The organism is Deefgea piscis (assembly GCF_013284055.1).
GTDB classification, from domain to species: Bacteria; Pseudomonadota; Gammaproteobacteria; order Burkholderiales; family Chitinibacteraceae; genus Deefgea; species Deefgea piscis.
Genome location: NZ_CP054143.1, coordinates 2,875,691 through 2,933,361, shown reverse-complemented (window position 1 = coordinate 2,933,361; position 57,671 = coordinate 2,875,691). Strand labels below are relative to the sequence as shown.

50 protein-coding genes (2 of these 50 running past the window's edge) are annotated in these 57,671 nt (G+C 47.7%); 20 read left to right on the top strand and 30 right to left on the bottom strand.

Annotation, left to right across the window (positions count from 1 at the left end; translation table 11 throughout):
- Window positions 1-322 carry the beginning of an NAD-glutamate dehydrogenase gene (locus tag HQN60_RS13730; protein ID WP_173534189.1) on the bottom strand. The gene continues 4,406 nt to the left of window position 1, outside the view, so only the first 322 of its 4,728 coding nucleotides appear in the window; its start codon is at window positions 320-322; its stop codon lies off the left edge, out of view.
- 234 nt (window positions 323-556) lie between these two features.
- Between HQN60_RS13730 and HQN60_RS13725 the strand changes: the two genes are divergently transcribed.
- The 3 genes from HQN60_RS13725 (at window position 557) to HQN60_RS13715 (ending at window position 5,466) form a co-directional block, all read left to right on the top strand.
- Window positions 557-2,695, top strand: coding sequence for a DUF1631 family protein (locus tag HQN60_RS13725; RefSeq protein WP_173534188.1), 2,139 nt, complete (start codon window positions 557-559; stop codon window positions 2,693-2,695).
- Between the two features lie 286 nt (window positions 2,696-2,981).
- Window positions 2,982-4,913 carry an ATP-binding cassette domain-containing protein gene (locus tag HQN60_RS13720; protein WP_173534187.1) on the top strand — a complete coding sequence of 644 codons (1,932 nt, stop codon included), beginning with the start codon at window positions 2,982-2,984 and terminating at the stop codon, window positions 4,911-4,913.
- 61 nt (window positions 4,914-4,974) lie between these two features.
- The gene (locus tag HQN60_RS13715) at window positions 4,975-5,466 is read left to right on the top strand and encodes a retropepsin-like aspartic protease family protein (RefSeq protein WP_173534186.1); all 492 of its coding nucleotides are present in this window, start codon (window positions 4,975-4,977) and stop codon (window positions 5,464-5,466) included.
- A gap of 122 nt (window positions 5,467-5,588) precedes the next feature.
- On the opposite strand, the gene HQN60_RS13710 is transcribed toward HQN60_RS13715, so the two are convergent.
- The 11 genes from HQN60_RS13710 to pnuC all read right to left on the bottom strand — a co-directional run bounded on the left by HQN60_RS13710 (window position 5,589) and on the right by pnuC (window position 15,797).
- A complete protein-coding gene (locus HQN60_RS13710; protein WP_173534185.1) occupies window positions 5,589-7,469 on the bottom strand; it encodes an MFS transporter in 1,881 nt (626 codons plus the stop codon).
- Between the two features lie 154 nt (window positions 7,470-7,623).
- Window positions 7,624-8,385, bottom strand: coding sequence for a flagellar brake protein (locus HQN60_RS13705; RefSeq protein WP_173534184.1), 762 nt, complete (start codon window positions 8,383-8,385; stop codon window positions 7,624-7,626).
- 22 nt (window positions 8,386-8,407) lie between these two features.
- Window positions 8,408-8,974: an SCO family protein gene (locus HQN60_RS13700; protein WP_173534183.1), complete on the bottom strand. Its 567-nt coding sequence runs from the start codon at window positions 8,972-8,974 to the stop codon at window positions 8,408-8,410.
- An 18-nt stretch (window positions 8,975-8,992) separates the two neighbouring features.
- On the bottom strand, window positions 8,993-9,697 hold the full coding sequence (bioD, locus tag HQN60_RS13695) for a dethiobiotin synthase (RefSeq protein ID WP_173534182.1): 705 nt from the start codon (window positions 9,695-9,697) through the stop codon (window positions 8,993-8,995).
- Complete coding sequence (gene bioC, locus HQN60_RS13690) at window positions 9,694-10,590, bottom strand: malonyl-ACP O-methyltransferase BioC (RefSeq protein ID WP_173534181.1); 897 nt, start codon at window positions 10,588-10,590, stop codon at window positions 9,694-9,696. Before bioC ends, bioD begins: the two co-directional genes overlap by 4 nt.
- On the bottom strand, window positions 10,587-11,228 hold the full coding sequence (locus HQN60_RS13685) for a DedA family protein (protein ID WP_173534180.1): 642 nt from the start codon (window positions 11,226-11,228) through the stop codon (window positions 10,587-10,589). Before HQN60_RS13685 ends, bioC begins: the two co-directional genes overlap by 4 nt.
- A 77-nt stretch (window positions 11,229-11,305) precedes the next feature.
- Complete coding sequence (gene secF, locus HQN60_RS13680; protein WP_173534719.1) at window positions 11,306-12,241, bottom strand: protein translocase subunit SecF; 936 nt, start codon at window positions 12,239-12,241, stop codon at window positions 11,306-11,308.
- 17 nt (window positions 12,242-12,258) lie between these two features.
- Window positions 12,259-14,082 (bottom strand): protein translocase subunit SecD, encoded by a 1,824-nt coding sequence (secD, locus tag HQN60_RS13675; RefSeq protein WP_173534179.1) that lies wholly within the window; start codon window positions 14,080-14,082, stop codon window positions 12,259-12,261.
- Window positions 14,083-14,127: 45 nt separating this feature from the next.
- Window positions 14,128-14,454, bottom strand: a complete 327-nt coding sequence (gene yajC, locus HQN60_RS13670) for a preprotein translocase subunit YajC (RefSeq protein WP_173534178.1) — start codon at window positions 14,452-14,454, stop codon at window positions 14,128-14,130.
- Between the two features lie 279 nt (window positions 14,455-14,733).
- Window positions 14,734-15,249, bottom strand: a complete 516-nt coding sequence (locus HQN60_RS13665; RefSeq protein ID WP_173534177.1) for an AAA family ATPase — start codon at window positions 15,247-15,249, stop codon at window positions 14,734-14,736.
- A complete protein-coding gene (pnuC, locus tag HQN60_RS13660; RefSeq protein ID WP_173534176.1) occupies window positions 15,246-15,797 on the bottom strand; it encodes a nicotinamide riboside transporter PnuC in 552 nt (183 codons plus the stop codon). Before pnuC ends, HQN60_RS13665 begins: the two co-directional genes overlap by 4 nt.
- Before the next feature lie 193 nt (window positions 15,798-15,990).
- On the opposite strand from pnuC, the gene HQN60_RS13655 reads away from it, so the two are divergent.
- Window positions 15,991-18,285 carry an HDOD domain-containing protein gene (locus tag HQN60_RS13655; protein ID WP_173534175.1) on the top strand — a complete coding sequence of 765 codons (2,295 nt, stop codon included), beginning with the start codon at window positions 15,991-15,993 and terminating at the stop codon, window positions 18,283-18,285.
- Between the two features lie 94 nt (window positions 18,286-18,379).
- Window positions 18,380-18,916: a phasin family protein gene (locus HQN60_RS13650; protein ID WP_173534174.1), complete on the top strand. Its 537-nt coding sequence runs from the start codon at window positions 18,380-18,382 to the stop codon at window positions 18,914-18,916.
- A gap of 95 nt (window positions 18,917-19,011) precedes the next feature.
- On the opposite strand, the gene bamC is transcribed toward HQN60_RS13650, so the two are convergent.
- A complete protein-coding gene (gene bamC, locus HQN60_RS13645) occupies window positions 19,012-20,160 on the bottom strand; it encodes an NlpB/DapX family lipoprotein (protein WP_173534173.1) in 1,149 nt (382 codons plus the stop codon).
- 31 nt (window positions 20,161-20,191) lie between these two features.
- Window positions 20,192-21,067, bottom strand: a complete 876-nt coding sequence (gene dapA / locus HQN60_RS13640; RefSeq protein WP_173534172.1) for a 4-hydroxy-tetrahydrodipicolinate synthase — start codon at window positions 21,065-21,067, stop codon at window positions 20,192-20,194.
- Between the two features lie 531 nt (window positions 21,068-21,598).
- On the opposite strand from dapA, the gene nagE reads away from it, so the two are divergent.
- From nagE to HQN60_RS13625, 3 genes are all read left to right on the top strand, one after another.
- Complete coding sequence (nagE, locus tag HQN60_RS13635; protein ID WP_173534171.1) at window positions 21,599-23,101, top strand: N-acetylglucosamine-specific PTS transporter subunit IIBC; 1,503 nt, start codon at window positions 21,599-21,601, stop codon at window positions 23,099-23,101.
- Window positions 23,101-23,622 (top strand): PTS sugar transporter subunit IIA, encoded by a 522-nt coding sequence (locus HQN60_RS13630; RefSeq protein WP_173534170.1) that lies wholly within the window; start codon window positions 23,101-23,103, stop codon window positions 23,620-23,622. Before nagE ends, HQN60_RS13630 begins: the two co-directional genes overlap by 1 nt.
- Window positions 23,623-23,725: 103 nt before the next feature.
- The gene (locus HQN60_RS13625; RefSeq protein ID WP_173534169.1) at window positions 23,726-25,756 is read left to right on the top strand and encodes a prolyl oligopeptidase family serine peptidase; all 2,031 of its coding nucleotides are present in this window, start codon (window positions 23,726-23,728) and stop codon (window positions 25,754-25,756) included.
- A gap of 64 nt (window positions 25,757-25,820) precedes the next feature.
- Here HQN60_RS13625 and HQN60_RS13620 read toward each other — a convergent pair whose 3' ends face one another.
- The 3 genes from HQN60_RS13620 to HQN60_RS13610 form a co-directional block, all read right to left on the bottom strand.
- Window positions 25,821-26,081: a DUF2164 domain-containing protein gene (locus tag HQN60_RS13620; protein WP_173534168.1), complete on the bottom strand. Its 261-nt coding sequence runs from the start codon at window positions 26,079-26,081 to the stop codon at window positions 25,821-25,823.
- 64 nt (window positions 26,082-26,145) lie between these two features.
- Window positions 26,146-27,240 carry an anhydro-N-acetylmuramic acid kinase gene (locus HQN60_RS13615; protein WP_173534167.1) on the bottom strand — a complete coding sequence of 365 codons (1,095 nt, stop codon included), beginning with the start codon at window positions 27,238-27,240 and terminating at the stop codon, window positions 26,146-26,148.
- Window positions 27,241-27,259: 19 nt separating this feature from the next.
- Window positions 27,260-28,594, bottom strand: coding sequence for a M23 family metallopeptidase (locus tag HQN60_RS13610; RefSeq protein ID WP_173534166.1), 1,335 nt, complete (start codon window positions 28,592-28,594; stop codon window positions 27,260-27,262).
- A gap of 328 nt (window positions 28,595-28,922) precedes the next feature.
- Here HQN60_RS13610 and HQN60_RS13605 point away from each other — a divergent pair, with 328 nt between their 5' ends.
- Entirely contained in the window at window positions 28,923-29,747 is an 825-nt protein-coding gene (locus HQN60_RS13605; RefSeq protein WP_173534165.1) for a class I SAM-dependent methyltransferase, read from the top strand.
- A gap of 144 nt (window positions 29,748-29,891) precedes the next feature.
- On the opposite strand, the gene tyrS is transcribed toward HQN60_RS13605, so the two are convergent.
- From tyrS to adhE, 4 genes are all read right to left on the bottom strand, one after another.
- On the bottom strand, window positions 29,892-31,166 hold the full coding sequence (gene tyrS, locus HQN60_RS13600) for a tyrosine--tRNA ligase (protein ID WP_173534164.1): 1,275 nt from the start codon (window positions 31,164-31,166) through the stop codon (window positions 29,892-29,894).
- Window positions 31,167-31,230: 64 nt separating this feature from the next.
- Window positions 31,231-31,905, bottom strand: coding sequence for a lipoprotein-releasing ABC transporter ATP-binding protein LolD (gene lolD / locus HQN60_RS13595; RefSeq protein ID WP_173534163.1), 675 nt, complete (start codon window positions 31,903-31,905; stop codon window positions 31,231-31,233).
- On the bottom strand, window positions 31,898-33,139 hold the full coding sequence (locus HQN60_RS13590) for a lipoprotein-releasing ABC transporter permease subunit (protein ID WP_373281530.1): 1,242 nt from the start codon (window positions 33,137-33,139) through the stop codon (window positions 31,898-31,900). Before HQN60_RS13590 ends, lolD begins: the two co-directional genes overlap by 8 nt.
- Window positions 33,140-33,247: 108 nt before the next feature.
- Entirely contained in the window at window positions 33,248-35,884 is a 2,637-nt protein-coding gene (adhE, locus tag HQN60_RS13585) for a bifunctional acetaldehyde-CoA/alcohol dehydrogenase (protein ID WP_173534161.1), read from the bottom strand.
- A 706-nt stretch (window positions 35,885-36,590) separates the two neighbouring features.
- Here adhE and HQN60_RS13580 point away from each other — a divergent pair.
- Both HQN60_RS13580 and HQN60_RS13575 read left to right on the top strand, forming a co-directional pair.
- Window positions 36,591-37,673: a class I SAM-dependent methyltransferase gene (locus tag HQN60_RS13580; protein WP_173534160.1), complete on the top strand. Its 1,083-nt coding sequence runs from the start codon at window positions 36,591-36,593 to the stop codon at window positions 37,671-37,673.
- Between the two features lie 117 nt (window positions 37,674-37,790).
- Complete coding sequence (locus tag HQN60_RS13575) at window positions 37,791-38,084, top strand: RepB family protein (protein WP_173534159.1); 294 nt, start codon at window positions 37,791-37,793, stop codon at window positions 38,082-38,084.
- On the opposite strand, the gene HQN60_RS13570 is transcribed toward HQN60_RS13575, so the two are convergent.
- Window positions 38,081-39,001 carry a tRNA dihydrouridine synthase gene (locus tag HQN60_RS13570; RefSeq protein ID WP_173534718.1) on the bottom strand — a complete coding sequence of 307 codons (921 nt, stop codon included), beginning with the start codon at window positions 38,999-39,001 and terminating at the stop codon, window positions 38,081-38,083. The genes HQN60_RS13575 and HQN60_RS13570 overlap by 4 nt on opposite strands.
- A gap of 164 nt (window positions 39,002-39,165) precedes the next feature.
- Between HQN60_RS13570 and HQN60_RS13565 the strand changes: the two genes are divergently transcribed.
- From HQN60_RS13565 to dapD, 5 genes are all read left to right on the top strand, one after another.
- Entirely contained in the window at window positions 39,166-39,753 is a 588-nt protein-coding gene (locus tag HQN60_RS13565; protein WP_173534158.1) for a LexA family protein, read from the top strand.
- 58 nt (window positions 39,754-39,811) lie between these two features.
- Window positions 39,812-40,639 carry an NADPH-dependent 7-cyano-7-deazaguanine reductase QueF gene (gene queF / locus HQN60_RS13560; RefSeq protein ID WP_173534157.1) on the top strand — a complete coding sequence of 276 codons (828 nt, stop codon included), beginning with the start codon at window positions 39,812-39,814 and terminating at the stop codon, window positions 40,637-40,639.
- A 9-nt stretch (window positions 40,640-40,648) separates the two neighbouring features.
- Window positions 40,649-41,173, top strand: coding sequence for a peptide-methionine (S)-S-oxide reductase MsrA (gene msrA / locus HQN60_RS13555; protein WP_173534156.1), 525 nt, complete (start codon window positions 40,649-40,651; stop codon window positions 41,171-41,173).
- A gap of 87 nt (window positions 41,174-41,260) precedes the next feature.
- Window positions 41,261-42,463, top strand: a complete 1,203-nt coding sequence (dapC, locus tag HQN60_RS13550) for a succinyldiaminopimelate transaminase (protein WP_173534155.1) — start codon at window positions 41,261-41,263, stop codon at window positions 42,461-42,463.
- Between the two features lie 111 nt (window positions 42,464-42,574).
- On the top strand, window positions 42,575-43,396 hold the full coding sequence (dapD, locus tag HQN60_RS13545; RefSeq protein ID WP_173534154.1) for a 2,3,4,5-tetrahydropyridine-2,6-dicarboxylate N-succinyltransferase: 822 nt from the start codon (window positions 42,575-42,577) through the stop codon (window positions 43,394-43,396).
- Between the two features lie 126 nt (window positions 43,397-43,522).
- Here dapD and rpoS read toward each other — a convergent pair whose 3' ends face one another.
- The 6 genes from rpoS to HQN60_RS13515 form a co-directional block, all read right to left on the bottom strand.
- A complete protein-coding gene (gene rpoS, locus HQN60_RS13540) occupies window positions 43,523-44,482 on the bottom strand; it encodes an RNA polymerase sigma factor RpoS (RefSeq protein ID WP_173534153.1) in 960 nt (319 codons plus the stop codon).
- 7 nt (window positions 44,483-44,489) lie between these two features.
- Window positions 44,490-45,464: a peptidoglycan DD-metalloendopeptidase family protein gene (locus tag HQN60_RS13535; RefSeq protein ID WP_173534152.1), complete on the bottom strand. Its 975-nt coding sequence runs from the start codon at window positions 45,462-45,464 to the stop codon at window positions 44,490-44,492.
- 39 nt (window positions 45,465-45,503) lie between these two features.
- The gene (locus HQN60_RS13530) at window positions 45,504-46,133 is read right to left on the bottom strand and encodes a protein-L-isoaspartate(D-aspartate) O-methyltransferase (RefSeq protein ID WP_173534151.1); all 630 of its coding nucleotides are present in this window, start codon (window positions 46,131-46,133) and stop codon (window positions 45,504-45,506) included.
- A 20-nt stretch (window positions 46,134-46,153) separates the two neighbouring features.
- Entirely contained in the window at window positions 46,154-46,897 is a 744-nt protein-coding gene (gene surE, locus HQN60_RS13525; protein ID WP_173534150.1) for a 5'/3'-nucleotidase SurE, read from the bottom strand.
- 63 nt (window positions 46,898-46,960) lie between these two features.
- A complete protein-coding gene (locus tag HQN60_RS13520; RefSeq protein WP_254456633.1) occupies window positions 46,961-47,839 on the bottom strand; it encodes a DMT family transporter in 879 nt (292 codons plus the stop codon).
- Between the two features lie 115 nt (window positions 47,840-47,954).
- Window positions 47,955-49,094: an aromatic ring-hydroxylating oxygenase subunit alpha gene (locus HQN60_RS13515; protein ID WP_173534149.1), complete on the bottom strand. Its 1,140-nt coding sequence runs from the start codon at window positions 49,092-49,094 to the stop codon at window positions 47,955-47,957.
- A gap of 35 nt (window positions 49,095-49,129) precedes the next feature.
- Between HQN60_RS13515 and HQN60_RS13510 the strand changes: the two genes are divergently transcribed.
- Window positions 49,130-49,315, top strand: coding sequence for a hypothetical protein (locus HQN60_RS13510; RefSeq protein WP_173534148.1), 186 nt, complete (start codon window positions 49,130-49,132; stop codon window positions 49,313-49,315).
- 7 nt (window positions 49,316-49,322) lie between these two features.
- Here the strand turns inward: HQN60_RS13510 and acnB are convergent, their stop codons facing one another.
- Both acnB and HQN60_RS13500 read right to left on the bottom strand, forming a co-directional pair.
- A complete protein-coding gene (acnB, locus tag HQN60_RS13505) occupies window positions 49,323-51,908 on the bottom strand; it encodes a bifunctional aconitate hydratase 2/2-methylisocitrate dehydratase (protein ID WP_173534147.1) in 2,586 nt (861 codons plus the stop codon).
- A 501-nt stretch (window positions 51,909-52,409) separates the two neighbouring features.
- The gene (locus HQN60_RS13500) at window positions 52,410-53,861 is read right to left on the bottom strand and encodes a DNA recombination protein RmuC (RefSeq protein WP_254456632.1); all 1,452 of its coding nucleotides are present in this window, start codon (window positions 53,859-53,861) and stop codon (window positions 52,410-52,412) included.
- A gap of 105 nt (window positions 53,862-53,966) precedes the next feature.
- Between HQN60_RS13500 and flgA the strand changes: the two genes are divergently transcribed.
- The 3 genes from flgA to ileS all read left to right on the top strand — a co-directional run.
- Window positions 53,967-54,662 carry a flagellar basal body P-ring formation chaperone FlgA gene (flgA, locus tag HQN60_RS13495; protein ID WP_173534145.1) on the top strand — a complete coding sequence of 232 codons (696 nt, stop codon included), beginning with the start codon at window positions 53,967-53,969 and terminating at the stop codon, window positions 54,660-54,662.
- Between the two features lie 154 nt (window positions 54,663-54,816).
- The gene (locus HQN60_RS13490) at window positions 54,817-55,734 is read left to right on the top strand and encodes a bifunctional riboflavin kinase/FAD synthetase (RefSeq protein WP_173534144.1); all 918 of its coding nucleotides are present in this window, start codon (window positions 54,817-54,819) and stop codon (window positions 55,732-55,734) included.
- Between the two features lie 24 nt (window positions 55,735-55,758).
- Window positions 55,759-57,671 carry the 5' portion of an isoleucine--tRNA ligase gene (ileS, locus tag HQN60_RS13485; protein WP_173534143.1) on the top strand. 967 nt of this gene lie beyond the right edge of the window, so 1,913 of the gene's 2,880 nt are visible here — the first part of the coding sequence; it begins with the start codon at window positions 55,759-55,761; its stop codon lies off the right edge, out of view.

The window sequence follows — 57,671 nt, the reverse complement described above, 5'->3', positions numbered from 1 at the left end:
TTAAACGTGCTAGCACAATACCCACTGAATCGACTAAAAACGGCATGTCATCTTGGACAATTTCAATCACAGTGTGCGGGCATTGCCAGCCATGCTCGCTTAAATTGGGGTTGTAAACGCGAATTAGGCGTTGCTGAGGTTGGCGTGGTGCCGCCATGCGCCAGTGCGCGAGTAGCGCGCCGGCTAAATCCTCTGTAGCGCGGGACTGTAAATCGTCCTCGGGCACGTTGGCGTAATATTGTTGTAGCGCCGTGGCGATGTCGCCTGAAACATGTTCTGTTGCCCACGTTTGTAGGGCTTGCAAAGGCGTGCTTGTGCTCATTTTGACTGTGGCCTATCGACTGGATGCAGTCCTCCACTGTAGACGGAGTTGCAACTCCTTCCAACAAGGGTTACCACCTATTTAATGGCTTAATTGCTTTGGTGACAGAGTCATAAAGCCTTGAAGTAATAAGTGTTTGAACAAAACGCACAATAAAAATGACCAATGGGTAATAATTCTATATTATTGAATGCTAATGTGTGCATTGTCCGCAGACAACAAAGAGGCCGTAGCATGAGCCAAGTTCGCTCTATCCTTGCTGATTCCACATCAGCCGTCATGACCGCATCGACCGATGTCGATCCAATGTTGCTCATGTGCCGTGATTTGGCGTTAAAAATGTTAAGCCAATCCATGGAAGGTTTTTTTGAGCGGCTAGAAGATACTTATTTTGAGTTGGCCGATACGACGTTTGATCGCAAACTGCGCGATGATTATTTTGCGGCACGCGAAGAAACACACCAAAAGCGCGAGATATTGGCGGAGCAGTTTAAGCGCAATTTTTTGTCGAGTTTTAATGATCGCATGAGTAAGACGGCGACTGCTGATGCTTCAGAAGCGGGTAGTCCGTTTTATCGTGTTCAAGCCCATCCAGATCAACTCAGCTTGGTGGCCAACGAAGAATATGAAGAGCATCTTTCGGCAGATTTAATTGTTAAAGCCTTTAAACATACCGGAGGCGATGCGCTGACCGAGCTTGAGCAGCGTTTTGCCGGCTTAATGCCCGAGCAAGCCGATGGCGCAATCAATCCGCTCTCGCCAGAAGCCATTTGCGATGCATTTATGCAGGCATGTAAACAGCTTGAAACGGGGATTGATGCCCGTTTAGTGGCGCTAAAAGCCTTTGAAAACGAGCTGTCTAATCAAGTGGCCGACGTTTATCGGCACGTCAATCAATACTTAATTGCGCAAAATGTTGAGCGCGTGATGCCTGGCTCGATCAAGCGCCAAAGCCATGCTGCATCTTCATTTGAGCCGCAAGCCGGTGTCGGTGCGGTCGATGCCGCACTGGGCTCGAGCGTAGCGGCACCCATGCCATTAGCGGCGCATTTAGCGCATTTAGCTCAAGCACCGTTAGCCGAAAATGTAGTCGAGGCCGCGCCGGGTTGGATGTCGTTTTTGGATGTGTTGCAACATAAGCCGCCAGTGGCGAGTGCGCTCAATGGCGCCGATGCGGCGGTTTTTGAGCGCAATATATTGGGCGTGTTACGGCATTCTGGTTGGGCCAAAAATCTACCGCAAATGGATGCAATGACCTTAGAGCTCATTGCTTTACTGTTTGAGCGCATGTTTGATGATGCGCGACTCTCGGCGTCGATCAAGGGCTTGATTGCACGGCTACAAATTCCAATTTTGAAAGTGGCGATGCTGGATGCTGGTTTTTTTGCCAATAAAAAACACAGTGCACGAGTTTTGCTCGATACCTTGGCAGAAATCACCCTCGACGCGCCCGATATGTTGGCTGGCGACGCGCGTTACGATCAAATTGCCGTCATTGTTACTCAGATAAGCCAGCAATTTACCGATGATATCGCTGTTTTTGATCAAGCATTGGTCGCGCTTAAAGCATTGCAAGATGCGGAAGTTGCGGCGCTTGAAGACGCGTTGCACAGCAATGCGCAGGCTTTATTGCAAAACGAGATGGCCGAGTTGGCAACGGTCACCAGCGAGGCCTTGGTGCAGTCGCGCTTGAGTCAGTCAGATATGCCAGCCTTGGTACGAGATTTTCTTGCGCAATATTGGCCCCTCGCTTTAGCGCAGCGCTTTGGTATTGTGGGTGAGAATGCGCCAGAATTTATCGCTGCCCTAAAAACCATGGACGATTTGATTTGGAGCGTTCAAGCCAAACAAGGCGCCGATGCGCGCTTTGCCTTGGTCAATGTGTTGCCCGGCATGCTGAAATCATTAGAAGACATTGCTCGCGAACAGGGCATGAGCGATGCGGCAGCCAAGTCGTTTTTTGCCGAATTAGTGCATTGCCATGCTGCAGCCATTCGCAATGGTTTACGCCCAGCCGTCGCGCCGGTGGCGGCACCTGCCGAGCTGACTTTGCCGTCGAGCGACATTGAAACCGCTAAAGAAAATAAAGAGGCCGAGCAGTGTGAACCTTTGCCGCCGCACAGTGATTTTCCCATTCGGGGTGAGTGGGTGGAGTGGGTCGGTGAGCAAAATGAAGTTTTACGCTTACGTTTGTCGTGGATTAGCCCGAAGGCCACGCGTTATTTGTTTACCAATCGCCATGGTGGCAATAGCCAAGCCTTTTTACATGCCGAGTTGCTCGAGGCGCTCAATAGCGGTCGAATTCGCCGCATTCAAGCCGGCAATAGTTTAATGGATCAAGCTTTGGATGCATTAAAAAGCAATTTGAAATGAGTTGATTGACAAAGGATGGCGTGGAAAGGGGCTTGAGCTGATGCGGTTGGGCAGGCGACGATCCATTTGTGTTCTTGATCGTGCTGCGCCGTTATTGGTCACGATCTTCATCGTGCCCGACTACTGTTCTTTGATGGTCAACCCCGTTATTTATTGCGTTGATATGCATAGCTTGGGTCGATCTTCGCGTTAGATGCATTCAAGTGGCATTATTTTTCCGTAAACTGGGTAATTTTCCTTGTTGCAAAGGCAATCAAGGCGGCTAGCTCTGTTAGAATCTTGCCCCATGATCAGACTTAAAACACTCACACTCCGTCGCGGCACCAAGGTGCTCCTTAATCGTGTCGAACTCACACTACAACCTGGCTCAAAAACTGGGGTAGTTGGAGCCAATGGCGCGGGTAAATCCAGTTTTTTTGCCTTATTGCGTGATGAAATTCATGCTGATGAAGGTGATTTAGAAATGCCACCTCGGGTGGCGATTGCGCACGTGGCGCAAGAAACCCCTGCATTGCCGTGTTCGGCACTTGATTACGTGCTTGATGGTGACATTGAGCTACGTAAAATCGAAGCCGAAATTGCCGCGATTACTTACGATGCCGATGATGACGGCATGGCGCACGGTGAGCTATTTGCTCGCCTTGAAGCCATTGACGGCTATACCGCGCAAGCGCGCGCGGCCAAGTTATTAGCCGGCTTGGGCTTTTCTTTAGAAGAAAACTCACGTCCGGTGTCGAGTTTTTCCGGTGGTTGGCGGATGCGTTTGAATTTAGCGCAAGCATTGATGTGCCGCTCAGACCTATTGCTGCTCGATGAACCTACCAATCACTTGGACTTAGAAACCGTGGTTTGGTTGGAAGAATGGCTAAAAACCTATCCTGGCATGTTGTTGATTATTTCGCATGATCGCGACTTTTTAGACAGCACCATCAAACAAATTTTGCACGTTGATAACGCCCAACTCACCGTTTACACCGGTACTTACGAAGACTTTGAAAATCAATGTGCCGAGCGCTTAGCGCAGCAATCACAAGCTTTTGATAAGCAGCAACGACAAATTGCCCATTTAGAAAGCTTTATTACCCGCTTTAAAGCCAAGGCCAGTAAAGCCAAGCAGGCGCAAAGCCGGGTGAAAGCGCTTGAGAAAATGGAGAAAATCGCTGCAGCGCACGTGGATTCGCCATTTAATTTCTCTTTCCGCGAACCCGATTCAAGCCCGAATCCGCTGGTGCGACTTGAGGCAGCCGCAGCAGGTTATAGTGCCGATCACCCAATTTTGTCGGGTATCAACCTGAGTGTCGACAATTCAGCGCGCTTGGGTTTGCTCGGGGTGAATGGTGCCGGTAAATCGACTTTTATTCGCTCATTGGCGGGCGAGCAAGATTTGCTGTCGGGGATCCGTACCGAAGGCAAAGGCTTAAAAATTGGTTATTTTGCTCAGCATCAGCTCGAATACTTGCGTATCGATGAGTCGCCACTGTGGCATATGCAAAAAATCGACCCAACCACCCGCGAGCAAGAGCATCGCAATTTCTTAGGTGGGTTTAATTTTCACGGCCAGATGGCGCTCAATCCCATTGCGCCATTTTCGGGGGGCGAAAAAGCACGTTTGGCCTTGGCTTTGCTGATTTGGCAAAAACCGAATCTGTTGCTACTTGACGAGCCAACCAATCACTTGGACATCGAAATGCGTGAGGCGCTCACGTTTGCGCTACAAGATTTTGATGGTGCTTTGATTGTGGTATCGCATGATCGACATATTTTGCGTGCCACGGTGGATGATTTTTGGTTGATTGAAGACGGTAAAGTTCAGCCTTTTGATGGCGATTTGGACGATTACACCCGTTACAGCCAAGAAAAACGCAGTAGTGATAAATCCGCTGTGGTTGCTGCCGCGAATGCGATCAGCAATAGCGTTGCGCCAACGGTGAATCGCAAAGAGCAAAAACGCCTTGAAGCTGAAGCTAGGCAAAAATTGGCCAATGCGCGTAAACCGTTGGAAAAAGATTTGGCGCGAATTGAAGCTGAAATGGCCCGAATTAGCGCTGAGCAAGCGACCATTACCAGTACTTTGGCCGATGAAACCTTGTATTTGCCTGAACGTAAAGACGCGTTGCAAAAAATCTTAGCCAGCGAACTTAAGCTAAAAGAAAAGCTCGCCGAGCGTGAGCTTGCTTGGGTGAGTGTGAGCGAAGAAATCGACAATCTGTCTGTGTGATGATGTATTGCCCGCGAAATTATGATGGTATTGATCTAGCGGGCAATACCCTGAGGTAGTTATGCGATCGAATTGGGCTATTTTCTTGGTTTGGGCGCTGGTGTTGTCGTTGATTTATTGGGTGTTTAGTAGCTTTATCGCTCAGCAATATCAACCCAAAATGCAAATCGTCCAATCTGGCAATGCCGCTGAACTCACTTTGCCGCGCGCCAGAGATGGTCATTTTCGGATCAATGGCCACATCAATGGTGCCGCAGTCACGCTGCTGCTCGATACGGGCGCGACATCGATTACGCTCAGTGAACGCTTGGCTGAGCGCCTAAATTTGCCTCGCGGCGACTCGTTTATTGCCCGCACCGCCAATGGCGAGGTGGAAGGTTACGAATCGCGACTGAATGACTTAAGTTTTGGCCCATTTCGCTTTGAAAACGTCAGCGTGGGGGTGTTGCCCAATTTGGGTGATGAAGTATTGCTGGGGATGAATATCATTCGTCATTTTGATATTCGTACCCAAGACCAGCAAATGCATTTAAAACTGATTGATCAAAATTGATGGTAGGTGAATAAATAAATAGGCCGCTTAGATAGCGGCCTTTTTTTTATAGTTTATTGCTTAGGAATTGCTGTAAATCGATTGAATATCGCAGCATGCGGCAATGAAAATCACGCCGATATTTATTGCCAATCGCCACGCAATACATGTGTTTCTTGCTCGAGATTTAATCGGGTAACGGATTCAGGCGCAATGGGCTTGCCAACGACGAGACCGATTTTAGAGAAAATGCCGCGAGGCATCTTAAGCATGGCAGCGCCGTCTTTACGGCTAAAAAAACTACCCCATAAACCTTGTAGCGCCATTGGAATGACTGGTACGGGGGTGGTTTTAATGATTTGTTCAATGCCGGGCATAAAGCGATTGATTTTGCCGTTGCTGGTAATTCGCCCTTCAGGAAAAATAGCCACAATTTCGCCGTCGGCCAGTGCTTGCGCGATTTGAGTAAAAGCGCTGTCTTTCATTTGTGCGCTTTCTTTGGTTGGCGCAATTGGAATAGCATTAGCAGTGCGGCAAATGAAATTCATGATGGGTAAATTGTAAATGCGATGATCCATTACAAAACGCACCGGGCGACGAATTGCACCAGCGAGAATCATCGCATCCATAAAGCTAACGTGATTGCAGGTTAATACCACTGCACCATGCTCGGGGATGTTTTCTACGCCTGTTTTTTTGATTCGGTATAAAGTATGCGTCAAAATCCATACCATAAATCGCATTAAAAATTCTGGAATTAAAGTGTAAATATAAATCGCAACAAAAATATTTAAAATGCCTGCGAGCAATAATAGCTGCGATACACTTACGCCTGCTTCAAGCAATACAATACTCATTGCTGCGGCAACAACCATAAACAATGAGTTTAAAATATTATTGGCGGCAATCGCGCGGGAAGTGAATTCATGTTCAGTGCGAATTTGAATTAGCGCGTATAAAGGTACAATAAAGAACCCGCCAAAAACGCCGATTAATAAAATATCAATAATAATTCGCCAGCTAGAGAGACCAGTCAAGAATGTATAGGCGGTATAACTAGCTGGGGCTAAGCTCTGGCTGGCAAAAAATAAATCAATGGCAAAGACTGATAGTCCAATTGAGCCAAATGGCACCAGTCCTAATTCAACGGTCGCATCAGACAGCTTTTCACAGAGTAGTGAGCCAATGGCCACGCCAAGTGAAAATAAGGTCATTAATAATGTGTATACAGATGCATCACCATGCAGTGTTTCTTTGGCAAAGTGTGGAAATTGGGTGAGATAAATTGAGCCAAAAAACCAGAACCAAGAAATACCAAGTAGGCTATTAAATACGGTTTTGTTTTTTCGGGTATGGGAAAGGATTTTTGCGGTCTCAGCAAATACATTCCAGCCGATTTTTAGATTTGGTGCCGTGGGTGGCGCCGCAGGCATGGCACGGCTGCAAAAGTAGCCAATAATTGCAAAACCAAGACAGGCGATAATAATATAAATCTCACCATAGGGTTGCTGCTGAATAATCAATGTGCCAGCAATTTGCCCTAATAAAATTGCGACAAAAGTGCCCATCTCGATTAAGCCATTGCCACCGAGAATTTCATTACTTTTTAAATATTGCGGTAAAACGGAATATTTTAATGGGCCAAAAAATGCTGAATGAACCCCCATTAAAAATAAACAGCCCATTAAGAGTACAGCGTTGTGCCAAATAAATCCAAACCCCGCTAGCAGCATGATGATGATCTCTAAACCTTTAATCCAACGTGCCAGTAGCGCCTTGTCATATTTTTCTGCCAGTTGCCCAGCCAGCGTTGAGAACAGAAAGAAAGGTAAGATAAAAATTCCGGCGGCCATATTAATTAGCACCGCACTATTGAGCCCCGCTGTAGAGAGTCCATGAAAAGCAATTAACACCAAAAACGCATTTTTAAATAAATTATCATTAAATGCGCCAGTAAACTGAGTGAGAAATAGCGGTAGAAAACGCTTCTGACCCATTAGGTCAAACTGATTTGGCTTATGCATGACGATATCCAAAGGGGGCAACAAAAAAAATCGATTGCACATGGCAATCGATTCCAGCTAAGTTTTCTTTTCGCTAAATTAGCAATAGCGCATAGCGTACAAGGAAGAGATCGATGCGTTTTAATGCCAAAAGAGAACTTAAAAAAGACTAAAACTAACCAATCAAGGCTTTACGTTCGCGCTCTAGATTAGCGAGTAAACGCTGCAAACTATTCTCGATTGGGCGCGGCAAATCAACAAAACGCACCCCTAATAACCAGCGCACTTTACCATCGGCCATGGTGACTGAATGTGTAGAGCGAATTTCAATATCGACTTTTGCAAAGCCAGCGCTGGCCAAGTCAAAATTGACTTGATTTAAAACCAGACCAGACGGAAATTCATCTTTGGGCTCTTCTTTTAACCAAATGCCAGCGCCACCCAAAGAAATATCATGCAGCTCAAGTTGCATTTTTTGCGAGTTGGGGAGGCTTAATTCACACGTCAATGGATTGGTGATGGGGGTGAGTAAGCGAAAGAATTCTCGGCGCTGTAATTTAATCAAATCGTTGGGAAATTGAATCGTAAACGCCGCTTTGCCTTCAAATTGACAGCGTTTGGCAAGGCCAACAGAGAATTGAATTTTAACGTTGTCCAGTGCCGTGACAAATAAGATTTTGCTGGCTTGGGTGATCGCGGTATTGGTGGCCTCGTGTCCGCCAACGTCAATAATAAATTGCTGCGCTTTTGTATCAACACTTAATACGCGCGACAACATCATGTCGCGCCCAGCATTAAAATACAGCGCCAAATTGGCATTGCTTTGCGCTAAATTGCGCAATACAAAGGCAATTTCCATAATGGCGGTGATGCGGTAGGGGGCAATGTCTTCTTGCTCACCAATTGGGGCAATGCCGCCATTCACTTCATCTGACATCGTATATCCTGTATTGATATTTTTATTCTGTTAATAGTAAATCTAAATCATGCGCAAATACAGCTGCACCGGCCCCATAATTAATCATGACACGGGTTTTTCCTTCTGCATCGATTAAATAACTACCCGCAGTATGATCCATCGTATAACTATCTCCCTGTGGCTGCTTTTGATAGATGATTTTATATATTTGGGCAATATCAGCCAATTGACTGTCGTTGCCGCGTAAACCGATAAATCGCTGATCAAAAGCTGGAACATACGCCGCAAGAATAGTCTGGCTGTCACGCTCTGGATCGACCGTAACAAATAAAACTTGAACGCGATTGGCTTTTTCGCCCAATTGTTGCATTGCTGATTTTAATTCAGAGAGTGTGGTGGGGCAAACTTCAGGGCATTGGGTGAAGCCGAAAAATAAAACCACGACTTTGCCTTTAAAATCTTGCAGTGACCGTGGCTTACCGTGGTGATCAGTGAGTTTAAAATCGCCGCCAATTGGACCATTCGTGATGTCGGCCCCTTTAAATTCAGGCTTGCTGCAGCCGCCCAGTAAGATCAACAACAAGCTCATCAGAATTATTTTTTTCATGCAATGCTCTCATTGGCGTTAAATAGAGTCGGGCGGCGATTTAAATTGTTCTAGTTGCGCGATTGCGGCCGGCGAAATGGCGGCATTTAATGCCTCTGGCGTATAGCTCAGCTCCGCTAGTAATGGCGCGGCAAGCTGTTGTTTTAAATACGCTAAATTTTCAGCGTATCGGCTAAATAGAGGGTCAACTGGATTGGCGATCCAGCCGGCCAGTGTTAAGCCTTGCTGCTCAATGGCTTTGGCCGTGAGCATGGCATGATTTAAGCAGCCAAGCCGCATGCCAACCACCATAATGACCGGCGCTTGTAGTTCCGTTGCCAAATCAGCAATCGTTGCCTGAGTCGAGAGAGGCGCAAACCATCCGCCCGCACCTTCGATAATGACGCGATCGGCAATGCGGGTTAGCTGCTCGGCGCAATTTTTTAGGTGTTGTAAATCAATATCTATACCGGCTTCGTGTGCCGCAATGTGCGGCGAAATCGCCGGCTCGAATAAATAGGGGCTACAGAGTGCTGCCGGTGCTTGGACATTGCTGGCTGCGCGGTGCATTTCTACGTCGGTATTAATGAGTATATCGCCAGACCTGATGCAGCCCGAGGCTGCTGGCTTCATACCCACGGCATCAAATCCAGCCCGAACAAAACCACGAATCAGCTGCGCGCTGGCTACAGTTTTGCCGACGTCGGTGTCTGTGCCAGTCACAAAAAATAGTTTGCTACTCATTCTGACGGAGTTCTCGGACGGAAATTGATAATTTGGCTGCCATCAGAACGCGCATTGCTTTTTAATGTCGGTTTGAAAGCATGGCCATACACGACTTCATAAGTGCAGGGTAAAACGCCATTGCGACGAAATACTTCGTATTGCGCTTGGATTTTTAGCCATGCCGCTTTGCCTAATAAGCCATTAGGTCGGCCATCCATTTTATTGCTGGCGCCAATGTGTTTTAAATCTTGCATCACATCTTTGGCTTTGGCATAGGTTATTGTAATGTGCTCCATGTCCATAACGGGCATCGTCAAGCCATGTTTGACCAGCGCATCACCTAAATCATGCATATCAATAAACTGATTGACATGTTGGTGGCCATCAATGCCGGCAAATGCACTACGTAGCTCTTTGAGCGTGTCTGGCCCTAGGGTGGCAAAAATAATCACGCCACCGGGTTTTAAGATGCGATTAAATTCTTTAAACGCCGCATCGGGCGTATTACACCATTGCAGCGTCAGGCTGGACCAAATTAAATCGACCGATTCATCAGCTAGTGGAATTTGTTCAATATCGGCGCAAAGCGAATTGGCTTTGTTTTTGTCAAAAACCGACAGCCATTGTTTGAGCGTGCTGGTTTTTGCCTGCGACGCTTTGAGCATATTGAGCGCTAAATCAAGCTCAATATACTGGGCATGATTAAAGCGTTGCCGTAAAAATGAACGGGCATAGCCAGTGCCGCAGCCGGCATCAAGAATCACTTTGGGGTCGATATTGATCACTGTGAGGCGGTCAAATAAGCGGTCAACCACTTCTCTTTGTAAGACTGCCGCTGCGTCGTAGCTACTGGCGGCTTTATCAAATGCGCTGCGAATTCGATCTTTCTGATTGTAAAACGTTTCGTTCATGTCGGCGCCTTCGCCATTTTGTGTTTCACAATTTCAATAATGCCCGGCAAGATTGAGAGGAAAATAATCCCTAAGATAATCGCGCTGAGGTTTTTTTGGATGATTTCTATGCCGCCCAATAAATAACCGGCATAGAGTAGTGAGCCAACCCAAGCCGCACCACCGATGACGTTATAAGCAAAAAATTTCCGGTACGTCATTGCCGCCATACCAGCAACAAACGGCGCAAAGGTGCGAACAATCGGCACAAAGCGGGCGATGATAATGGTCTTTCCACCGTATTTTTCAAAAAAATCGTGGGTTTTGCTTAAGTATTCTGGGCGGAAAATTTTTGAATCTTTGTTGGCAAACAAACGATGGCCAAAGTATTTGCCAATAGTGTAATTGAGCGCATCACCCAGCACTGCCGCAATAAACAGCAACGCAACTAATAAATGGACATTCATTGCACCGGTTGCGGCAATCATGCCTGCGACAAAGAGTAAAGAGTCACCGGGTAAAAATGGTGTGACGACCAGGCCGGTTTCACAAAAAATCACGGCAAATAAGATGGCATAAATCCAAACGCCATACAGGGCAACCCATTGCGCCAGATACACATCCAGATGTAAGAAAATATTGATGAGATTAAAGTCCATACTGGGCTCCGCAGAAGTGACTCAAGAAAAACGCCGACGAAGGTTCGTCGGCGCTGATTGTATGCGATTGAAGGCGCTTAAACTACCGCTTCTTCTTTCACTTTGACTGGCTTGATCATATTGTCGCGGGTAATGCCAAACATCAGCAACAGTGGCGAGGCTACAAGTACTGATGAATAAATCCCAAACACGATACCGATGGTAAGGGCCATGGCAAAACCATGTAACGCAGCGCCACCAAACAACAGCATTGATAACACCATGCACTCGGTTGAACCGTGGGTAATGATGGTACGGCTAATGGTCGCAGTAATGGCGTTGTCGATCACTTCTGGTACGGTTTTGCCACGCAAAGCCGGTTGACGGAAGTTTTCGCGGATCCGGTCAAACACCACCACTGATTCATTCACCGAATAACCCAATACCGCCAAGATCCCAGCTAATACCGTGAGGTTGAATTCCCACTGAAAGAGGGCAAAACAACCCAAAATGATCACCACGTCATGCATATTGGCAATCACCGCCGACACGGCAAAGCGCCATTCAAAACGCATTGCTAAATACGCAATAATGCCTAAACACACCAAAATAAGCGCAGTTAAACCATGCGTGAATAGCTCGTCGCCCACCGATGGACCGATAAATTCAACTTTACGCAATTCAACATCACTGCGACTTTTTTGCAGCGCGGTGAGTACTTCATTGGAAAGCTGAGCACTATTTTTGTCTTTAATATTCGGTAAGCGCAGCATAACATCGGTGGTGGTACCCATCGATTGTACTTGTGCTTCGCCGTACTTTAAAGCATCCACTTCATGGCGAATCTCATTGAGATTAGCGGCTTTTTGGTAGCGTAATTCCATGACGGTGCCGCCAGTAAATTCGATACCAAAATTTAAACCTTTGGCGACCAAGAAAAACACCGCCAATACAAAGGTCGCCAATGAAATCGCCGTCGTGAGCTTGCCGTAGCTCATAAATGGGATGTCACGTTTTACATGAAAAAATTCAATCATTTTTCGCTCCCGCCTTAAACTGCTAACGTGTTCACACGACGGTTGCCGTAGATGAGGTTGATCATGGCGCGTGATACAAAGACTGCGCTATACATTGAAGTCAAAATCCCGATGCAATGCACCCAAGCAAAACCACGGATCGCGCCCGAACCAAAAATCAATAGCGCCAAACCAGCGATCAAGGTGGTGATATTCGAATCCAAAATGGTCGCAAACGCATGGTCATAACCGTTTTTGATTGCCAATTGCGGTGTTGCGCCATTGCGTAACTCTTCACGTACCCGTTCATTAATCAGTACGTTGGCATCAATCGCCATCCCCAGGGTCAAGGCAATCGCCGCAATCCCCGGTAATGTCAGTGTAACGCCCAGTAACGACAGCAATGCCAGCAAGAATAACAAGTTGGCACCCAGTGCAAGGGTTGAGACCACACCAAATACGCGGTAATAGAACATCATAAATACCGCAATCGCCAAGAAGCCATACAAGGTTGAGTTAAAGCCCTTGCTGATGTTTTCTTTACCCAATGATGGGCCGATGGTGCGTTCTTCAACGATGTTCATTGGTGCCGCAAGCGAACCGGCGCGAAGCAGTAGCGCGGTGTCATTGGCTTCGGCAACGCCCATCGAGCCAGAAATCTGCACGCGACCACCACCAATTTCTCCACGAACTACTGGCGCAGTAACCACTTCGCCTTTGCCTTTTTCAACCAAGATCATTGCCACGCGTTTGCCAACGTTATCGCGCGTTAATACTTTGAAAATCGCTGCGCCAGTTGAGTCTAAGCCTAGATGAACTGCAGGTTCGTTTTTGTCATCAAAGCCCGCTTGTGCGTCGTTGATGTTTTCACCGGTGAGTTCAACTTCTTTTTTCAACAAGATTGGCACATTACGACCATCAGCACGGCGCTCACTCATTAGCTCGTAACCTGCTGGTACATTGCCATTAATGGCTTCAGTCAGCAGCGCTTGATCATCCGCGACCATGCGTACTTCGAGGGTGGCGGTGCGGCCAAGAATATCTTTGGCTTTGGCGGTGTCTTGTACACCAGGCAATTGCACGACAATACGGCCTTCGCCTTGCTGTTGGATCACCGGCTCGGCAACGCCCAATTCATTCACCCGATTGTGTAGCGTGGTGATGTTTTGTAAAACGGCGTCATTTTTAAGCTTGGTAATCTCGGCAGCTGGATAGGTGATGACGAGTTTGTAGGTGCCATTTTCGGCAACGTCTTGAACTTTTAGATTGCCCAAGATTTTACGCACCGCGAAATTAGCGGCTTTAAGTGTTGCTTCGTCGCGCAGTTGTACTTCAACGCGATCACGCTCTCGGCTCACTTTGCCGTAACGGATTTTTTTGTCTTTGAGTTCGCGGCGAACGTCGCCGGCGGTTTTTTCAAGGGCTTTATCTACTGCCGCTTTCATGTCCACTTCAAGCAAGAAATGCACACCACCGCGTAAATCCAGACCCAGTACCATCGGTTTGGCATGCAGTTTGGTGAGCCAAACTGGCGTGTCTGAAATTAAATTTAACGCCACGATATAGTCGTCGCCCAAGGCCGCTTGGATTGCATCTTTGGCTTTGAGTTGGGTGTCGGTATCTTTAAAGCGAACTTTAACTGAAGTGCCTTCGAAATAGCTGTCAACCGGAGTGACGCCGATGGCCTTTAGAATCGTATCAGCGCGTGCCACCATGGCATCGCTGACTTTAATCGTTGCGCGGGCGCTAGAGATTTGTAGCGCAGGGCTTTCACCGTAGAAATTAGGAATCGTGTAAATCGCTGCAATCAGAATCGACGCAACAATAAGAAGGTACTTCCAGAGAGGATAGCGGTTCATGCTTGGGCCCCAACAAATACGGCAGCAGGGCTGCCGTATCATTGATTATTTATTGTTTTTTAGGGTGCCTTTTTCCAGGCGCTGACCGATGGCCGCACGCTGAACTAAGATCTCAACATTGTCTGACAATTCAAGCGTAACAAATTGGTCGTTTAATTTAACGATTTTGCCTACGACGCCACCGGTGGTGATGACTTCGTCATTTTTTTGCAGTGCTTCGAGCATGGCACGAAGTTCTTTTGCTTTTTTCTGTTGTGGGCGAATCATTAAAAACCAGAAAATCGCAAAAATAGCGATCATTGGCAAAAATGACATAAAGCTTGCTTCTGCGCCTGGCGCAGCAGCATTAGCGAAAGCAGGTGCAATCAACATATGGTTTCCAGTGTGTAAGCCAAACAAAGGCGGACTATTCTAGCGGGTGTCGCAGGTAAAATCCACCGCTCTGCATTTTAGAGACGGCATTCATCATGACTAAGATGGGGTAAAAAAGTTCTGCGCTGGGTCATAAAGTGCACAAGAAATGCTTGTTTAAGGCAAAAAATAGCACTGATGTGGCGATTGCCGCACATCGTCAACTCAGCCAATCTACGCCCTGTGCAAAATACCAACTATTTAATGCAGTATATTCCGGTAGCTTTTATGCATCAAAGGCTACAGTTCGATACCCATTGTGCTTATTTGTTGTTGTGCACAAGTGAATCTTTGGGCGCCCAGTCCGGTTACAACTCGAAATGGCGTACTGCCTATTTGTAAGCGTTGTGCATAGCGCTCAAAGATTGCATTGCGATCAGTGGGGTTTTCTCGCAAGGGGTCGGCTTGCCATGGCAAATCCGGCGCACAGAGTAAGATGCCGTCATAGCGTGAGGCCAATTCTAATTGCTCAATATCTGCCGGGCAGTGGCCAAATTTCACTTCGCTCCAAATTCGGCACACCAATGGCGAGGTATCACAGATCAAATGTGCGTACTGGCTGGCTGTCGCGGTTTCTTGTTGAAATTGCAGTTGTGCAATGCGAATGACATCGTTGATGCTGTAATGTTGATGGGGGTGTGTTGCAAAATATTCTCTCGCATATTCAGCAACATAGCCGCATTGAAAATGCGTCGCCAAGGCCATGCCAAGTGTTGACTTGCCGCAAGATTCAGGTCCAACGATGGCGATTTTCATCGCAGCTTTTTGCGCCAAGTTAGCCAGCCTGTTAGCGCCAAAACAGTCAAAATAAGATACAGCACGGCAGTAAGCTGCAAATCTTTATACCAATAGATACCAGCAGAAATTAAGTCGAGCACAATCCAATAAATCCAGTTTTCTATTTTTTTACGAGCTTGCATCCATTGGGCAATTAATCCAAAAATAAACACGCTGGAATCCAAATATGGCACGTCAGTAGGCAGAAATTGCACTTGAAATTGCGCCACCAGCAACAGCAACACAATGCCGGCGGCATTAATATACAGCCATTCTTTACGACTTAAGCGCTCGATTTTGACATCATCGTTTTGGGTTTGATTGCGCCAATGATAAAAGCCATAAGCAGCAATGCCGGCATACACCAATTGCAATAGGCTTTCGCCATATAAATGCGCATTTAAAAATAAATACACATATAACAAGCTGGCGATGATTTGCAAAGGCCAAGTAAAACGGTGCTGGCGTGTCGCTAAATAAATCGCGAGTAAACTAATTACAAAGCCAATAATTTCAATCGAACTCATTCAATTTAACCTGTTAATCCATTACGTCGTTAATGCGTGATACCGAAAGTGGTGTAGTCAGGGTTTTAAGTATCGTCTTGCTGATATGCAGACAACAGCGTGAAAACACGGCAAATAAATGACATATCAATCGGGAGCTGCATTTTTTTCAGGCCGCAGACTATATTGAATAGAGAAAAAAAGGAAGCCAGAAATGAAAAGCTTTGCCAATGGCCGCTTTATCGTTGAAAAAAAATTAGGGCAGGGCCAGCAGGGCTTGGTGTATTTAGTTAACGATACACAGCAGCAGCGACGTGTGGCTTTAAAGGTGCTGCATAGTCACGCCATCGAGCAACTTCAATCAGCACAAATTTTAAGTCAATTCAATCATCCCAATATGGTGAGCCTGTACGAGATTTTAGTGGATCAAGGGCATCCTTGCGTGGTCTTTGAGTGGATTGAAGGGCAAACCATGGTTGAATATTTGCAATCGACGGGTCCAGTGTCGCCCGTCGTTGCAGTGCAATGGATGCTGTGTGTATTGGACGGCGTTGGCGCTGCGGCGCAATTAGGGGTGACGGTACAAGGCAGTGTATTGCATAACGTTTTTTTAAACGCCAGTGGCCAAGTTAAGCTAATGGATTTTACCATCAGCCCAGGGATTTTAAATGGTGACGCTGCTTTGCTATCTGAAGCGATCGGTCGTCAGGTTGATAGTCAATCGGCGGTGGTTTTTGCTTATGGTTTGATGTTATATCAGCTGTTAAGTGGTCAGTATTTAACGCCGGATGCGCTGCCAGAGGTGCTAACAGCCATTGCGAGCGGGATGTTGTCATCAACGCACGATGTGGCGATTGATCCGCAATTAAATCATTTGTTGATGATGGCGCTGTGCGAGGGCGAACAGCCTGCTTATGCCGATATTGGCGCATTGCAAACGGCACTCTCGGCATGGCTACTCAGTAGCGAGGGTCAGCACGCTCATGCAGCGCAGCGTAATAGTACCTTTGATTTTTTGTTGCGGCGAATGCGCCATACCGCCGACTTTCCATCGCTGTCGCAAACCATTAGTGCCATTAATAAGCTCAATGATGTTGAAGGTGAGCGTTTGCAAAATCTATCGAGCGTGATTTTGCAGGATTTTTCTTTAACCAATAAATTACTCAAAATGGTCAATTCGGCCACTTATGGTCAATTTGGTGGTTCGATTAGTACGATTTCGCGGGCCATTGTGATTTTAGGTTTTGATACCGTTCGCAATTTAGCCATTACGATTTTGCTGTTTGAACACATGCAAAACAAAGGGCAGGCCGAGCGTTTGCGTGAGGCGGTATTGCAAAGCTTTTTTGGCGGTATTTTAGCCCGCGAGTTGGGTGTAAAAAGTGCTTGGCGCGATGTTGAGGAGTTACTTATTTGCGGCGTATTTCAGCATTTGGGTCGGTTGCTGACTTTGTATTATTTTCATGAAGAAAGCTTAGAAATCAATAAACGAGAACAACAAAATCAAGAAAGCGAGTCGGTGGCGGCCGAAGCTGTGCTAGGCATTACCTATCGAGAGCTCGCCGCTTTGGTGATGCACACATGGCATTTCCCGGAGCGGATCACCCAAAGCCTACGTGAATTGCCAAGCGTGCGGCATGTTCCCCAAAATCAAGCAGACCGTTTACGCGTATTTGCTAATTTATCTTCTGATTTATTGCCCTTGGTCGGTATGTCGGGCAAGGCGTCAACGACGCATTTACAGCAAGTAGCTCAGCGCTATGCCGGAGCAGTTGCTTTCAAAGAGGCTGCTTATCATGAGGTGCTGCGATCTGCGGCACAGCAATATTTGTCTTATTTGTCGATTCTGGGGGTCGATATTCAAGGTAGTGTATTTGCCCGCAGCATTAAGAAACTCGTGATGCACGGCGATATACCTACCGAGGGCGTAGAAGTCGATGGCATGCAAGCGGCCGCAATTCGTTTGCAAGAGCCGGCATCAACGCCTAACGCCGCCGCCAGCTTAGCCGCTGGGGTGCAAGACATCACCAATACCATGGTGGGAGAGTTTAAATTAAACGATGTGCTGCGAATGATCTTAGAAACCATGTATCGCAGTGTGGGTTTTGAGCGGGTTTTATTTTGTACGCGAGACATCAAGTCAGCAGGGATGGTGGCACGATTTGGATTTGGTACGGAAATTGAACGGATTTTGCCGCAGTTTCAATTTAAATTAGAGCCGGTGCTCGACGTATTTCAATGGGTGATCGCGCAGCAAGCGGATGTGCTAGTTGAGGATATTAATGCCAAGAATATTACTGATCGGATTCCTGCTTGGTATCGAGCGCTCGTGCCAGCGCAAACTTTGATTGTATTTCCTTTGGTGCTAGATAAAAAAACCATTGGTTTGTTTTACGCAGACAAATGTCAGGCACAATCTTTAGTCATTGCGCCAGAGCAGCTTAATTTACTAAAAACGCTGCGCAATCAGGCGATTTTGGCCATCAAACAAAAGCAACTCAGTGGTTAATGGTGCGCTGCACAAATAAAACTTGACATTCGATGGCCGCAAGCTAAAAATGACCATTGATGCAGTGCACAATTCAACCATTTGGAGATTCTACATGTTTAATACTCAACAACAGTTTGCTGATCTTGGCCAAGCCCAACTAGAAAAATCTTTACGTTTAACTAATATCGCTTTGAGCGGTGCTGAGCGTTTGTTCCAATTGCAAATGGGTATTGCACGTGATTTGTTGACTGAAAACGCAAAAACAGCAAAAGCTTTGTCGGGTGTTAAGTCGGTTCAAGAATTGGTTGAATTACAAAAAGGCTTGGCGCAACCTAATGTTGAGAAAAGCATTGCTGTTGCTCGTACCGTTTATGAAGCAGCTAGCAGCACTCAAGCTGAATTGAATAAATTAGTTGAAGAGCAAGTACTTGAATTCAACAAAAATCTAGTGTCTAGCTTGGACAAAGCTGTAGCACAAACGCCAGCGGCTAGCCCAGCAGTTGCGGCAATGAAAAAAGCGGTTGAGAGTGCAAGCAGCGCTTACGATGCCATCAATAAAACCAGCCAACGCATTGTGACTAACCTCACTGATGCCACTGTTGCTGCAGTAGAAACCAGCGCAAAAACTGTTGCTCACGCGGCAAAATAATTCGGTTTGACGCATAAAAAAATCGACCTTCGGGTCGATTTTTTTATGGTTACACACAGTGTGCTATCGCAATAGCGCACAGTGTGTATTGGCGTTTATTTCAATTGCTGCAGCAAGTCTTGCAAGATTTGTTTGCTGTTTGCATCGTTTGCGCCACCATTGAGTGGTTTTGCCGTGATACGAGTGCGATCTAGCTCTTGTTTTAACTGAACTTGATATTGCTGCATCGGTGTTTCTTTTGGATTTTCTTTGCTACGCCAAAATGCCAAGCTACCTAGGTAATCGGTTTCTTTTTCTTTCGAAATATTCGCAGCAGCACGTTGCACAATAAATGTGCCTTCATTGCGATTGCGATCTTCTACGGTATAACCAATTCGATCAAAGGCTAGGCCAACACGGCGCCAAGCGCGATCGTAAGTATCTTTAAGTTCGAGTTGATTGCCCGCAGGGTTGAGCGCAGCACGTGATGGAATCGTGGTTGCTGTTTGCATCGCCGTCGTGGCTTGTTCTTTGCTCATGCCAAATTGCTGCAACATCAATTTAAGCATTTCAGCGTCTAATTCAGGATCTGAAGGACGTGGCGTCCAGATGGTTTTGCCGCCGCCGCCAGCGGCAGAGACTTTAGCTTCTTCTGAGCCATCGGCAAACACTTCACGCATACCGCGATGTGTGACATAAATTTCAACCGTACCTGGCTCAGTGCCGCGTTCGATGCGCGTGCGGTAACGATCGAGCTCACCCGTAGAGATGAAACCATCGGCCACTTTACGTAATAAATTGGTGACAAAGTCGCCCGGCAAAGCGGCGCGATTCTCTAGCCAATCCGTTTCCATAACCCCAGTTTGCTCATTGTCTTGTGTGAGCAAAAAGCCATTGCTGAGCCAAAACTCACGCAATTCAGGCCAAATTTTAGCCGGGTCACCCTTAACCACCAGCCAGCGTGCGCCGTTGGCTTGCATGATCTTGGCGTTTTCATAGACCGGCAGCACGCTACCGTTGTTGCCGCTGGTTTTCTGCGCTTGCGCTTCATTGGCCAAAACGGCGCTCTTCGGAACCGCATAGTTAGCATTTACACTCACCGCAGTTAGATCGGGCGGTACTTCGAGCGCGTTTTTCGCTAAATTATCGCTGCCACCACGGTAATCAACTTTGCTTTGCATGAGAAGTTGATCGGTTGAGCAACCCATTAGGCTGCCAATCATGAATGCACTTGATAGATATAAAGCTAATTTCTTTTGCTGCATGTTTGTATCCATAAATGTGGACGACACAAAGTTATAAAGCACCGGCCTGAATAAGCGCTTGGCGCACTATACCCTGAGCACTCTCTGTAAGGCGAGTTAATGGTAGACGAATCCCTTCTGGAACCCGGCCCATTGTTTCTAGTGCCCACTTAACTGGGATCGGATTGGCTTCGATAAATAAGTGTTTATGTAGACCTTGCAAACGATCATTAATGCTTTTTGCGGTTTGAATGTCGCCGTTTAATGCCGCCGCACACATTTCATGCATGGCTTTCGGTGCCACATTGGCGGTCACTGAAATTGTGCCGTGCCCGCCCAGCAAAATAAAGGGCAGTGTTGACGCATCGTCGCCGCTATAAAAGGCAAAATCTTTTGGCGCACGCAGCATTAAATCTGCGGCTCGCTCCATATTGCCAGTCGCGTCTTTAATCCCAACGATATTGGGCAATTGCGCCAATTGCAGTGCAGTATCGTTCGATAAGTCACACACCGTGCGCCCTGGCACGTTATACAGCAGGGTTGGCAAGGCGGTGTTTTCTGCGATGGCTTTAAAGTGTAAATACAAACCATGCTGTGATGGTTTGTTGTAATAAGGGACCACGCTTAGACCGTAGTTGGCACCAACTGACAACGCACGTTGTGAGAGGTGAATGGCTTCGCGGGTTGAATTCGCTCCGGTGCCCGCAATGACAGGAACACGGCCCGCCGCTTGTTCGACGACCACTTTAACAATCTCAATATGTTCATCCACTGAGACAGTAGGTGACTCTCCTGTTGTGCCAACGGCCACTAAACCGTCGGTGCCTTGTTCAATATGCCAATCGACCAGCTTTCTAAGCGCTGAGAAATTGATTTGACCATCCGCATCCATCGGAGTGACTAATGCAACTAGGCTTCCTGTGAGCATGAGCAAATTTTACCAGTGAGCAAAAGGGAATCATTCTAACCGAAGCAATTCACTCACGAAACCGACTTATTCCATTCAAAGCATGAAATATTGGCGTTTTTGATGCTGTTGGAATTTTATTTGCCTTAAATTACATCTTTATATGTAATTTAATGTAACAAATGTTTAAGAAGTTGCAAATGCCATTGAGCTTGTTGAGCAAACTCAACAATATGGGAAAACTTGTAGCAGAGAATGAGTTTGGGTTTTGGTTGTTCTGGAAAAAGTATCGACAAAGATCGAAACCATTCATGCAAATAAACGCTGAGCCAATAGCAAGGTGAACCACAAAGTGTCAGGCCGTAATGACATCAAAAGGATCAAGTCTTGTTATAGAAGTGGGTTCAGTACTGCGTATTTTCAATCTGCGGTTGATTGCTAAATACAAAGGGCATGAATAAGTTCAGCTGTTTCTTCTACGAGCGAATAACACTGCATGCAGTCATGGTGCAGATCACCATTTTGGTGAACATGTAAAAAAGGGGATGCGTCGTGAATATTTTAGGTTATTTACAAAAAATCGGCCGTGCGCTGATGGTGCCGGTGGCTACTTTGCCAGCCGCCGCAATTATGATGGGTATCGGTTACTGGCTTGATCCAAACGGCTGGGGTGCGGATAGCGCCACTGCAGCCTTTTTGATCAAGGCCGGTGCTGCGATCATCGACAATATGTCGATCTTGTTCGCAGTCGGTGTTGCATACGGTATGTCAAAAGATAAAGACGGTGCTGCGGCACTGGCCGGTTTGGTGGGTTACTACGTTTTGACGACACTATTGTCGCCAGGCGCGGTATCGCAAATCGAAGGCATTGCACTCAAAGACGTGCCTGTCGCTTTTGGTAAAATCAATAACCAATTTATCGGTATCTTAACGGGTGTGATCGCGGCTGAAATTTACAACCGCTTTAGCCAAGTTGAGTTGCACAAAGCCTTGGCCTTCTTTAGTGGCCGTCGTTGTGTGCCAATCATCACTTCGTTTGTGATGATTGTTGTTGCCTTTATCTTGATGGCGATTTGGCCAGTGATTTACAACGGCTTGGTTAACTTCGGTATGAGCATTAAAGATATGGGCCCTACAGGTGCTGGTATCTATGCCTTCTTTAACCGTCTGTTGATTCCAGTTGGCTTGCATCACGCCCTGAACTCAGTGTTTTGGTTTGACGTTGCCGGTATTAACGATATCCCTAACTTCTTGGGCGGTGCTAAATCTATCGCTGAAGGCAAAGCAGTTATCGGTGTGACTGGTATCTACCAAGCTGGTTTCTTCCCAATCATGATGTTTGGCTTGCCAGGCGCTGCATTGGCGATTTACCACACTGCAAAACCTGAAAACAAAGCACGCGTTGCATCAATCATGATCGCCGCTGGTTTTGCTTCATTCTTTACCGGTGTGACTGAACCGCTTGAATTCTCATTCATGTTCGTAGCACCTGTATTGTATGTATTGCACGCGTTCTTGACAGGTGTATCGGTTTACATCGCTGCAAGCATGCAATGGATTGCTGGTTTTGGCTTTAGTGCTGGTTTGGTGGATATGGTCTTGTCTTCGCGCAACCCATTGGCCAAAGACTGGTTTATGTTGTTAGGTCAAGGCGCTGTATTCTTTGCGGTGTACTACTTCGCTTTCCGTGCAGCGATCACTGCGATGAACTTGAAAACACCAGGTCGTGAAGACGAAATCATCGAAGAAATCGCAACACCAGAATCTGCAGCTGCTTCTGCTGCCGTTGCCTCTGGTAGCACTGCCGAATTGGCCATGGCGTATGTGACTGTGGTTGGTGGCGCGAGCAATGTAACCAACGTTGATGCATGTATCACTCGTTTGCGTTTGTCAGTGGTTGACGCTGACTTGGTGAACGAAGCTGCAGCAAAAAGCTTGGGTGCCAGTGGCGTGATTAAATTGAACAAACAAAGTGTACAAATCATTGTTGGCCCTAAAGCTGAATTGATTGCTGATGCTTTGCGGATTCAGTTGGCGTCTTCAGCAAAAAAGTAATGGAAGTTGCGCCTGCTGCTGCACCAGCAGCGGCGAGCGTAGCACCCGTAGTAAATAGCAATGAAACGATCCTCTTGGCACCGATTAGTGGTGAAGTGATTGCGATCGAAGAAGTGCCTGATGCAGCATTTGCTAGTAAAGCGGTTGGTGAAGGTGTTGCCATTCGCCCTACAGGTAAAATCGTTGTCGCGCCTTGTGATGGTGAATTGGTGAAGATTTTCAATACCAATCACGCCTTTGCATTGGTGACTGATTCAGGCGCTGAATTGATCGTGCATATCGGGATCGAAACAGTGAAGTTAGGCGGGCAAGGTTTTACTCGTCTGGCACAGCAAGGCGCACGTGTTAAAGCGGGCGACCCAGTTTTGGAATTGGATCTTGATTATTTAGCAGCCCATGCTGCGTCGATCATTAGTCCAGTGATTTTGTCCAATGCCGATCAGTTCCAAGCACTAGAAAGTGTGGCGAGCGGTTCGGTTGAGGCAGGCAAAACAGTACTGTACAGCTTCAAAGCCAAGTAATTAGTTGGCGTTTTAAAAAGCCACGAGCCTGCTCGTGGCTTTTTTGCGTTGAAAGCTAACGCCATTGGCGTATATTGTCGCGCTTCACGTTAAGTAGTCGCCTATGCCACACTCAGATCCTTTTCTTTTTCTTGAAGACCACGACCAAGCACAAAGCTGGATTGCGGCGCAAAATCAACGCTGCCGTGCGGCAATGGATGCTGATCCAAGATTTGCGCTAATGACTGAGCAAATCTTGCAATTTAGCCAAAGCCAACAGCAAATCCCGTACTTTGCCCAGCATGGTGACTGGCTGTATCACTTTTACCAAGGCAGCACCCGGCCGCGCGGCGTTTATCGCCGCACGACATTGGCGTCGTACCAAAGCCCCGACCCGCAATGGCACATTGTTTTTGACTTAGACCAATTGGCGGCAGATGAAGGGGTTGAATGGCAGCTGGCGGGGATTTCGCACTGCATTTTGCAAGCTAATTTGTGCCTTATTAGCTTGAGTGTGAGTGGGTCAGACGGGCATGTTTGTCGTGAATATGATGTAGAGCAGCAAGGTTTTGTTGCAAACGGCTTTCATTTTCCTTTTGGCAAAAATGTCATTCATTGGCGAGACGCCAATAGTGTTTTTGTTGCGCCAGCATGGGATGAAAGCCAACTGACGCAAGCGGGCTTGCCGTGTGAGGTATGGTTACTACAGCGCGGGCAAGACTGGGATGGCGCCGCTAATTTGGTGGTGCTACCAGAAACATCACTCAGGGCGCAGGCATGGCGTTTTCTAGACGGCAACCTGACCGCATTTGATGTGATCGAAGCCGCGCACAGCCTAGACCAAAAAGCCTATTACCATTTGGATGATGACTTGCAACTGCAGCATTTGCCGCTGCCGTTACGTTGTGATGTTTTGGCGTATAGCCATGGTGATTTAATCGTTAAATTGGCCAGCAATTGGTCGCGACAAGGGCAGGATTACCCATCCGGCGCATTGCTGGCGGTGGCGTGCGATGCAAAAACCGCAAAACTGGGGCGAATTCAGTTGCTGATTGCACCTGACGCGCAGCAAAGCATTCAGACCATTGAGGCCACATTGAGCGGCATCGTGGTGGCGATGCTCGATTGCGTTAAAAGTCGGGTGCTTGGCTTTGTTTGGCAACAAGGGGCGTGGCAGCAGCAACCCAATTTATTGCCTGATGGCGGCGTGATCGAGTTTGTGGATCAGCCTTGGCAAACTGATGTTTTGTATTTCAACTACAGCGATTTTTTGCACCCAGCCACGCTGTACCGTTACGATTTACTCGGCCAACAGACGCCAGAAATACTACGCCAACAACTGCCGGCTTTTGATAGCCAGCATTTTATTCAACAGCAACGCTTTGCTCGTGCCAAAGATGGCACGCCGATTCCGTACTTTATCGTGCATCATCAATCTTTGGTTTTGGATGGGCAAACACCAACCCTTCTGTATGGTTACGGTGGGTTTGCGCAGTCTTTGTTGCCGTATTACGTCGATAATCTGGGTCCGCAATGGTTGGCTAAAGGCGGGGCTTTTGTTGTGGCCAATATTCGTGGCGGTGGTGAATTTGGCCCCGCTTGGCATCAAGCGGCGCAAGGCGCTGCGCGGCAAGTGAGTTTTGATGACTTTATTGCCATTGCTGAAGACTTGATCGCGCAAGGGCTGACATCTCCGCGCCGATTGGCGATTCAAGGCGGGAGTCATGGTGGTTTATTGGTCGGGGCTTGCCTGACTCAGCGCCCTGAATTATTTAAAGCTGTCGTTTGTGAGGCACCTTTGCTCGATATGCTGCGCTACCCCGAGCTAGGGGCGGGCGCCAGTTGGTTGGCCGAGTATGGTGACCCAGCGATTGCCGAGCAAGGTGCTGTTTTGGCGGCGTATTCGCCGTACCAGCATGTCGCCCCCGCCAGCGAGCAAACTTATCCTGCCGTATTGCTAAGCTGTGCCAGCTGTGATGATCGCGTTCATCCGGCGCACGCGAGGAAGATGGCGGCCAAATTGCTTGAGCAAGGACATCAGGTGCTGTTTTTTGAAAAAGCGCAAGGCGGCCATCAGCACGGTTATTCGGCGCTAGAAACCGCTCAAGAGCTCAGTCGTACCTTGGTTTTTTTGCAGCAACAATTGATGGATTGATGTGATTGCATGGTAGGTATTTAATTCTGGCGCTTATTGGCTAAGCGCTGGATTAATATACCCATCAGCGTTGGGGTTTTTTGTTCCAATAGCCAGTGGCGACTTCAAAACAGTGCTCAGGCAGCGACTCCACTTGTTGCGCAAGATGGTTTTGCGCGTCGCGAATCGCTTGGTTGTAGATGTGTGGGCCAATTTCGCGCAGTACAAAATCCAGCACCAAAGTCGCTTGCAGCTCGCCAATGTCGGTGTCGAGCTCTTCTCGGCAATAGCGTTGAATGGCGTGCTGTAATTGTGGATGGAGTGATTTTTCGATTTGAATGCTCATATTCGGTCAGTGGCTGTGTTTGAGGTTGATTGCTAGGGTGTAACGAGTATTGATTTTGCTGCGCTTAGTTTGGCCAGATGGCGCCTAAAATGCGCGAGCCTTGTGCGCCGGTAACCGCAGGTAGATTAGCACTGGCGCGGGTTATGCAGCGCTCGGCCAGCCATGCAAATGCAAAAGCTTCCACCCAGTCTGGATGAATGCCAACGCTGGCGGTGCTGCTGACTGGGCAAGAGAGTTGCTGGGTCAATAGATGCATCAACTGCTGATTATGTGCGCCACCACCACAGACTAATACTTCATCTGGCGTGCCTTGGCTTAAAATGGCTTGGCTGATGCTGTTGGCGGTCAGGGCGCATAAAGTCGCTTGCACGTCTGCAGCTTTATCGTTCCGTCCGACCAAATGCTGATCTAGCCAAGTCTGGTGAAATAAATCACGCCCCGTGCTTTTTGGAGCAGGTTGCGCAAAAAATGGCTCGGTGAGCATGTCTGCCAGTAGATCGGGCAAAATTTGACCGCTGGCAGCCCAAGCGCCATCGGCATCATAATTCGCCCCTCGGTGCTGGTGAATCCACAGGTCCATCAATACATTGCCCGGGCCACTATCAAAGCCAGTAATGCGCTGGTCTTGACCTAGCCAGCTTAAATTGGCGATGCCGCCAATATTCAGAATTATCCGATTTTGATTTGGGCTAGCAAAAACCGCTTGGTGAAATGCGGGAACTAGCGGTGCACCTTGCCCGCCCGCTGCTACATCCCGAGAACGAAAATCACCGACCACGGTAATGCCAGTATGCTCAGCAAGCAGTGCATGGTTGCCGATTTGCAGTGTATACCCCAGCTCAGGGCGATGACGAATGGTTTGGCCGTGATTGCCAATGGCCATAATGGCGTTGGGCTTGAGTTGGGCTTTCTCGAGTAGCGTCGCCACTACCGCAGCACAGGCCAGGCTATGGGCGTTAGCGGCGAGTTGCGCCAAGTGGATTTCATCGTGCGACGCGCTTTGCAGTTGCAATAATTGCGCGCGCAGTTGTGGTGGCAATGGCGCCCCCAAGCTGGCGATCAATCGTGGCGTGCTGTCTTGCATGTCGACGATCACTGCATCGATACCATCCAAGCTCGTACCTGTCATGAGCCCAATATAGAGATTACTCTGCGCCATTGCCGCTACATCCTGTGAATTAATCCAATTTGGCCAATTCTACCTTGCTCAGCAGCGCCAATTGTTGCTTTGTGCGCAGCATTTGTGGTTTAAATTGCGCCAATTGTGTCGCATTGAGTGGTTTGCTATTGGGTAGCTTCAAGGTTAAAGGATTAACTTGCGTGCCTTTGACTTTGAATTCGTAATGCAAATGTGGCCCAGTGACGCGGCCGGTGCGGCCTACTGCGCCAATCACTTCACCTTTTTTAATGCTTTGTCCGGGTTTTAGCCCTTTGGCAAAAGCCGATAAATGCGCATACAGCGTGCTGTATTGGTCGCCATGCTTTATCTCGATAAATTTACCGTAGCCAGCATCGCGAGTCACTCGCGTTACTACGCCGTCGGCCGCACTGTAAATGGGCGTGCCAGTTGGTGCGGCGTAATCTACGCCTTTGTGTGATTTCCATTTAAACAATACCGGATGGAAACGGCGAGAAAATCCTGAGCTAATCCGTGAGAATTTTACTGGGGAAGACAAAAAGCTTTGCCCTGAGGTTTCACCATTTTGATCAAAATAAGCGCCTTCAATTCCCGCGCCGGCAAACCAGTAAATCTCGTGCTTTTGGCCGTTATTGGTAAATTGCGCGGCTAAAATCCGCCCGGTGCGTAAATCTTCGCCGCCACTTTTTTCAACTTCGTAAATGACCGAAAAATGATCTCCCGCTTTCAGGCTGTTATGGAAGTCGACTTTTTGCTCAAATGCTTCGATCAATTGCTGGGCGACTTCATCGGGTAGGCCGATCGCGTCGGTTGCACCATAAAAAGAGCTGCTAATGGTGCCGGATTTTTGCTGCGTGTATTTCTCGGTAACGGCGGGGGCGATTTGAGTGCGCAGTTGCTCGCCATCGCGAATCACTTGAATCAAATTGCCGGCCTTGTTGAGGTAGCTCATTTGTAATAAACGGCCGTCAGGCGTGGTTTGCGCGCGAATCAAACGCCCAGCAGACAGCTCGTACAACACTTTGGCACTGGGGTCGGTGCGAATAAATTCCCATGCTTGGTTGTCGTTGATCGATAGCTTATTAAACAATTTACCCAGCCCGTCGCCGGTTTGAATGATTTCTTCACGCCAGAATGGGGTGTCACTTTGTGCTGAGACAATCGTGGGGGTAATGAGCTGTTGTGTGACTTGGCGCACATTAACCGGCTCACTCGGGCCGTACTCAACCACGCCGTAAGCGGTGACCATCAAGCTTAGGGGTAAAAACACGGCTGCTGTCAACCATGCTAAATGTCTTTTTTGCCAAGATGCTTGCGTCGAAAGCGCACTAGTGGCGCGCACCTTGGTGAATGATTGCGGTAAAATCCGTTTCATATAGTTCCTAATCCAAACCGCATGGCGCGCTAAGGCGTGCCGATCATGATTGATATAACTCGTTGTTGAGCCATAAAGCTCATGCCCGTTTTTGTAGCGATTGACGGTGGGTTTTTAAAAGCCCGATAAAAGCCGTCACTAAACAGACACCGAAGTCAATTTTTAGTTCGCTACTGTAGCATCGAAACGAATTGCGTCTAGTGGCACTTCTAGTAAGTGTAAATAGTCACACTGGTGCTTGAATTTGAATGATATGTATCTGTAACAAGGCTTTTAAATACCTTACAGATGGGGCAATACCCAAAGAATTACTTAGATAGGATTTGATATGAACGCCATTCCAGAAATTCGCGCTGGCCAATCGATTGAGCTATTAAAAGCGCTGCATATTCTCACTCGCGATGGCAAGCTAAACCAAGATAGTCGACGTAAGCTTAAACAGGTTTACCACTTGTTTAACTTTATTGAGCCCTTGCTAAAATCAACGCTGGCTGATCATGAAAATGTCACTTTGGTTGATCATGGCGCAGGCAAGTCTTACTTGGGTTTTATTATTTATGATTTGTTTTTTAAAGATAAACCGGCAGGCCATATTTACGGCACGGAATTTCGCTCTGAATTAGTGCAAAAATCGCGCGAACTGGCCCAGCTTTGTGGGTTTGAACGCATGACTTTTTTGGATATGTTGGTAGAAAATGCCGCCAGCGCCAAAGAAATGCCAGCGCAAATCGACATCGTGACTGCGTTGCACGCTTGTGATACCGCAACTGACGATGCCATTAAATTTGGCCTAGAAAAAAACGCTCGCCACATGGTGTTGGTGCCGTGTTGCCAAGCTGAAGTCGCCAGTGTGCTGCGTAAACACAAAAGCAAAGCCTTAGCGAGTACGCCGCTGGCGGAAATGTGGCGCCACCCCATTCATACTCGCGAATTTGGTAGTCAACTCACCAATGTGCTGCGCTGCCTGCAGCTACAAGCCAATGGCTATCAAGTGACAGTGACCGAACTGGTCGGTTGGGAGCACTCAATGAAAAACGAGCTCATTATCGCCAGCCAAAGCAAAGATGCCCCGCGCAAACAAGCCCGAGAAAAAATCGCACAGATTCTGGCGGAAACAAATTTGGCTGATATGACTGGTCGGTTCTTGTATTGATGCGTCGTAGGGCGGCAAGTTAGTAGTTGCACGCACTATGTGGCCTTAGATGGCATAAAAAAGCCCGACATAAATGCCGGGCTTTTTGTTACGTATTGAACTGCAGGGTATGAATGACTATGGCTGCAGCGAAATACCTTTGGTTTACTGCCAAACCACCAACGCATGATTTTTCTTGCCGCGACGAAGTAGGGTGTAACGGCCAAATTTGTAATCGGCTTCGGTGATTGTCGCGGTTAAATCAGTGATTTTGGCGCCATTAACAATCGCTGCGCCGCTTTCAATAAAGCCACGTGCTTGGCTTTTTGAGGTGGCAAGCTCAGTAGCGGCCAAGACATCAATCAAGCCATTGGCGTCGCGCGCCAGCTCGAATGTTGGCAAGCCATCCAGTGCCAGTTGTTCAAAATCAAGTTCGGTGAGGGCGTTTTGGTCTTCAGCAAACAGACTTTGGCTAATGCGCTCAGCCGCGATCACCGCGTCTTTGCCGTGTACGAGTTCAGTGACTTGTTCGGCCAAGATGCGTTGGGCTTCTGGTTTTTTACCTGAAGCCAAATCGGCGGCTTCAATTGCGGCAATCTCACTCACACTCAAGAATGTGAAGTAGCGCAGGAATTTGTATACGTCGGCATCGGCAGTCGAAAGCCAAAATTGGTAGAACTTGTACGGTGAGGTTTTCTTGCGGTCCAGCCAAATGGTGCCGCTTTCAGTTTTGCCAAATTTAGTGCCGTCAGACTTGGTGACCAATGGCATTGTTAAGCCATGTACCGATTGTTGGCGCATGCGGCGCGTCAAATCCGTGCCGGCTGTGATATTACCCCATTGATCAGAGCCGCCGATTTGCAATTGGCAACCGTATTGCTCGTTCAATACAACAAAATCGTAACCTTGCAATAGGCTGTAGGTAAATTCAGTAAAAGAAATGCCGTCGCCGTCGCGGTTAATTCGTTGTTTTACTGATTCTTTGTTAATCATATTGTTAACAGAGAAGTGTTTGCCGATGTCGCGCAAGAACGCCAAAATGTCCATCTTGGCGTACCAGTCATGATTGTTGGCCATAATGGCGGCGTTATTGCCTTCAAAACTTAAGAATGGAGAGACTTGGTTGCGGATTTTACCGACCCAGCCTTCGATAACGTCCAGTGTATTAAGTTTGCGCTCAGCCGCTTTAAATGAGGGGTCGCCAATCATGCCGGTGGCGCCGCCAACCAGTGCGATTGGTTTGTGGCCAGCTTGTTGGAAGCGCTTAAGCACCAAAATAGGCACCAAGCTACCAATGTGCAGACTGTCTGCGGTTGGGTCAAAGCCACAATACAGAGTAATGGCTTGTTCGCTCATGAGTTTGCCAAGTGCAACAGCGTCGGTTTGTTGGGCAATGAGGCCGCGCTGTTCTAGGTCAGCCAATAAATCAAATTGAGTCATTTGTTTTCCTTCTTAATCACAATAATAATGGGTATTTACTGCAAAGCATTGTCTTTCGCTGTTGCTAGCTTAATACCCCAAAGTCTAAACGCAGTGAGCGATCACAGCGCGCGGCCAATTCAGTGTCGTGCGTCACGATCACAAAGCCAGTGCCACTCTCTCGAGCCAATTCCAGCATTAAGTCAAACACCACGCCGGCATTTTTGCGGTCTAAATTGCCGGTCGGTTCGTCAGCCAATACGCAGGCGGGCTGGGTCACCAGCGCTCGCGCAATGGCGGCGCGTTGGCGCTCGCCGCCCGAAAGTTCGCTCGGCTTGTGGTGCCCACGATGGCCAAGGCCGACTTTGTCGAGCATGGCTTGCGCTTGCGCTAGGGCGGCGACCTTGTTCATTCGGCGAATAAATAACGGCATGGCCACATTTTCGGCGGCGGTAAACTCGGGCAATAAATGATGGAACTGATATACAAAACCCAGTTGATGATTGCGCAATAAGCCGCGCTCAGTTTCATTGAGCAAAAATGGATCTTGTTCCAGTAGGCGAACTTCGCCACTGGTAGGGGAGTCGAGCGCACCAAGGCTGTGTAGTAGGGTGGATTTGCCGGAGCCCGAAGCACCAACAATGGCCACGATTTCACCGCGATTCAGTTCGAAATTCACCGCACTTAATACTGGCGTTTGCAGCTGACCCGATTGATAGGTTTTGCTTAGGTTTTTTGCTGAAAGAATTGGATTACTCATAGCGTAGCGCCTCCGCTGGATTAACTCGCGATGCACGCCAGCTTGGGTAAAGCGTTGCCAATAGCGCCAATAACAATGAAATGACGCCGATGCTGATCACATCGTTGGCGATGATTTTAGATGGCAACTCGGTGATCAAATACACGTCGGCAGAAAGAATTTGCGCGCCGATGATTTTTTCAATAAAGGGGACGATGGTGCCAATATTGGCGGCGACCAATACGCCACCCGCGACGCCAGCCGCAGTGCCGATAAAGCCGGAAATCGCACCATTAACTAAAAATATTTTCATAATCGAAGCCGGCGACGCGCCCAGTGTTCGTAAGATGGCAATGTCCGCTTGTTTGTCAGTCACCAGCATCACCAGGGTTGACACCAGATTAAACGCAGCGACAGCGACAATGAGCGTCAAGATAATAAACATCATGCGTTTTTCGATTTCAACGGCGCGAAAATACGTTGGGTTTTCTTGGCTCCAGTCGGCAACAATCAGCTCAGGCAAGGTGCGATTGATTTCTCGAGCGACTTCACGGGCTTTAAATAAGTCGTCAATCTTGAGGCGTACGCCGCTGACTGCATCGCCGGTGCGATATAGTTTTTGCGCGTCGACCAGATGAATCATCGCCAAATTGGCGTCATACGGGTAGTAGTCCGCTTTAAAAATGCCGCCGACGGTAAACTGCCGCATGCGCGGGAGTAGTCCGGCCGGAGTGACTTGCCCTTGTGGGGTGATGAGGGTGACTTTGTCGCCCACGCCCACGCCGAGCTCTTGCGCTAGGGCCCAGCCTAGAACCACATTAAATTGCCCTTGTTGCAGGGTGTCTAGCCGACCGCTGACGATTTTGTCCGCCAATTCGCTGACTTTGGGCTCGAGCTCAGGGTTGATGCCGCGCACCAAAACCCCTTTGACTTGGCTACCATTGGTGAATAAACCTTGGCCCATTACATAGGGTGCTGCGCCTTTGACGTGTGGATTTTGCGCACTGATTTTTGCTGCCGCATGCCAGTCTTGCAGGCTATTGTCGGGGCTAGAGATCGTAATGTGCGAGGTCATGCCGAGCATGCGATTGCGTACTTCTTCTTGAAATCCATTCATTACCGACAAAACAATAATGAGCGCGGCAACGCCAAGGGCAATCCCGAGAATTGAAACCAAAGAAATAAACGAAATAAAGCCATTGCGCCGCTTGGCGCGGGTGTAGCGAAGGCCAATTAATAATTCATACATGCACAAGCGACCGGTTTTTTGGTGTGGGTGGGCAGTTTACCATGTTGATGCACAATCCTCCGACAGCAAAAAGCCCGCTTTTGCGGGCTTTTTGGGGTTAAGGCAAATTATTTTTTATTTGCTGGCTTTGGCTTCAGCGACTACGCCGTATGTTTCTTTGTATGCGCGGCCGTAGTAGCTGTCGATTAGGAGTTGTTTCAATTCGCTAATCAATGGGAAGCGTGGGTTGGCGCCGGTACATTGGTCATCAAACGCTTCTTCAGCAATGCGGTCAACACGGGCCATAAAGTCAGCTTCGTTAACGCCCGCATCTTTGATCGACATTGGGATGTTTAATACTTGTTTGAGTTCATCAACCCAAGCAATCAAGCTCTCCACTTTTTGGTCGTCGTTTTTGCCAGCCAGACCTAAATGCTCAGCGATATCGGCATAACGGCATTTAGCTTGTGGGCGATCGTATTGGCTAAATGCAGTTTGTTTAGTCGGAATATCGACTGCATTGTAACGAATCACGTTGCTGATCAATAGGGCGTTGGCTAAGCCGTGCGCCAGATGGAATTCAGCACCCAATTTGTGCGCCATTGAGTGACAAACACCCAAGAATGCATTGGCAAACGACATGCCGGCGATCGTTGCTGCATTGTGAACTTGTTCACGTGCTTTGGGATCGTTCGCGCCATTGATGTATGACGATGGCAGGTATTGCTTAAGTAATTTGAGCGCTTGCAGGGCGTGCGGATCAGAGAACTCGTTCGCCAATACCGATACATAGGCTTCAAGTGCGTGGGTTACTGCATCAATACCACCAAAAGCAGTCAACGATTTTGGCATGTTCATAACCAAGTTTGAATCGATGATGGCCATGTTTGGTGTGAGTTCGTAATCGGCAATTGGGTATTTCATGCCAGTTACTTCATCGGTTACCACGGCAAATGGTGTTACTTCTGAGCCAGTGCCTGAAGTGGTTGGGATGGCAATCAATTCAGCTTTAATGCCCATTTTTGGGAAAGTGTAGATACGTTTACGGATATCCATAAAGCGCAGCGCCAAATCTTCAAAATGAACTTCTGGGTGCTCGTACATAACCCACATGATTTTTGCAGCATCCATTGGCGAGCCGCCACCGAGCGCAATAATTACATCAGGTTTGAAGCTATTGAGCATTGCCACGCCTTTGCGAACAACGGCCAAGGTTGGGTCGGCTTCAACTTCGTGGAATACTTCAACTTCTAAACCTTGTTGTTTTAGAACGCGGATGGTTTCATCGCACATGCCGTTATTGAACAAGAAATGGTCGGTAACGATGGCTGCGCGTTTTTTGCTGCCACCCAACTCTTTAAGTGCAATCGACAAGCTGCCGCGACGGAAGTAAATGCTTTTTGGAAGTTTGTGCCACAACATGTTTTCAGCTCGCTTCGCAACAGTTTTCTTGTTGAGTAAATGTTTTGGGCCCACGTTTTCAGAGATCGAATTGCCGCCCCATGAACCACAACCCAAAGTTAGCGATGGCGCTAATTTAAAGTTGTACAAGTCACCAATACCACCTTGTGAAGAAGGCGTATTAATCAAGATACGGGCTGTTTTCATTTTGTCGCCAAAGTAAGCGATGCGTTCAGCTTGCAAATCTTGGTCGGTATAAAGTGATGAAGTGTGGCCAATGCCACCCAAAGCCACCAGTGCTTCAGCTTTAGATACCGCATCAAAGAAGTCTTTAGCACGATACATTGCCAAGGTAGGGGAGAGCTTCTCGTGAGCGAATTCTTCTTCTTCGCCAACTGAAGTCACTTCACCGATCAATACTTTGGTGTAAACCGGTACTTTAATGCCGGCCATTTCCGCGATCTTGATTGCAGATTGACCAACGATATTGGCGTTTAGGCCGCCGTTAACCAAAATCACTTTACGAACTGCTTCGGTTTCTTTTTTGCTTAAGATGTAGCCGCCGTTTTGGTTGAAGCGCTCTTTAACTTGTTCGTAGATGCTGTCTACAACGATAACTGACTGTTCTGAAGCGCAAACCACGCCATTGTCGAATGTTTTTGACATCAAGATTGAAGCAACTGCGCGTTTGATATCGGCAGTTTCATCGATAACAACTGGGGTATTGCCTGCGCCAACACCAATAGCAGGCTTGCCAGAGCTATACGCCGCTTTAACCATGCCTGGGCCACCAGTGGCCAAGATTAAGTTCAAATCTGGGTGCTTCATTAGGTGATTTGACAATTCAACAGTTGGTTCGTCAATCCAGCCGATGATGTCGCGCGGTGCGCCGGCAGCAATGGCTGCTTCTAGAACGATACGTGCCGCAGCGCAAGTTGATTTGCGTGCACGTGGGTGCGGGCTAAATACGATACCGTTGCGGGTTTTCAAAGAAATCAAGGCTTTGAAAATGGCGGTTGAAGTTGGGTTGGTCGTTGGTACGATGCCGCAGATAATCCCGATTGGCTCAGCAATTGTCATTGTGCCGAAAGCATCATCCACTGACAGAATGCCGCAAGTTTTTTCGTCTTTGTAAGCATTGTAGATATATTCAGAAGCAAAGTGATTCTTGATGACTTTGTCTTCAACAATGCCCATGCCAGTTTCGGCAACTGCCATTTTGGATAGTGGTAAGCGTGCATCGGCAGCGGCTAAGGCAGCAACACGGAAGATTTCATCGACTTGTTCTTGCGAATAAGTGGCAAACAATTGCTGTGCTTTTTTAACCCGAGCGACCAGTGCATCAAGTTCTTGTACATTAGTAACAGTCATTAGGATCTCCGTATATTTCAGTGGGTGTTGGTATTTCTATAAATTATGCACTGATTTTATTTACTAGGCACTAAAGCTTTGCCAGATAAATAAGCGTAACTATAAACATTGTTGGTTGGACAAAATCTCTATAGCTTGCTGCGGCATGAATTTCTATGTCGCTAGATTAAACGTCTACCGAGTGACGTTATTTGATATTTGTCATGTTTTTCAGTTTGCGGCTACATATGTTCGCATAATGTATATTATGTAAAGTAAAGTAGCCGCATTTACTCAAGCCGGCGCTAGTGCTGGGTTTGCTGTGTTTTGGTGTGTATTCCTTTGTTGGTACGTCCCTTGCTATCTCGCACTCAAGTCCCCTCCTCGTGCAACTACGTGTTGAAACAATCGTCGTACCAGACTTTGCTAAGTTGATTGTATTGGTCACGCAAGTATTGTGTTGAGTTCACTCTTTGTTGCGTGCGAATTCGTTCGCGCTCGGATTCGATATTTTTACAGTATCGTGCTGCAATTCAGCCTGGGTTAAGGTCTTGACTGGTGTTAAATCATGGCCTAAACAATTGCTTACTTAAATGCTCGAGCATGAATACGGCGAATCAGGTCGTTGTAGGGCTTTTGAGTCTGGGTGCGGCAGGTTTTGTCTTGAGCTGCTAGAATTGCGCCTCGAACAAGGTCGCTCGATCTGTAGCTTTATAAAGAAAACTTGATGTCCGCTGATTTATTGTCCTCTGCGCCATTTGCTGCGCTTAATTTGCAACGCTACCCCGCTAAGCATGCTAAAGATTTACAGGCTTGGGATGCTGCAGATGCCTATTTGGCTAGTTTTATTCGTAAAGACGCTGCGCTGGTCGTGCTTAACGATAGTTTTGGCGCGCTGCACGCAATGGCGATTCAATGTGGCGTTGCCGTAGTCTTGCATATTAATGATTCGTGGTGTTCACGGCATGCGATCGAAAAAAACACTCACACAGAATTGATCGACTATGTAGGACAAGTAACGACTTGCGCGCTGGTCAAGCTACCAAAGTCATTGTCTATGCTTGAGGCGCAACTACTTCAGCTGGCCAACGGGATAACGTCGCCGGTTGAAGTGTATTTTTCCGGTATGCAAAAACACGTGAGTAATGGGCATTTAGCTTTAATCAAGCAGTATTGTGATGATGTTGAATATTTGCCAACACAGCGCAAAGCCAGAATGTATCGCGCTAATTTGCGACCCAGCCAGCAGCGCATACAACCCTATAGCCAGTCAGTGCCTGAGCTTGATTTGATCCTGCAGAATGTGGCTGGGGTTTTTGCCGAGCAAAAAATAGACATCGGGTCGCGATTTTTTATCGAGCACTTTTCGCAGTTGCCAGCGGCAAAAACAGTGGCCGATGTCGGTTGCGGTAATGGCTTGTTGTCTTTGGCTTATCATCAGCGTCATCCTGATGCGGCCTTGTATTTGTATGATGAATCAAAGGCTGCTATTGAGTCGGCACAGCTTAGTTTTGCGGCCAATTGCCCGCAGGCGGCGGTAGAGATTTTGCATCGCGATGGTTTGGTGGGTGTGACCCAACAGTTTGATTTGATTTTGATTAATCCGCCGTTTCATCAGCAAAATACCATTACCACAGATATCGCGATCAGTATGTTTACACAGGCCAAGCAATGCATGCATGCCGACAGTGAATTATGGGTGGTGGCAAATCGCCATTTGAATTATCAAGCAGATTTAAAAAAGCTATTTCGTCGAGTGAGTGTCATGGCACAAAATGCAAAGTTTGTGATTTTAAAAGTGATGCGCTAGGGGTTGGTGTTGCGGGTGGTAATTTTTTAGTTAAAGCCAATCTAAGGTCGTCACCTATTGTCTGAATGTGCGTTCTGCAGGATAATAGAGCGCCATAAATTCGCGACATGTCACACTATGAAGCACCCTGGCGATCAGCATACGCTTGAACTACCTGAAATCCCCTTGTTAAAAAAACGCGGTCGCCCAGCAATTCATGGCAAGCCGATGAGTGCCGCTGAGCGCAAGCGCCGCTCGCGTTCAATGCAAGTTGGCCGCGCTACGCGCGACCACAACCAACGATTACCCAAAGCGCTCTCAGTAGAAATTGATGCCAGCTTGCATCAGCGCCTAAAGCGGTATTGCGAAGCCAATGGCATGACGCAGATTGAAACCTTAGAGCAATTAATTCAGACTTTGCCAGAGGTTTAGTCGGCTATTCGAACGAGCGCTGGACAGGCTTGTTCGATCTCTTCGGGTAAATTCAAGGTGCGAATTTGCTGAAATAACACTTCGGCCTCAGGGTAGTGTTTCCGTAAGTAGTTAAGCCACTGCTTTACCCTGCCCGCCTGATATTTTGGATAGCAATGCGTTAAAACTTGCTGCCAAAAAATCAAAAACAAAGGTTGCAACTCACTCCAGCTTAAGGTGCGCCCAAGTTTTGCCTCCAAAGCCAGGCCCGGGTTGGCGACGATACCTCGCCCCAGCATGATGTCGTTACAGCCTGAGATCTGTTGGCAGCGCTTAAAGTCTTCCAAAGTCCAGATTTCGCCATTTGCTACGACAGGGATGGTGATGTTTGATTTGATCTCTGCAATCCACTCCCAGTAAGCTGGCGGTTTATAGCCATCGGTTTTGGTTCGTGCATGCACCACGACCTCGGCGGCGCCGGCGTTGGCAATGGCTTGGGCGCAATCAATCGCCTGAGAGGTATCTTCATAGCCAAGGCGCATTTTGGCGGTTACGGGAATATGCCCCGGTGTGGCTTGGCGAACCGCGCTAACAATGTGATAAATAACCTCTGGTTCTTTGAGTAAAATCGCCCCGCCGCGGTGGCGATTGACGGTTTTGGCGGGGCAGCCAAAATTTAAATCAATGCCGTACGGATTGAGCTCAGCCAGTTTGGCTGCGTTCTCCGCCAAGCATTGTGCGTCAGAGCCTAATAGTTGTACGCGAACCGGTACGCCACTGTTGGTGTGACTCTGGTTGTTGAGTTCGGGGGCAATTCTTTGGAAGGTGCGGTACGGCAATACACTGCCACTGACACGGACAAATTCAGTGACGCACAAATCGATTCCGCCTGCGCGCGTTAATACGTCGCGCAACACGCAATCGAGCAACCCTTCCATGGGGGCTAATAAAATCCGCACGGCAAACTCAAGCAATAAAATAAAGCGCCATTGTAATCGACTGTGCGCTGCTTGTATGGCTAAGTTATATGCCCTTTCTTGCTTGACAGCAGAACGAACGTTCAATACGCTATAGAGATATAATTGATACTACGAGGTGCGCGATGGCCAACCCCAATCGTGATGCAGAATATCTAGGCAAGCTGCAAGACTACTACGCTGATTATCGCAATATTCCATCGTATTCAGCCATTGGTGAGCTACTCGGCATGGCTTCAAAATCGGCGGTGTCGGCCCTAGTTAAGCGTCTGACTTTGGCGGGTTTTATTGAAGTGACGCCGGATAAGCGCCTGGCACCAACAAAGCGATTTTTTGAGCGTGAATTGGCCGACTTTAATCTGCCTGCGGGTTTGCCTGCTGCGGCTAATGATGCGATGAGCGAAGCCATCTCGCTGGATGAATTTTTGATGCCACGACCCGCATCGTCGATTTTGGTAAAAATCAAAGGCGACTCGATGATGGAGGCGGGTATTTTTGATGGTGATATTGCCGTTGTCGAAAAACGCCATGCCGCCTTGGTTGGTGATATTGTCGTGGCGATTGTGGATAATGAATACACGCTTAAAGAGCTGGGTAAGGATAAGACGGGATACTTTTTGATTCCGCACAATAGCGACTACAGCATTATCCGCCCAGAGGCGAGTTTGGAAATATTTGGCGTTATGGTGGGTTTGGTGCGTAAGTACCGATAAAATGCAGTTGATTATTGCCAGCGGCAATGGCCGTTAAACGATTTATGGATGCAAAGCGATGAGTGAAGTTGAGTTTTCGCCGCTAGGAAAAACGAGCGAATATATTACAGAGTATGACCCTAGTTTATTGTTCCCAATTGCTCGTGAGCAAAAGCGGCTAGAAATTGGGATTAATGAAAACCTACCTTTTTTTGGTGTGGATATCTGGAATGCCTATGAGCTTTCTTGGCTGAATGTCAAGGGTAAGCCGCAGGTAGCGATTGCGAGTTTTCATATCCCAGCAAATAGCCCAAACATTATTGAATCCAAGTCGTTTAAATTATATTTAAATAGCTTTAATCAGACTAAAGTCGATGGTTTTACTCAGCTGAGTGAGTTGTTGCAAAAAGATATTTCAGCTGGCGTTGGCGCGCCGGTTCAAGTGAAGTTAACTGAGTCCGCTTTATTCGCACAGCAACAAATGGCCGAACTCAGCGGTTACAATATTGATAACTTGGATCTGGATGTTGATCTTTATTCGCCTCAACCCGGTATTTTGCGCTGTGAAAATACCGAAGCGACCACGACAGAAACACTGACTTCGGATTTGTTGAAATCTAACTGCTTGGTTACTGGTCAGCCCGATTGGGCGAGTGTGCAAATTCAATACACCGGCAAGGCGATTAATCGTGAAAGTTTATTGCGCTACTTGATTTCGTTTCGCAACCACAATGAATTTCACGAACAATGTGTTGAACGGATCTTTGTTGATATTATGCGCGACTGTGCGCCGCTCAAATTGGCGGTTTATGCGCGTTATACCCGTCGCGGTGGTTTGGATATCAACCCTTTTCGCACAAATTTTAATGCCGCTCAACCTTCTAATGCGAGAACGGCGCGTCAATAAGGAAAATTTATGTTTGAGACCATTACTTTAGCTGGCGGCTGCTTTTGGTGTTTGGAGGCGGTATTTCAACGTGTACGCGGTGTTGAGTCGGTGGTTTCAGGCTATATGGGTGGGTATGTTGATCAACCCCAGTACGAACAAGTCTGTCAGGGCAATACCGGTCATGCCGAGGTGGTGCAGATTGAGTTCGACAATGCTGTAGTTGGTGTGTCCGACTTGCTTGATATTTTCTTTGCAATTCATAATCCACGCACCCTCAATCGACAAGGGCATGATGTGGGAACGCAGTATCGCTCGGCTGTTTTTGCCAGTAGCGCCGAGCAGCTGGCCGTGACTAAAAGCAAAATCAATGCACTGGCACAGCAAGACCAAGGCCCGATCGTGACCGAGCTAGAAATGGCGACTCATTTTTGGCCCGCAGAAGTCATTCACCACAATTACTATCGTTCAAATTCAAATCAACCCTATTGCGTGGCAGTTGTTGAACCTAAGCTTAAGAAGTTGATGCTCGATTTTGCAGAAAAAATACGCTAAGCCTTGTTTTTGCTGTATCTAGCGTGGCGCAGGGAGCGTGCAAGAGGTTATAATTGCCGTCTTCCCTAACTGCCAAAGAGCCGCGCAATGTCGCCGCGACTAAATTTACTTCAGCCCTACCCTTTCCAGAAACTGCGTCAGCTTTTTGCTACGCTGACGCCGAACAAAGATTTAAAGCCGATTAATTTGTCGATTGGTGAGCCCAAGCATGCTGCCCCCGAGCTCATCAAAGCCGCTTTGCTCAATAATTTATCAGGTCTATCAAGTTACCCTGCCACTTTAGGTTCTGATGACTTACGCGCCAGCATTAGTGAATGGCTGGCTCGCCGATATAATGTACCCGCACTCAATATTGCGACTGAAATATTGCCAGTCAATGGTAGTCGCGAGGCGCTTTTTGCTTTCGTTCAGGCGGTTATTGATCCAACTCGCGATCGTCCGGTGGTGCTGTCGCCCAATCCGTTTTATCAAATCTATGAAGGCGCGGCATTGTTGGCCGGCGCCGAGCCTTGGTTTGTCAATTGCACCGCATCGCAGCGTTTTCAGCCTGATTGGGATAGTGTGCCCCAAGCCGTTTGGGAAAGAGTGCAAGTGGTTTTTGCCTGCTCGCCGGGCAATCCGACTGGCGCAGTGGCCTCGCTGGATGATTGGCGTCGTTTGTTTGCGCTGTCCGATCAGTACGGCTTTGTGATTGCATCCGATGAATGCTATTCGGAAATCTATTTTGGTGACAATAAGCCATTAGGCGGGCTTGAGGCGGCTCGTTTGCTGGGGCGTGATTATACGCGTCTGGTGGTATTTTCATCATTGTCAAAGCGATCGAATGTGCCGGGGATGCGCTCAGGTTTTGTTGCGGGAGACGCGCAGATTTTGGCGCAATTTTTGCTGTATCGTACCTATCACGGTTGCGCTATGAGCCCAATGGTGATGGCAGCCAGTGCGGCCGCGTGGCGTGATGAGGCGCACGTAGTTGAAAACCGTAAATTATATGCCGAGAAATTTGCTGCGGTGACCCATGTGTTGCAAGAAGTGCTAGAGGTTACGCTGCCTGATGCGGCCTTTTATCTTTGGGCTAAGGTGCCGATGGATGATGAGCAATTTACGCGTGAGCTATTCGAGCAACAACACGTGACCGTTTTGCCTGGATCTTACTTGGCGCGTGAAGCGCACGGTGTGAATCCAGGATTGGGTTATGTCCGCATTGCATTGGTTGCCCCGCTTGACGAATGTGTTGCTGCCGCCGAACGAATTGTGCATTACTGCAAGACATTAAGTCATAAACAACGTTAATGCTTGTGCCCTGTTTTTAGGGCTGGCATTCAAATGAGCCATCAAGGCGGGTTTGAATGTCGATGTGACTATTGAATTTCTATTGATCTGCCAACCCGAGGACTAATTAAGATGAATCATTTGCAAGCCATTATTGAAACTGCATTCGAAAACCGTGCAGACATTACGCCAAGCAACGTCTCGGCCGATTTACGCGTGGCGGTGAACGAAGTGATTGCCGCTTTGGATCAAGGTCAATTGCGCGTGGCCGAAAAAATTGATGGCAACTGGCTAACTCATCAATGGATTAAAAAGGCAGTATTGCTGTCATTTCGTATCAACGACAATGTGGTGCTAGATGGCGGTTGTACGCAGTTTTTTGATAAAGTGCCAAGCAAGTTTGCTGATTACACTGAAGAAGATTTTCGCGCTGGCGGTTTCCGTGTAGTGCCAAATGCAATTGCTCGTAAAGGCGCTTACATTGGCAAAAATGTCGTATTGATGCCCTCTTATGTCAATATCGGCGCTTTTGTTGACGAAGGCACTATGGTGGATACATGGGCGACCGTGGGTTCATGCGCGCAAATTGGTAAAAACGTACATCTTTCTGGTGGTGTTGGTATTGGTGGTGTACTCGAGCCATTGCAAGCTGGTCCAACCATTATCGAAGACAATTGCTTTATCGGTGCTCGTTCCGAGGTGGTTGAAGGCGTGATCGTTGAAGAAGGTTCGGTCATCTCAATGGGCGTTTATATTGGGCAATCAACGCGCATTTATGATCGTGAAACGGGTGAAGTCACTTATGGCCGTATCCCTGCAGGATCAGTGGTTGTTTCTGGTAATTTGCCGTCTGCTGATGGTAAATACAGCTTGTATTGCGCAGTGATCGTGAAGAAAGTTGACGCAAAAACACGTTCAAAAGTGGGTATTAACGAGTTGTTGCGTGGAATTTAAGGCGAACTTGCCGTAAATAACATCAAACCCCGAGTTAGCTTTGCTACTCGGGGTTTTTGTTGTGTGGATAGATGCGGGGATAAAAAAATTGAAGTGCCCAGTTAAGGATGGTTTTTTAATGATGGATTACAGAACCACATCACGAGCTACGCCATAGCGGCGCAAAATTCTGCGCAATTGATCTAGCGCTTCAATTTGAATTTGTCGTACTCGTTCTCGCGTTAAATTAAGGTTGGCGGCCAAATCTTCTAAAGTACAGATTTCGTAACCATTTAGTCCGTAGCGCCGCTCGATGACCATGCGCTGCTTGTCATTAAGCTGTTTTAGCCATTCTTTAACATAACGTTCAACTTCGGCGTTTTGTAAAATGGCTTCTGGACCATCGTGCTGCTCATCAGGGATCGACTCGCCGATGGATAGCATCGGGTCAATATCGAGTGGCGCATCTAATGAAGCGACACGCTCATTCAGACTCATTACACGACGAACCTCTTCTACATCTTTGCCGACCAAGTGGGCAATGTCTTCAATTGCGGGTTCGTGTCCCAAGCTGGCTTCTAAATGTCGCTGCGCACGTAAGTAAACATTCAACTCTTTAATAACGTGTACCGGTAGTCGAATCGTTCGCGATTGATTCATGATCGAGCGCTCGATACTTTGGCGTATCCACCACGTGGCGTAGGTCGAAAAGCGAAATCCACGCTCAGGATCGAATTTCTCTAAGGCATGCATCAGGCCAATATTGCCCTCTTCGATCAAATCGAGCAAAGTCATGCCGCGATTGATATAGTGTTTGGCGATATTCACCACTAGGCGCAAATTGTGCTCAATCATTTTCTGTCGCGCAGAAAAATCGCCCTGCACCACGCGTCGAGACAGCGCGCGCTCCTCATCTGGAGTGAGTAATTTACTTTGCCCGATCTCATTGAGGTAGATTTGCGTTACATCGCCGGTGCTCTCGGCGGTGTAACGGTCGGTTTCTTCTTTGGCTTCGGTATCGACTTCAGCATCATCCGAATCTGCCTCAATGAGTTCATCATCTTCGTCAGCAAGATCTTCTTCTAAAATATCGATTTGATCGCTCATACAGCCTCTAATTCAACTTGATGTAGTTGCTCGGATCGACCGGCTTACCAAACTTGCGTAATTCGAAGTGCAGCTTGACCTGATCGCTATCGCTATTCCCCATTTCGGCGATTTTTTCGCCTTTTTTTACTAGATCATTTTCTTTGACGAGCAGTTTGCTGTTGTGCGCATAAGCGGATAAAAAGCCATCGCTGTGTTGAATGATGAGCATTTTTCCATACCCTTTTAATCCGGACCCGGCGTAAACAACCTTACCACTGCCTGACGCAACTATAGATTGCCCCATTTGCCCTTTGATATCAATGCCTTTACTTTCAGCAGAGAAAGTAGAGCTCACCTTTCCTGCTGTTGGTGGGGTCCAAATTGTGGCAGTGGTGTTACTGTCTGCTGAATTTAAGTCCACTGTAGCGCCTGATTTCTCTACGTTTGCTGACTTAATGGTCGATGCTGGTGCGCTGGCTGGTTTGCTGATCGTCGCTTTGCTCGGGCTTGAAATATTTTGTTGTTTGGCAACAACAGCTTGCCCTTCGGCACGCAGCGCTATGCTACTTGCTGTTTGGTTGGAATATGGCTCTTTAATCGCGCGCGGATACTGCTGGCTGCTGGCGGGTTTGCTGGGCAACTCGTTGATTGCTTCATCGGAAACCAAGGGTCTTATTTCAACACCGGACGTGGCGATGGTCGAATTGGCAGGGCCAAGACGTAATACTTGGCCAATTTTTAGGCCATTTACATCTTCAATTTGATTCCAAGCGACTAAATCTTTGTAAGCAACGCCATTTTCAAGTGCAATACGATAAAGACCATCGCCAGCTTTGACCGTGTAGGTATTGATCGCGGTTTGGCTGGCTGGTACGGCAGGCACGGCGGCTGCAACTGGTGCATTGCTGCGATCAACAATCGGTGCTGGGGTGTTGGGCGTACTGGAGCAGGCGCATAAGACGAGGGTTGAACAAATGGCGCTGTAACGAATAGCACTCACGCGCGTTCTCCTTTTATTTGAGTAAAGTCAGATGATGAATTACGAAATGCCCGGTAGCAATGGGACAAATTTTACTTTTTCCAGCCGGGTTTCAGTAAAACCTTCGTCGAGTCGCTCAATCATTCTTAATTCTTGATCGGCATCGCCAACTGGAAAGACCAAACGACCACCAATGCTTAGTTGGTCCATAAGGTGCTCTGGCACAATGGGCGCTGCAGCAGTAATAATAATGGCGTCAAATGGTGCAAGTTCGGGCAAGCCTTTACTGCCATCAGCATGACGCAATCGAGCATTATGCACACCCAGCGTATTAAGTCGATCCCGAGTATTACGCACTAAGCCAGCAATCCGCTCAATGGTATGCACTGTTTTGAAAATCTTAGCCAGAATCGCCGTTTGATAACCGCACCCCGTGCCGATTTCTAAAACTTTATTGTGTTTAGGTACGGCGTAGAGCAGCTCTGACATTCTGGCGACGATATAGGGTTGAGAAATCGTTTGCGCAAAGCCAATGGGCAATGAAAAGTCATCGTAGGCCTTGTGCGCAAGGGCTTCATCGACAAAAGCATGTCTTGGAATTTGCCCCATGATGGTGAGGATGTTTTCGTTCGAGATGCCCTGTGCACGCAGCCGCTCTATCATTCTGGTTCGGGTGCGAACGGAGGTCATGCCACTACCTTGCTGCAGCATTATGAATTTACCCACTGAGTCATAAAATCAATTTGTTGATGTGCTGTTAAATCAATAGAAAGCGGTGTGATCGATACGTAGCCATTGGCAATGGCGTCAAAATCTGTACCACTACTGGCGTCAGCAACTTTACCAATAGGGCCAACCCACCAGATTGGTTCGCCGCGCGGATTTTCATCACGAATGACGGGGGCTGATTTGTGACGTCGCCCGAGTCGAGTGATTTTGGTGCCAGACAATGACTCGTAGGCGATATCGGGTACGTTCACGTTGAGCAGTACGGCGCCACGAAATGGATTTCGAATAAAGCGCTGTACTAAATCATTTGCCACTTGCGCTGCCGTTTCAAAATGCACTGGATTGTGCGAAGCCAATGAAATTGCAATCGCGGGAATGCCCAATAAAAAACCTTCAGTTGCGGCGGCAACCGTGCCGGAATAAATCGTGTCGTCGCCCATATTCGGGCCATGATTAATCCCTGCGACCACCATATCGGGCAAATCAGGCATTAAGCCCGTTGCGGCCAAGTGCACGCAGTCGGTCGGCGTGCCATTGACGTAAAAAAAGCCAGATGCAGACTGATTGACAGAAAGTGGTCGATCCAGTGTGAGTGAATTGCTTGAGCCACTTCGATCACGCTCAGGTGCGCACACAAAAGTATCACCTAGCCCGCCTAAGGACATCGCTAAGGCGGCTAATCCAGGTGAAAAATAACCATCATCATTGCTGATTAAAAAACGCATATTTGATGCCCTTTTACTGGGAATTTTAATTGCTTTTCATAGTACGAAAAAACATCGACTTTGTTATGACGCTCGGCTTGATCTGGCGCCGATTCCCGCCAGTACAATCATCAGCATGGCGACAACAGCCAGCGAAGTTGGCGCATCCCCCCAAACTATCCAGCTGAGTAAGGTGGAAAACAATACTGTTAAATACGACAAGCTGACAATAACCAGAGAGCGACCTTTGCGGTAGGCTCGCGTCATGGCTAACTGCGCTACCGTGGCACAGCTGCCCATGCCAAACACAATCAATGCATCATACAAGCTCGGCCGAAGTAAAGGCTCGGCTTGCAGCAGCATAAAAAGCGCCGCGCCCAATGTCGAAATCAACGAAAAGTAAAATACCGTTCGCCATTCTGGCTCGCCACTTTTACCTAATTCGCTGACATTCATATAGGCCACGCTCGCCAATAGGCCCGATAACAAGCCCATTACACCGCCTAACCATTGCTCGGCTGCAAACGTGGGTTGCAATAAGGTGACGACACCTAAAAAGCCCAATGCAATACTGCCCAATAATTGCCATTGAGGCCATTTCTTTTGTCGAACGATGGTAATTAATACAAAAAATAGCGGAGAAGTGTAATTGAGTGTCACCGCCATGGGTAGGGTGAGCTGACTAATCGCATAAAAATACAGCATCAATGCGATAAACCCAGCAATGCTGCGTGAAAGGTGCATTTTAAAAATGGGGTAGCTGACTTTGAGTGTTTTACCCTGCGGCAAAATCATTGCCGCAATAAAAATCAACCCTGCTGCGCAGCGATAAAAGACCAATTCTGCAGTGCTAAAATCCGTTGAGCCAAGCTTAACGAAGACCCCCATAACGGCAAACGAGAGGCTGGCCAGTATCATCCAAAAAGACCCAGATTCACGGCAGTATGCAATTATTTGCTTCATTAAATCCTTGGGTATATCAATGTGGGCTATGATTTTAAATGGCTAGCAAAGTATACAGTAGCTTAAATCAAAAAACTGTTGAATAAAAACAAAGGCCGCCGAAGCAGCCTTAGTGTTATTCAATGTCGTGAGTAGGAATGAATCCTGCGAGTTCTCGTCTTAAAAACTGATGAAAATGCCGCATCCCATCTTCCATAGGGCTTTGGTACGGACCGACTTCATTTCGACCTTCGGCATGTAGTGCCTGTCGCCCAGCTTCCATTCGATTAATAATTTCTACGTCTTCGACCGCGGTTTCTGCGTAAGCGGCCTGCTCTGCCGCAATAAATTCAGGCTCAAAATATGCGATGTCTTCTGGATAATAAAATTCGACCACATTTTTATAGCTGCGTGGCCCCGTGGGGATGATGGTCGAAATCACCAGTGTATGCGGATACCATTCAACCGTAATATTGGGGTAGTAAGTCAGCCAAATTGCACCATATTTTGGTGTTTTGTCTTCAGAATACCGTTTAACTTGGCGATGCCAATCTTGGTACACCTTAGAACCGGGCCGGGCTAAGTCATGATGGACGCCAACGGTTTGCACTGAATACCAGTCGCCAAACTCCCACTTGAGTTGATTGCAATCGACAAAACGCCCCAAGCCGGGGTGAAACGGCACAACGTGATAGTCTTCGAGATAGACCTCGATGAAAGTTTTCCAATTGCCTTGGTATTCATCAATGGTCACACTATGAAAAACATACTGTGAAAAATCTAAGTCTTCACGCACGCCCAAGTTTTTTAGGTCGCGTTCAATATCCCGTCCAGATTCAAACAGCATGCCATTCCAAGATTGCAGCTCTGTTTCAGGCAAATGCAAGCATGGTTTTTCGCTAAAATGGGGGGCGCCTAATAATTTGCCGTGCTGATCATAAGTCCAACGGTGCAAAGGGCAAACCGTATGCGTAGCATTGCCGCGACCTTCCAGCATGGTGGCTTGTCGATGACGGCAAATATTGGAAAACAGCTTGACGCCCTCTTCGGTGCGTTTTAGATAGCGCGCGCCTTGACTCGACTCAAGAACATGGTAATCACCTGCCGCAGGGACCATGAGTTCATGGCCGATATAGCGTGGACCTTGATTGAAAAGTTGTTTGATTTCTTGCTGATAGAGTGCGTCGTCAAAATAGGCCGCCACTGGTAGTGGTGTCGTTAAATCAAGTGCTGAACTTGATTCTTGTGGCGCGGTTACTGTAGCCAGATTGGACATGTCCAATACCCCCTGGGCTAGAAGGTCTTGCCACTTTGTTCGCCAATATTACCGACGCCCGATGGGTGGGCAAGCCATCAAATGAGAAAAATCAAACCCATGAGTTTGATGCGAAAAAAGGCGCTAATTTTGCCCGATATTCAGGTCTCAGGCAAGAAAAAACAGTGTGCAATGAAGCGCTTAGCAAAAAAAAGACCCGCAATGCGGGTCTTTTGGCGTAAGCGTCAATTAAACGTTAACTTGATCCGCTTCAGCTTGATACGACTCGATTTGATTGAAGTTGAGGTATTTATAAACTTCAGCTGATTTTGGCGCCAAAATAGCGACATCTGCCATATATTCAGCCACGGTTGGAATGCGACCCAAACGTGATGCAATCGCTGCCAATTCGGCAGAAGATAAAAACACATTGGTGTTTTTGCCTAAGCGATTTGGGAAGTTACGTGTTGAAGTTGAAACCACCGTTGCACCCTCACGTACCTGCGCCTGATTGCCCATGCACAATGAGCAGCCTGGCATTTCGGTGCGCGCGCCTGCAGCGCCAAATGTGCCGTAGTAGCCTTCTTCAGTCAGTTGCTCGGCATCCATTTTTGTTGGTGGTGCAATCCACAACTTGGTTGGCAAATCGCGCTTGCCTTCCAGTAATTTGCCCGCCGCACGGAAGTGACCGATATTGGTCATGCAAGAGCCGATAAACACTTCATCAATCTTAGTGCCGGCCACTTCAGACAAGATTTTCACATCATCAGGGTCATTCGGGCAGGCCAAGATTGGCTCTTTTACATCGGCCAGATCAATCTCGATGACCGCAGCATATTCAGCATCCGCATCGGGTTCGATCAAGCTTGGGTTAGCCAACCAGCTTTCCATGCTGGCTACACGACGCGCCAAGGTTTTAGCGTCGCCATAACCGTTAGCGATCATCGATTTAAGTAACACGATGTTCGATTTGAGGTATTCAGCAATTGGCTCTTCGTTCAGGCGAACCGAACAACCTGCGGCTGAGCGCTCTGCTGAGGCGTCCGTCAATTCAAATGCTTGCTCAACCTTAAGATTTGGCAAGCCTTCAATCTCAAGAATACGACCTGAGAAAATGTTTTTCTTGCCCGCTTTCGCTACGGTCAACAAACCGGCTTTGATGGCGTACAAAGGAATTGCATTCACCAAATCACGCAAGGTAATGCCCGGTTGCAATTCACCCTTAAAGCGAACCAGTACTGATTCCGGCATATCCAATGGCATAACGCCAGTTGCTGCCGCAAACGCCACCAAGCCTGAGCCTGCTGGGAATGAAATACCGATTGGGAAACGGGTATGTGAATCGCCACCGGTACCGACGGTATCTGGCAACAACATCCGGTTTAGCCATGAGTGAATCACGCCATCGCCTGGGCGTAATGAAACGCCGCCACGATTGCGAATAAATTCTGGCAAGGTGTGGTGCGTTTTAACGTCAACAGGTTTTGGATAAGCCGCAGTATGGCAGAACGATTGCATCACTAAATCTGCCGAGAAACCCAGGCATGCCAAGTCTTTTAGCTCGTCACGTGTCATTGGTCCGGTGGTGTCTTGCGAGCCAACCGAAGTCATTTTTGGTTCGCAGTAAGTGCCTGGACGAACGCCCTTGCCTTCTGGTAAACCACAGGCGCGGCCGACCATTTTTTGCGCTTGAGTAAAGCCTTTGTTGGATGCGGCTGGATCTTGCGGTAGACGGAAAATCGTTGACGCTGGCAAGCCCAGTGCTTCACGCGCTTTTGACGTTAAGCCACGGCCAATAATCAAGTTAATCCGGCCGCCGGCGCGAACTTCATCGAGTAATACATCGGTTTTTAACGCGAAGGTAGTGATCACTTGACCGTCTTTTTCGACTTTGCCTTCAAATGGGTAAATCGTGATCACGTCGCCCATATTCAAATTCGTTACATCAAATTCGATCGGCAATGCACCTGCATCTTCCATGGTGTTGAAGAAAATCGGTGCAATTTTACCGCCGATGCAATAGCCGCCAAAACGTTTGTTTGGAACGAATGGAATGTCTTCACCTGTCCACCACAACACCGAGTTTGTCGCTGATTTGCGGCTTGAGCCCGTGCCGACAACGTCGCCCACGTAAGCAATTGGGTGGCCTTTTTGTTGCAAAGCAACGATTTGTTTCATTGGCCCAACTGCGCCTGGTACATCTGGGTTGATGCCTTCGCGCGGGTTTTTCAACATGGCCAGTGCGTGCAATGGAATATCAGGACGCGACCAAGCATCTGGTGCTGGCGACAAATCATCGGTATTGGTTTCGCCGGTGACTTTAAATACTGTCAGTGTCACTTTGGCCGGTACTTCTGGACGGCTAGTGAACCATTCGGCATCGGCCCATGATTGCAATACAGATTTAGCGTTGGCATTACCTGCGTCGGCGAGTTCTTTAACATCATGGAAGTAATCAAACATCAACAAGGTGTTTTTTAAACCCGCGGCGGCGATTTCACCCACTTCGGCATCACCCAACAAATCAATTTGTGGCTTGATATTAAAACCACCCAGCATCGTGCCGAGTAATTCAGTGGCCTTGGCGCGAGAAATCAAAGCACAGCTTTCGCGGCCTTGTGCCACGGCAGCCAAAAATGCCGCTTTTACTTTTGCCGCATCATCTACGCCAGCTGGAACGCGGTGCGTAATTAAATCAAGCAAAAAGGCTTCTTCACCTGCAGGTGGATTTTGCAGCAAAGCAATTAAATCGACGGTTTGCTGAACAGACAGTGGCAATGGAGCGATGCCTTGCGCGGCACGCTCAGCGACATGTTGACGGTAGGCTACTAGCACGGCGATACCTTTTTTTGAATTTTAAGGGGGAGTAAAACTTGATCAAAAACAAATCCAGCTCATTTTACCTGTAGTGCAGCAAGCTGTGAACTGATCAGTAGCCGAATTTCATCGACTACATTTACACCTAAGCATTGTCCGGCTGATGATTGTGTGTAGCTGAATGAAAATTTTAAGTAACACTCTGAGTGGAATCAAATAGATAGCATGTGAGTTTAGTGCAATATTGGCTCCGCCAATACCAGCTTATATACGGGGTATATATAGCCATACTCTGTATATTAAGCGCCACATGCATATACCCAGCAAATATGCTTTTATCGCTTAACAGCGGTCAGCTAAACGACAATCAATCAAAAAATCGCTTATTTTAATTTTACTGACCGCGATTACTCATGCCTCGGGATATTCCCCAATAAATCGATTTCTCATCCAGAAAGAAACACCTTTAGCGCAACTTTGTCCGCTTTAAGTCAATGATTGTGCCTACCGCGTCTTGGCTCACTCGGTTTCAACGGCAACCAGCACTGGCGCCGCCTCACCTTCAAGACGAACTTGCTCAATATTGACAAACTGGCGGGAAATTTTTTCACTGGTAATGCTCACTTCCAGTGCATCTTCATGGGCTTGGCGAATATGCGTGGCTAAGTTTTTCATTCGTTTATCAAAGCGCCCAAATTCTTGCCCCAGCTTGCCAAGCGCTTCTTTAATGATGTGTACTTGTTTGCGTGTTTCAACGTCTTTAATCACCGCGCGCGCCGTATTGAGTACCGCCATGAGCGTGGTTGGCGACACAATCCATACGCGGCGTTTCATGGCGTACTCGACTAATTCTGGGTGATAAGCATGAATTTCTGCAAACACGGCTTCTGCCGGTATAAACATCACCGCGCCGTCTGCGGTCACATTTGGAATGATGTATTTATTAGCAATGTCATCCACGTGTTTTTTAACGTCAGCTTTAAAAAATCGAGTTGCAGTTAACTTATCCATGTCACTGCCAAACATCCGGTGATAGTTTTCTAGTGGAAATTTCGAATCCACCGCAATGGTTCCGGTCGGCTCGGGCAGTTTAAGTAGACAGTCCACTCGAACCCCGCTCGGCAGCGTGGCTTGCAGCTCATACGTTTGTGCTGGCAGGACATTACTGACTAAATGATCGAGCTGAACCTCACCAAAAGCACCGCGCGAACGTTTATCCCCTAGCAGCTCTTGCAAGCTGACCACATTGGTGGTCAAACCGTCGATTTTCTTTTGCGCTTCATCAATCGTGGCCAGGCGCGCCATTACATTGGCAAAGGTTTCATTGGTTTTTTTAAAGCCTTCATCCAGGCGCTCGGTGACCTTGCCAGAAATTTCGGCTAAGCGTAAATCCGTTGCTTTGGTGAGTTCTCCTACGCTGGCGGTCAGTGTTTGGGAGGATTGCAATAGTGCTGCCTGCAGTTGTTCCATTTCGCGTTTGGATTGTTCTGCCAACATGGTGGAGAGTTTGAGCAGCATATCTTCGCGTAAAGCATCTTGCTTGCCTTGTAGTGCTGCCGAAATATCACTGAGTTGCTTGAGCATTTGTTCGCGCGAGTCGCCAAGGCTGGCGACTAAGGTCAGTCGCAAGGTCGATAGCGCTTCGCTTTGCACCGTTTGCATTCGCACTATGGTTTCGCGGCTTTCTTTCATTTCATGATTGACGCCATGACGCAAACGCTCAAATGATTCACTCATACTGTCGCGTAAACGCTCGCTAGAACGATTGACCGTTTCATTGAGTATGCTGCCATGCTGAATTAATCCCTGTTGCATGGATTCGGTTTGCTTACTCATGCCTTGGTGCAAATCATTGAGCATCTCACGATGCTTATTCTCTAAATCTTGCGTTAAGGTATCAAGTACCTCACGTTGTGCGCTTGCCAATTGATGTAAGCGACCCACCACCAAGATGCCCGCTAATAAAACCACAAGGGTTGTTACTCCAAACAGCAGTTCTAGCATAATGTGGTGCATCCCCAGACCAAGAAAACGACGATTGTAGGCTAAGGCATACGATGCGACTATAATTTGCCAATGCGAAAAATATTAATCTCAAGCTTTGCGCTATTTTCAAGCCTGCTAACGCCGCTATTTGCTGCGCCGACGTCGCAAGATTTGAAAGTAATTACTCAAGAAGTCAATCAATGGCTCAGTGCTGAATTAGCCAATAGCCCAGGCACTGCATCGTTTGAGGTCCGCCCAATGGATGCGCGCCTTAAATTAACAGCCTGTGCCCGCCGCGAGATTAGCCTACCCGCAGGCTATCGCTTGGTGGGCAATACCATGTTGCGGGTTAAATGTGTTGATGGCGCCAATTGGAGCTTTAATTTACCGACCAAAATTAGTATTGCTGTCAACTATGCGGTTGCAGCTCGACCTTTGGCGGCCAATCAAATTCTGGATGTCGGTGACATTGCCATGCAGCAAGGTGATCTTGCTGTGTTGCCTGGTTCGGTCTTTTTAGATCCGACCCCCATTTTAGGGCGAACGCTGAATAGTCCGGTTTCGGCAGGGCAAGCTTTGCGGCAAGAGCAATTGCGCGCCTCGATGGCGATTTTGCAAAATCAAAAAGTAAAAATCATTTATCGGCAAGACGGTATTGAGATCACCAACGAGGGTATTGCGATGAATGCCGCTGCCGAAGGGCAGCCGGTACGGGTACGTATTGATAAAAACAAAATCATTAGTGGTACGGCGCAGCAAGGCGCGATTGTAATGATGGGGCAGTAAGTTAAGGGGTGTTGACGTTGGCTTTTTTGCCGTGTAAATGCTGCAGACACGCCGAACGTCAAAAGCGCCCGAAGGTTATTCTGACAATTTTCACGCTAGGCGTTAGAATCTTAGGTTTTATGATTTGCCGCCCAGCGCGGCTACGATACGCTCAATGCATGTATTACGCGGCACACCGCACACCCCACTTCCTCGTTCTGCACTCACGATTGGCAATTTTGATGGCCTGCATTGTGGACATAGTGCCATGCTGGCGCGGCTAAAAGCCGAAGCGAAAGCGCGTCATCTGGTGAGTGTCGTTATGACTTTTGAGCCGCATCCACGCGAGCTTTTTACGCCTGATTCGGCTCCGGCTCGTTTAACCAGTTTGCGCGAAAAGATCGAGTTGCTGCGCGAAGCGGGTATTGATTACCTGATTGTGCAGCACTTTAATCGCAGCTTTGCCAGCATTGATGCCCTCACCTTTCGTGATCATATCGTTGCTAGGCAATTGAATGCGCAATTGGTTTTAGTGGGGGACGATTTTCAATTTGGCGCTAAGCGCAGTGGTGACTTTAATTTACTCGCGGCCTCGAGCGACTTTGAAACATATAGCTTGCCTACGCTCAAGCAAGATGGTGAACGCGTTTCATCAACCGCAGTGCGTTTGGCGCTACAATCTGGACAAATGGCGCACGCTGCTAAATTGCTTGATCGACCGTATTCGATTGCGGGTCGAGTGGTGGGCGGCGATCGTTTAGGCCGTGAATTTGGTTTCCCAACGGCCAACATCCAGCTCAAACACAATAAGCCACCGTTATTTGGTATTTTTATCGTTGAAGTTTTAGGCTTAGATCGCACCTATCAAGGGGTGGCTAGTCTTGGATTTCGGCCAACGATTCACGGTGGCGATATCAAACCCAAATTAGAAGTGCATTTATTTGATTTTAATCGCGATATTTATCGCCAGCATTTACGTGTTAACTTCCTTGCCAAGTTACGCGATGAAGAAAAATACCCTGATTTTGATACGCTGATCGCTCAGATTCAAAAAGATTGCGATCAAGCCCGCGCTTGGTTCGCCGCGCGTTAACCTATTGAGTACAAAGAGACGACTATGAGCAATAAACCTGCTAACAAATATCCAGTTAATTTATTGGATACGCCGTTTCCAATGCGTGGCGATTTAGCTAAACGCGAACCCGGCTTTTTAAAACAATGGGAAGACGCTCAGATCTACCAGCAGCTGCGTTTAGCGGCGAAAGAACAAAATCGCCCGAAATTTATTTTGCATGATGGCCCTCCCTACGCCAATGGTGATATTCATATTGGCCATGCAATGAATAAAGTTTTAAAAGATATTATTTTAAAATCCAAATCACTCAGCGGTTTTGATACGCCTTACGTTCCTGGTTGGGATTGTCACGGCATGCCGATTGAGCATCAAATTGAGAAGTTGGTAAAGTCCGATAAAGACGCCATTAAAGCCAATCCGGCAATTCATGCGCAAATTGTGGCGTATCGTAAAGCCAATCAATTGGATGAAAAAGAAATCCATTTGCCAAGTTCTTTTATTCGCGAATTGTGCCGTGAATACGCGGCCATTCAAATTGAACGCCAAAAAGTGGATTTTATTCGTTTAGGCGTACTTGCCGATTGGCAAAACCCATACCTGACGATGAATTTCAAAACTGAAGCCGACATCGTGCGTACGATGGGCAAAATTCATCACAATGGGTATTTGGTCAAAGGTCAAAAACCCGTGCATTGGTGTGTCGACTGCGGCTCAGCTCTGGCTGAAGCCGAAGTTGAATATGAAGACAAAGTATCGGCAGCGATTGATGTTGCTTTCCAAGTGGTCGACATGGCCGCCTTGTCTGCCGCCTTTGGTGGCGTTAATGTAGGCGAACAAACCGCGAGCGCGGTCATTTGGACTACAACGCCTTGGACTTTGCCTGCCAATCAGGCGGTTTCGGTACACCCAGAATTTACTTATGATCTAATCGCTACTGAAAAAGGCTTACTCATCTTAGTGCGTGAGTTGGCAGAAGCGGCCTTAAAACGTTATGACATTGATGCCAATGAAGTCATTGCGCAAGCCAAAGGTGATGCCCTCAATGGTCTGTTATTGCAGCACCCATTCTTAGCACGCCAAGTGCCAATCATTTGCGGTGAGCATGTGACGGCTGATGCCGGTACCGGTTTGGTGCACACTGCGCCAGCGCATGGTCTAGAAGACTACCAAGTTGGTCTTAAATATAAATTAGCGGTTGATAATCCAGTTGCTAACGATGGTCGTTATATCTCAACAGCGGAATTTTTTGCCGGCGAAACGGTTTGGAAAGCCAATCCTAAGGTCGTTGCCTTGCTTGAAGAGCGCGGTGCACTACTGGCCAACAAAAAACTAGAGCATAGCTACCCACATTGCTGGCGCCACAAAACACCGCTGATTTTCCGTGCGACGACGCAATGGTTTATTGGCATGGATAAAAAAGTTGGTGATGAAACCTTACGCGACAAAGCCAATCGTGCAGTTGATGCGACTGAGTTCTTCCCTGCTTGGGGTCGAGCACGCCTAGAGGCGATGATTAAAAACAGTCCAGACTGGTGTGTTTCACGTCAACGCACGTGGGGCGTGCCGATGACATTCTTTATTCATAAAGAAACCGCCGAATTGCATCCACGCTCGACGGAGTTGCTTGAAGAAGTTGCTAAACGCATTGAAAAAGAAGGCATTGAAGCTTGGTTTAAGCTCGATGCAAGCGAATTGCTGGGGGATGACGCGGCCCACTATGAAAAACTGAAAGACACCATCGATGTTTGGTTTGACTCGGGTTCAACGCACTTTGCTGTGATTCAGCAACGTGAAGAGCTCAACCATGGCGACGCCAATCGCCCTGCTGCCGATTTGTATTTAGAAGGCTCAGATCAGCACCGTGGTTGGTTCCAGTCGTCATTAAAAACCGCTTGTGCCACAGTGGGTCACGCGCCGTATAAACAATTGCTGACGCATGGTTTTGTGGTCGATGG

Excerpts from the sequence above, each read along its gene's own strand:
- HQN60_RS13565 (WP_173534158.1), top strand. The coding sequence starts at position 39,166 with ATGGCCAACCCCAATCGTGATGCAGAATATCTAGGCAAGCTGCAAGAC.
- adhE (WP_173534161.1), bottom strand. The coding sequence starts at position 35,884 with ATGACTGTTACTAATGTACAAGAACTTGATGCACTGGTCGCTCGGGTT.
- queF (WP_173534157.1), top strand. The coding sequence starts at position 39,812 with ATGAGTGAAGTTGAGTTTTCGCCGCTAGGAAAAACGAGCGAATATATT.
- msrA (WP_173534156.1), top strand. The coding sequence starts at position 40,649 with ATGTTTGAGACCATTACTTTAGCTGGCGGCTGCTTTTGGTGTTTGGAG.
- dapD (WP_173534154.1), top strand. The coding sequence starts at position 42,575 with ATGAATCATTTGCAAGCCATTATTGAAACTGCATTCGAAAACCGTGCA.
- bamC (WP_173534173.1), bottom strand. The coding sequence starts at position 20,160 with ATGCAGCAAAAGAAATTAGCTTTATATCTATCAAGTGCATTCATGATT.
- HQN60_RS13605 (WP_173534165.1), top strand. The coding sequence starts at position 28,923 with ATGAACGCCATTCCAGAAATTCGCGCTGGCCAATCGATTGAGCTATTA.
- HQN60_RS13655 (WP_173534175.1), top strand. The coding sequence starts at position 15,991 with ATGAAAAGCTTTGCCAATGGCCGCTTTATCGTTGAAAAAAAATTAGGG.
- HQN60_RS13580 (WP_173534160.1), top strand. The coding sequence starts at position 36,591 with ATGTCCGCTGATTTATTGTCCTCTGCGCCATTTGCTGCGCTTAATTTG.
- tyrS (WP_173534164.1), bottom strand. The coding sequence starts at position 31,166 with ATGACTCAATTTGATTTATTGGCTGACCTAGAACAGCGCGGCCTCATT.
- bioD (WP_173534182.1), bottom strand. The coding sequence starts at position 9,697 with ATGAGTAGCAAACTATTTTTTGTGACTGGCACAGACACCGACGTCGGC.
- surE (WP_173534150.1), bottom strand. The coding sequence starts at position 46,897 with ATGCGTTTTTTAATCAGCAATGATGATGGTTATTTTTCACCTGGATTA.
- HQN60_RS13625 (WP_173534169.1), top strand. The coding sequence starts at position 23,726 with ATGCCACACTCAGATCCTTTTCTTTTTCTTGAAGACCACGACCAAGCA.
- HQN60_RS13630 (WP_173534170.1), top strand. The coding sequence starts at position 23,101 with ATGGAAGTTGCGCCTGCTGCTGCACCAGCAGCGGCGAGCGTAGCACCC.
- rpoS (WP_173534153.1), bottom strand. The coding sequence starts at position 44,482 with ATGAGCGATCAAATCGATATTTTAGAAGAAGATCTTGCTGACGAAGAT.
- dapA (WP_173534172.1), bottom strand. The coding sequence starts at position 21,067 with ATGCTCACAGGAAGCCTAGTTGCATTAGTCACTCCGATGGATGCGGAT.
- HQN60_RS13685 (WP_173534180.1), bottom strand. The coding sequence starts at position 11,228 with ATGGACTTTAATCTCATCAATATTTTCTTACATCTGGATGTGTATCTG.
- HQN60_RS13700 (WP_173534183.1), bottom strand. The coding sequence starts at position 8,974 with ATGAAAAAAATAATTCTGATGAGCTTGTTGTTGATCTTACTGGGCGGC.
- HQN60_RS13705 (WP_173534184.1), bottom strand. The coding sequence starts at position 8,385 with ATGTCAGATGAAGTGAATGGCGGCATTGCCCCAATTGGTGAGCAAGAA.
- HQN60_RS13575 (WP_173534159.1), top strand. The coding sequence starts at position 37,791 with ATGAAGCACCCTGGCGATCAGCATACGCTTGAACTACCTGAAATCCCC.
- bioC (WP_173534181.1), bottom strand. The coding sequence starts at position 10,590 with ATGAACGAAACGTTTTACAATCAGAAAGATCGAATTCGCAGCGCATTT.
- dapC (WP_173534155.1), top strand. The coding sequence starts at position 41,261 with ATGTCGCCGCGACTAAATTTACTTCAGCCCTACCCTTTCCAGAAACTG.
- HQN60_RS13520 (WP_254456633.1), bottom strand. The coding sequence starts at position 47,839 with ATGAAGCAAATAATTGCATACTGCCGTGAATCTGGGTCTTTTTGGATG.
- secD (WP_173534179.1), bottom strand. The coding sequence starts at position 14,082 with ATGAACCGCTATCCTCTCTGGAAGTACCTTCTTATTGTTGCGTCGATT.
- HQN60_RS13650 (WP_173534174.1), top strand. The coding sequence starts at position 18,380 with ATGTTTAATACTCAACAACAGTTTGCTGATCTTGGCCAAGCCCAACTA.
- HQN60_RS13490 (WP_173534144.1), top strand. The coding sequence starts at position 54,817 with ATGCATGTATTACGCGGCACACCGCACACCCCACTTCCTCGTTCTGCA.
- HQN60_RS13515 (WP_173534149.1), bottom strand. The coding sequence starts at position 49,094 with ATGTCCAATCTGGCTACAGTAACCGCGCCACAAGAATCAAGTTCAGCA.
- lolD (WP_173534163.1), bottom strand. The coding sequence starts at position 31,905 with ATGAGTAATCCAATTCTTTCAGCAAAAAACCTAAGCAAAACCTATCAA.
- HQN60_RS13725 (WP_173534188.1), top strand. The coding sequence starts at position 557 with ATGAGCCAAGTTCGCTCTATCCTTGCTGATTCCACATCAGCCGTCATG.
- HQN60_RS13615 (WP_173534167.1), bottom strand. The coding sequence starts at position 27,240 with ATGGCGCAGAGTAATCTCTATATTGGGCTCATGACAGGTACGAGCTTG.
- HQN60_RS13570 (WP_173534718.1), bottom strand. The coding sequence starts at position 39,001 with ATGGAAGGGTTGCTCGATTGCGTGTTGCGCGACGTATTAACGCGCGCA.
- HQN60_RS13710 (WP_173534185.1), bottom strand. The coding sequence starts at position 7,469 with ATGCATAAGCCAAATCAGTTTGACCTAATGGGTCAGAAGCGTTTTCTA.
- HQN60_RS13530 (WP_173534151.1), bottom strand. The coding sequence starts at position 46,133 with ATGACCTCCGTTCGCACCCGAACCAGAATGATAGAGCGGCTGCGTGCA.
- HQN60_RS13715 (WP_173534186.1), top strand. The coding sequence starts at position 4,975 with ATGCGATCGAATTGGGCTATTTTCTTGGTTTGGGCGCTGGTGTTGTCG.
- HQN60_RS13665 (WP_173534177.1), bottom strand. The coding sequence starts at position 15,249 with ATGAAAATCGCCATCGTTGGACCTGAATCTTGCGGCAAGTCAACACTT.
- flgA (WP_173534145.1), top strand. The coding sequence starts at position 53,967 with ATGCGAAAAATATTAATCTCAAGCTTTGCGCTATTTTCAAGCCTGCTA.
- HQN60_RS13720 (WP_173534187.1), top strand. The coding sequence starts at position 2,982 with ATGATCAGACTTAAAACACTCACACTCCGTCGCGGCACCAAGGTGCTC.
- HQN60_RS13610 (WP_173534166.1), bottom strand. The coding sequence starts at position 28,594 with ATGAAACGGATTTTACCGCAATCATTCACCAAGGTGCGCGCCACTAGT.
- pnuC (WP_173534176.1), bottom strand. The coding sequence starts at position 15,797 with ATGAGTTCGATTGAAATTATTGGCTTTGTAATTAGTTTACTCGCGATT.
- yajC (WP_173534178.1), bottom strand. The coding sequence starts at position 14,454 with ATGTTGATTGCACCTGCTTTCGCTAATGCTGCTGCGCCAGGCGCAGAA.
- HQN60_RS13620 (WP_173534168.1), bottom strand. The coding sequence starts at position 26,081 with ATGAGCATTCAAATCGAAAAATCACTCCATCCACAATTACAGCACGCC.